This is a genomic window from Pseudomonas sp. P97.38 (assembly GCF_001269745.1).
Lineage (GTDB): Bacteria > Pseudomonadota > Gammaproteobacteria > Pseudomonadales > Pseudomonadaceae > Aquipseudomonas > Aquipseudomonas chlororaphis_E.
The window spans coordinates 1-56,326 of the sequence record NZ_LHVJ01000014.1; the positions used below are offsets into that span (position 1 = coordinate 1).

Consider the following 56,326-nt stretch of genomic DNA (forward strand, 5'->3'; position numbering starts at 1 on the left):
TCTTTGCACAGCAAATCGGCTTGCAGCCTGTCACGACGCCGGTTCGCAGCCCGCAGAGTAATGGCATGGCCGAGAGCTTCGTGAAGACCATCAAACGCGACTACGTGGCCCACATGCCTCGTCCGAACCGCGAAACGGCGCTACGTAACCTGGCAATCGCTTTCGAACATTACAACGAGCAGCATCCACACAGCGCGCTGAAATACCGCTCTCCCAGAGAGTTCAGGCGCATGAAAACGGCATCAAGTTAACGGGGTGGCGGTGTCCGGTTTTGTTGGGGCCAGTCCAGGGAGATATAAAGCACTGCAACAACTGGCTCTTCATCGACCCCCCTTCTGAGTACATGGAGCCGTGTACCTACACCCTTGAGGTTCTTGAGGAAGGTGGGAGTCTGGATTTTTCCTTGGCTGGCTATGCCTCTGTGCCGGTTTTGAGTGAAAAAGCCAGGGATGCATTGTTGGGCGTTCCCGATGTTGATGAACCGTATATGAATGTCGTGCTCGAGCCTGTGTCGGTTGCAGGCGAGCAAGCTCATGGTCGTTACTATGTGATGATTGTCGAGACCCAATTGGATTGCGTAGACGAATCACGCTCCGCTTTCAAAAAATATGAGGTCAATGATCCCGTACGACCTGATCGAGCTGGCGAATACAGCGTTTTTCTGAATCTTGTCATTGATCCTGCCAAGGCCCAGGGAAAACATATTTTTCGTATCAAGAAACACTTGGGAGCATTGATCGTTAGCGAGGATGTGAAGCTTCGGCTGGAGCGTGCGGGTCTCAGAGGCATGCTATTGGAGGGGGTGAATGGTGAGGGTGAAGTTATTTGCTGATGGGATGAAGCTTGACACCATCCTTTTGTGCGAGGGAGCAAGTGGACTTGCCCCTACCAAACCGGACACCAACTCCCCGTTAATTGATGCTGCCGCCAAGCGCCTGAACTTAGGCAATCACCTGAAAGTGTGAGCGGAAATTTGATCGGCGTTGATTTGAAGGGAGAAGTACTAAGAGTTTTCCTTGGGCACGCAAGACGTTTTTGAGTTACATGGGAACCGCACTGAAATGGAAAAAATCAATACTCTGCTTGAACAGCATCGACGTTGGCTATCCCAGTCGGGAGACATGACGGCTCAAGAGCTTGCCTACATTGATGAGGATCTGGCTAGCGACTCGTTAGGTGGATTGGACAACGTGGCTGATTCGTTGGGGATGCTGGCGACCTACTACGGTGTTCAGGGAGAAGTTGCTATTAGTGATCGAGATCCCGCTGGCTGGGAGCACGTCTCGCGTTCGATGATGTACCGTTATTGGGCCCTGATGCTCAAAGCGAAGGCTTTCTCCAAGACGAGTTTTCTGCAAGGCGTCAAAACTGTCCCCAATTTGACTAATCAATTGAGCCTCGCTGGATGCCTATTGGCAGGATTGATAGTGGCTGATCGTCGAGACCTGGCCGCCTCCGTAGCCGATGTTTTGGCCGGGATGCTGGCTATCAATGGCGCTGTCGATGCTAGCTATCTTGAACAGCGTCGATTCGAACCTTTCATGCTCTGGCTTTATTCAGTCTATTCGCAAGGAGAGACGCTTCCAGAAATTAAGTCGATGAATTTAGGTGTTTATCAAGAGGTGATAAACGAATGGAGTAATGAGCAAGGGCTCGCTCAAGCGCTGGAAAAACTATGTAAGTATCATCTCTCCAATTTTGAGGACAGCGGTGGGGCGTGGGACCCTGAATTCAAATATGCGCCTTTCGATCTGCTACCTTTAGAGATTCACGCAATTTTTCGTGTGCGACAACAATTAGGTTTGACTACGCCAGTTGTGTCGAGTCCTTTGTTATTCGCCGAAGCTGCCGAGTTAGAGAGCGTGGGCATCATTTCTGATCAGCTTGTTGAGCGGGTGGAGGCAGCCTACGAGGGTTTCTTCGTACTTTAGCAGCGAGAGTGGTTACTGGTTCCTAATTTAAATGCCAGAAATTTCCACGATATTGGGTTGTGAAGGAAACTTAAATGGTTCGGGCACCACTGGGAGATTCCCGCTACTGGTCTGAATGGGTTGCGTATGGTGACGAACGCATTGCCCGAGCGCTGGAGAACGCGCGGGCCCCGGCACGCGATCCCGACTACGCGCCGCAGTACGTCTATACCATTGCCCAAGACCACTGGCACCAGATGCTAAGTCGCTACTCTGCCGGATGCCCTGTCGCCGACTTGCCTCCTTATTTCCCTGGGCTACTCGATGCCTGGGAAGAGGCCGAACGCCTAGGTGCATCGGTCTGGACCCCTGAGCAACAGTTCACCCGCCACAGCTGGCGCGTCAACTATGACCATTACATCGTCTGCTTCTGGCTGGTGGGCCTGGGGTTGGCGCTGGAGATTCCCGATGATCAATGGCGAAGGCTGCTGGCCCTTATCGGCAATGAAGGCGAGGACGTGTTGCTCGACCGGGTCATCGCGAGTCGCAGTCCCGAGCGCAAAGTGGGGGCCGCTCTCCTTTATCCCAAACCTTATGGACGACTGTTGGCGGCGGTGGATGCGCCGGTGGAGACGCAGGCTTCCAAGTTGGAAGCCTTTGTCAGTCACTGGTATCAGGAAATCCGAACAGGGGCGAAATCCGGCTCCGATCCCCAGGCAGTCAGTTACAAGCATCCCTACTGGTACACCTATGGCGACGAGAATTTTGAAGGTGGCGCGTATTTTGGTCGCTGGTGCGTGGAAGCTGTGGCGGCGGTGAAGGCTTTTGGGCTGGATGATTCACAGTGCCTGGGGCTTGAGCATTATCCAGGGGATCTACTCCGGCCCGATGGTCCGAGTACGCATCCGGTAAGGCAAGAGATCGTGCCACCTGCGCCAGTGGTCGCGGAGACTAAAGTGGGATTTTGGGGAAGGCTGTTGGGGCGTCGCTAAGTGACGATCTGACGAGCAAAGCCGGGCATGGCACTGCCGTTTCAGCGAATCCCAAGCGGGCACGCTGTGGCGAGGGAGCTTGCTCCCGCTGGGCTGCGCAGCGGCCCGACAAGGCAAGGGCCGCTTCGCGCCCCAGCGGGAGCAAGCTCCCTCGCCACAGATTCCACCTGGGGCTGCCAGATCTTTCTGACGAACTGGCATTAGCGCCTTTCTCGCACTAAACCTCTCCCATACGATCGGTTAACGGAACGCCACTTGCGGCCGATAAGCTGATGAGCACCCGTTTGGGCGCATCTTTTTTACTTGCCTGGACATCCTCGATGCTGGCGTACCACCAAAAAAGTTTTCTGATCGTCGATGATTTCTCGGATTTCCGCAGTTCGATCCGCTCCATGTTGCGTGAGCTGGGCGTCAAGGACGTGGATACCGCCGACACCGGTGAAGTGGCGTTGCGCATGTGCTCGCAGAAGCGCTATGACTTCATCCTGCAGGACTATCACCTCGGCGACGGGCGCAAGAACGGTCAGCAGGTGCTTGAAGACCTGATGGTCGAGAAGCTGATCAGCCATGAAAGCGTGTTCCTCATGGTGACCGCCGAGACCAGTCAGGCGATGGTGCTCAGCGCTTTGGAGCATGAGCCCGACGCGTACCTGACCAAGCCGTTCAACCGCTCCGGCCTGGCCCAGCGGCTGGAACGGCTGGAGCAGCGCAAGACTTTGCTCAAGCCGATCCTCCAGGCGCTGGATCGCGAAAAACCGTTGGAAGTGCTCAATGCCTGCATCGCCCTGTGCAAGCAGGATCCGCGCTACGGGCCGCTGTGCCTGCGCTATCGGGCCGACGCGTTGCGCGACCTGAACCAGAACGAAGCCCTGGAGCGCCTGTACAACACCATCCTGGCCGACCGTCCGCTGCCCTGGGCCTATGCGGGCCTGGGCAAGTTGCTGTTCAAGCGCGGCCAGGTGGCGCAGGCCAAGGAGGTCTACGAAAAGGCACTGAAAACCTTTCCGATGATGCCGGCCTTGTACGACGGCATGGCCGATGTGCTGGTGGCCGAAGGCGACACGAAACAGGCGCAGCAGGTGCTGGAAGAGGCGGTTCGCCTGTCGCCCCTGGCGGTGCGTCGACAAGCGCTGCTGGGCAAGCTGGCGATGACCAACGAAGACTACGACACCGCGTCCAGGGCTTATCGCCAGGCGGTCGGGCAGGGCGCGCAGTCGCGCTTCAAGGATCCGGAGACCAACCTGGGCCTGGCCCATGCGTTGATCAGCAAGGGCAGCGAAAAGGGCCTCGATACGCGCACGCGGCTGGAGATCAACACGACCCTCAGCGCCGTGGCGAAGGAAAACCTCAACGACCCGGGCCTGCAGGTCCGGGCGCGCCTGATGAAAGCCACGAGCCTGCTGCTCAACGATGCCGAAACCGCCGAGAAGCTCACCGAGCAGGCCTTGCAGCGCCTCGACGGCATGGAGCAGTTCATGAGCGCGGAGGCGGCCTTGTTGGTGGCCAAGCAACTGCAAATGCTTGGTCAGGCCAGCGCCGGCGAGTCGATGCTCAAGAACTGCGCGGAAATCTACGGCGATGACCCGACGGTGATGCAAGGAATCGCCAAGCTCACCGACGACCCGAACATCCTCAACCAGGGCAATGCGGCGGCCGAGCTGAACCGCGAAGGCGTGCGCGTCTACAAGACCGGCGCCTTGCCGGAGGCGCGGGAGCTGTTCCGCCGCGCCCTGAAGATGCAACCGAAGAACATCAGTATTGCCCTGAACATGGCGCAGTCCCTGCTGCACGGCACCGATACCAGTGTGGAATCGGAACTGCTGCAGGAGTGTCGCGCTTGTCTGAAGCTGGTGGGCATGATGCCCGACACCGACGCGCGGTTTGCGCGTTACCAGAAACTGCGAAGCAAGGCGTTTGGCGATGAATGACAGCGAACAGGCACTCGATTTTTCCACGGTGATTGCGTCGACCGTGCATGACATGAAGAACTCCCTGACCCTGCTCATGCAGGCGCATGCGCAGTGGCTCGAACGCTTGCCCGACGCCGAGCGCCAGACCCCGGAGCAGGGCGTCATGGACTTCGAGTTCGCCCACCTCAATGGGTTGCTGGTGCAACTGCTGGGGCTGTACAAGCTCGGCGTCAACCAGTTGCCCCTGCATCCGGCCTACCACGAGTTGGACGATTTCATCGAGGCGCAATTGGCCGGCCATGAGGACGTGTTCCGCAGCCGCGGGATCATGGCCACCTATGAAGTCGACCCCCTCAGCCCGCTGGGCTTTTTCGACCGCGAGTTGATTGCGTCGGTGCTCGACAATTGCATCACCAACGCCATTCGCCATGGGCGCCAGGCCTTGTTGATCAGCGCGAGCGATGAGGCCGGGCAGTTGGTGCTGACCATCAACGATGACGGCGAGGGCTATCCGGCCGAGATGATCGAACGCCAGGCCGAGTACGTGCAGGGCATCAACCACAGCAGCGGCAGCACCGGGCTGGGCCTGTACTTCGCGGCGCGTATCGCCGGGCTGCACCAGCGCGGCGGCGTGAGCGGGCGAACCGAGATCGCCAATGGCGGTGTGCTGGGCGGCGCGGTATTCCGGATCTACCTGCCCTGAGGCATTCCTTGCGCATAACCCCTCTGTGGGAGCGAGCTTGCTCGCGAAGGCGGTGCATCAGTCACTACGCAAAAGCTGACAGACTGCCTTCGTGAGCGGGTTCGCTCCTATGGTGTGGGCTGTGTATTTTCTGACGGTTTTTATTCGTCCAGCCTGCTTGATATTCCGAACAGCCGAAGCCTATTTTGTACGGGTTGCCGTTCGCGGCTCGCATATAACAAGGATTGCGTCATGAAGACCGATGGCCAGTGTTCACTCGCGCAGCGATTGACGGGCATTGATGAGATTGAATGCGTTACGCCGGATTTGAACGGCGTGCCGCGAGGCAAGGTGATGACCGCCGAAGGGTTCCTCGAGGGACGACGGTTGCAGCTGGCGCGGGGGGTGCTGCTGCAATGCATCATGGGTGGTTACCCGGCGGCGCGATTCTACGGCAGCGACGACGGCGACCTGGCCCTGGTGGCCGACCCGCAACAGATCCACCGCCTGCCCTGGAGCCAACAACCTCGCGCCCTGGCGATTTGCGATGCCGATGAGCTGACCGGTGAAAGCTCAAGGCTTTCCACGCGCGGTCAACTCAAGGCCGTGATCGCGCGTTATGCCGCCCGTGGCCTGGCGCCTGTCGTGGCGACCGAGCTGGAATTTTTCGTGTTCGCGCCCAACCCGGACCCGGCCCAGCCGTTCCAGCCGCCGCTGGGCCTGGATGGGCGACGCGAGGACGGGCATTCGGCGTTCAGTGTCAGTTCCAACAATGGCCTGCGACCTTTCTTCAATGAGGTGTACGCCTGCATGGCGGCACTGGGCCTGCCCCGCGATACGTTCATGCACGAAATGGGCGTGAGCCAGTTCGAGATCAACCTGCTCCATGGCGACCCACTGCTGCTGGCCGACCAGACTTTCCTGTTCAAGCACCTGCTCAAGGAAGTGGCCCTCAAGCATGGGCTGATCGTGGTCTGCATGGCCAAGCCCCTGGCGAATACGCCGGGCAGTTCGATGCACATCCACCAGAGCGTCGTGGAACTGGGCAGCGGTCGCAACGTCTTCAGTGACGAGGCTGGCGAGCCGACGGCCACTTTCCGGCATTTCATCGGTGGGCAACAGGCCGGCCTGGCCGACTTCACCGCCCTGTTTGCGCCGAACGTGAACTCCTACCAGCGCCTCTATCAGCCGTGCGCCTCGCCGAACAATGCCTGCTGGTCCCACGACAACCGTTCGGCCGGGCTGCGGATCCCCGCCAGTTCACCGGTCGCCCGTCGGGTCGAGAATCGCTTGCCCGGGGCGGATGCCAACCCGTACCTGGCGATCGCCGCGAGCCTGGCCGCCGGGCTGCATGGCATTGAAAATCGCCTGGAGCCGAGCGAGGCGATCCAGGGTGAATTCGACGTGCCGGATAATCTCTCGCTGCCATGTACCTTGCATGCCGCGTTGGAGCGTCTGAAACGTAGTCATCTGGCGAAGGAACTGTTCAGTGAGGAGTTCATCGAAGGCTACGTTGCTTCGAAGACCCTTGAGCTGGCCAGCTTCTTCGATGAGATCACGCCCTGGGAACGTCGCATTCTCGCGGCCCAGGCATAACGAATCGTTGTATCCGGGCTATCTTCAAGGGTAGCCCTTACCCCACCTCAAGGAGCCGCTCGGAACGCCGATGCGCCAAGTCTGGAAACCTTTTCGAGCGCTTTATTTCGCCTCGCTGATGATGTTGATCGGCTCGGGCCTCTTGAGTACCTACCTGGCCTTGCGCCTGGCCGCCGACCACGTGGACAGTCTATGGGTCGGTGCGCTGATGGCGGCCAACTATTTCGGCCTGGTGCTGGGCGGCAAGATCGGCCATCGGCTGATTGCCCGCGTCGGGCATATCCGCGCCTACTCGGCCTGCGCCGGGATCGTCGGGGCGGCAGTCCTGGGCCACGGGCTGGTGAACTGGCTGCCGGCCTGGATCGTGCTGCGGATGATTGTCGGCCTCGGCATGATGTGCCAGTACATGGTCATCGAGAGCTGGCTCAACGAGCAGGCCGACGCCAAGCAGCGCGGGGTGGTGTTCAGCGGCTACATGATCGCCTCGTACCTGGGGATGGTACTGGGCCAGTTGATCCTGGTGATCCATCCGGCCCTGGGCCTGGAATTGCTGATGCTGGTGGCGCTGTGCTTCACCTTGTGCCTGGTGCCGGTGGCGCTGACCCGACGGATTCACCCGGCGCCGCTGCGTCCGGCGCCGATGGAGCCACGGTTCTTCATCAAACGTGTCCCGCAGTCGCTCAGCACGGTGTTGGGCTCGGGGCTGATCGTCGGCTCCTTCTATGGCCTGGCGCCGTTGTATGCCTCCCAGCAGGGCCTGTCGACCGAACAGGTCGGCCTGTTCATGGGGAGCTGCATCTTCGCCGGCCTGCTGGTGCAGTGGCCCTTGGGCTGGCTGTCCGACCGCTACGACCGGGCGTTGCTGATCCGCTGCTTTGCATTGGCCCTGGCAGTTTGTGCGATGCCATTGGCGATTCTGTCGAGTGTGCCGCTGGAAGTGCTGTTCATTGCCGGATTCTTCTGCTCGCTGGTCCAGTTCTGCCTGTATCCGCTGGCAGTGGCGTTCTCCAATGACCACGTCGAGGCGGATCGGCGAGTGTCGCTGACGGCGATGCTGTTGGTGACCTATGGCGTCGGTGCCAGTATCGGGCCGTTGGTGGCCGGGGTACTGATGAAGCTGTTCGGCAGCCACATGCTGTATGCGTTTTCCGCCTTCTTCGCCTTGATACTCGTGTGGCGGATCCGGCCGAAAGCGGTCACCAACCTGCACCAGGTCGACGACGCTCCGCTGCACCACGTGGCCATGCCCGACAGCATGTCGAGCTCACCGCTGGTAGCATGCCTTGACCCTCGGGTGGATGAGCAGGTGGTGCAGGAGCAGATGCAGGCACCGGCCGCATCGGACGTTGAGCCAGAGCCTGAGCCCGAGCCTGAACCGGTTGCAGAAGCCGAAGCGGCCGATGACGAGCCGCAGGCCCCCAGCTTTACTCAAGCCAGGCCGTAATCGCGCATAAAAAAACGGGCAGTCACCGCAAGGGGCTGCCCGTTTTTTTAATGCGGCGGATCAGAGATCATCTTTGTCGAAACGACGGGCTTCGCGCTGGAGCTGGTAGACGAACCGCTCGACCTGGCGCTGCACCAGGCCGCTGATGTTGTGGAAGCGCACGCCGGCGAAGGTGGTGTTGATCCTTTCTTCGAAATGCAGGTAGCGCAATTCGACCGGGGCCGTCATGTTGCCGAAGGGCAGGGCGGCGATGAAGCGCTCGTAGACCTGGCCCAGTTGCAGGCGTTCGGTGATGTCGCCGTCAAAGCGCAGCTTGCAGCCGGTGGCGGAAATGTCCAGCAACTTGCCGTTGACCGCCGCCTTGAGCTTTTCGCCGCCCAGTTCGACGTCCACCAGTTGTGCCAGCTTCAGGGCGGCACGAAAGGCATTGCGACGTTGGTGATAAACCACTTCGTCAGGCAGGGCGCCGCGGTAGCAGCGGCCGTCGCTGGTGTCGCTGATGGTCAGCGGGCCATTGCTTTCCCAGGCGATGCGCACGCCGTCGTGGAAGCCCTCGACGCGAAAAGGCTCGCCCGCCAGCAGGAACCGTTCACCGTCCCGGGGGATCATTTCGTCAAGGGCGATGGAGTTGTTTTCGCGGTTAACGTCTACCAGGTAGCTCTGGAAGCGTTGGGTGCGTTCGTGGAAGGTGATGATCAACGGGTCGTGGCTATCTTGCAGCATCCGCAGGTTGCCGGAGATTTCCAGGGGCGTGGTAAGGACCTTGGGCGGTTGCGGAGCATCATCCGCGTTTGAGGCATTGAACACGGTAGGTCAATCTCCAGGCAAAATACGACTACAAAGAGCCAGCATTTTGCCAGCATGTATCGCGCGTTGATAGAGCGCCGGCATGGTTCGTTTCATGCCTGGCTGAGCGGGCGGTGCTTGACCATTTTGGCGGTCGAACCGCGGGCGTCGTAGAGCGTCGGGATTTCACCACCATTGAGGATGCGCAATTGATTGGCGGTGGCGGCCTGCTGGACCTGGATCGACTGGCCATTGCGCGCGTTGGCGGCCTGGCATTGGGCGAGCAGGTCAGTCAGGACTGCGCTCTGGGCGAGGAGCTGGTCGCCGATCGACGACTGGCTGGCCAACTGCTCGAGGCCGTCGGGGCTGGCGGGCAGGTTGAGGCTGGCGAGGATCTCGCTGCGCTTGCGGCCATGCTGGTCGAGCAAAATGATCAATGCCTGCTTCTGTGCCAGGATGTTTTCCAGCAAGGGCATGTCGCGACCGTGCAGCGCCAGTGATTCGGTCTGCAGCAGTTCCAGCAATTGTTGCGCTGGGACAAAGTCGTCGATGATCAGTTGCAATAAAGTCGTGTCGTGCATGGCTGGCCTTGGGTCTTAAGCGTCCAAAAGCCTGGCGCAGGCGGCGGCCTAGCGCTGGGCTTCGAAGTTGAGCAGTTTGCTGGCTACGCGGTTGCTGTCGACTTTATAGCTGCCATCGGCGATGGCTGCTTTCAACTCGGCCACGCGGGCGTTGTCGACGACAGGTTGATCGCGCAGCTTGTCAGTGACCTTCTGCAACTGCTGAGCCTCATTGCTGAGGTGAACCGACTCTCCATTGCTGACTTGTTCGGCCGGCGTAGACAACGGCGCGGATTTGTCGGCTTCCTTGCTGGCGCTGGTACGCGTAGTGCCTGTCAACGGTGAAGAGCTGTTTAAACGATTGAAGTCGATGACCATGGTAGAAAACCTCTGGATATTTGGACGCTTGCCATGTTTTCGGCCATCCCTAAAAAAACTTTAGGCTCATTTATCCAATGAACGTGCGCACGTCTGCGCTTGCCTTTGCGTAAGGCACAGTCTAGGGAACAGCGAGGTCAAGCGCCAGCTTTCTACCTGCCTGCGTAAAGTACTACATGGCCACTTCCACCTGGCCGGGGGCGATGACCTGAGCCTTGATCACCCGTTGGGAGTTGAGGTTCTTCACTCGGATCTGCTCGCGCATGCCGCCGTTGGACAGGGCCTCGCCGGGCATCCGCACGGCCAGGGTGCCGCTGCGGGCGGTGATGACCACCTGGTCGCCCTTGCGCACCACTTCGGCCTGTTCCAGGTGCACCTGGGTGATGACCTGGTCGGCGACCATTGGTCGGACAAGTTTCTGTCCGATGGCCTCATCCACCGACGTCAGGAAGCCCTGGCTGATCTGGCTGACGTCACGCTCGCGCAGCACCACGTCCTGCGGCTCGACGATCCCAGCCCGCTTGAGCGGACGGGTGGTCGTGACGATTTCACGAAACAGGCGCACCTGGGCGGGCACGAACACCGTCCAGGGCGCGGCGCTGTCGCAGCGCACCTTCACTGTGACGCGGCCCAGCGGGCGGGCCGGGCTTTCCAGCGAGGCAGTCAATTCCTTGTCGCACATCGGCATGCGCAGGCGTGGGTCGAGCTGGTTGACTTCGATTTCGTAGCGACCTTCGGTTTGACTGGTTGCCAGATAGTCTTCTACGGTGAATTCAAGAAAGCCCTGAGTGACGCCGATAAGGAGATCAGGCAAGGTAACCGGAGCCTCCGCGAGAGCCGGGTTGCCCCAGGTGAACAGGCAGGCAGCCAACAGTGCACCGAGCCAGTGGCGGCAGTGAGTGGTCAGGCGTCGAGAAAATGTCGTTTGTGCGTTCATGCCGGTTGAATAGCAAGCCCCGTGCCGTTTAGTGATGAATGCGCGTCGGACCCATTAGCGTTAGGTAGGAGTCAGGGCATGGCGGGAGTAATGGACTCGGTAAACCAGCGGACACAGCTGGTCGGTCAGAATCGCCTGGAGCTGTTGCTGTTCCGTCTCGACGGCCAGCAGTTGTACGGGATCAACGTATTCAAGGTGCGCGAGGTGCTGCAATGCCCCAAGCTGACCCTGATGCCCAAGTCCAGTCCCGTGGTGTGCGGTGTGGCAAACATTCGGGGAGCGACCATCCCCATCCTCGACCTGGCGATGGCGACCGGTTCGGGGCGGTTGATGGACCAGAGCAATCCGTTCGTGATCATCACCGAGTACAACACCAAGACCCAGGGTTTCCTGGTGCGCTCGGTGGAACGCATCGTCAACATGAACTGGGAGGAGATCCATCCGCCGCCCAAGGGCACCGGTCGCGATCACTACCTGACGGCGGTGACCCGGGTCGATAGTCAGTTGGTGGAAATCATCGACGTGGAGAAAATCCTCGCCGAAGTGGCGCCGACCACGGAAACGATTTCCCAGGGTGTGGTGGATGCCGAAACCCAGCACAAGGCGATTTCGCTGCGGGTGCTGACCGTCGATGATTCGTCGGTGGCGCGCAAGCAGGTGACCCGTTGCCTGCAAACCATCGGCGTCGAGGTGATTGCGTTGAACGACGGTCGGCAGGCGCTGGATTACCTGCGCACGCTGGTCGACGAGGGCAAGAAGCCGGAAGAGGAGTTCCTGATGATGATCTCCGACATCGAGATGCCGGAGATGGACGGGTACACTCTCACTTCGGAGATCCGCAGCGATCCGCGTATGCAGAAGCTGCATATCATCTTGCACACGTCGTTGTCCGGGGTGTTCAACCAGGCGATGGTCAAGAAGGTCGGTGCCGACGATTTCCTGGCAAAATTCCGGCCCGATGACCTGGCGTCCCGGGTGGTCGATCGAATCAAGTCAGTAGAATAAAAGGTCGGGCGCATTGTGCGCCCGGCACATCAATACAATGAAAGAGGCGGTATCTTGTCTACGGGTAATTTGGATTTCGAACAGTTCCGGGTCTTCCTGGAAAAAGCCTGTGGCATATTGCTTGGTGAAAACAAGCAATACCTGGTGTCGAGCCGTCTCAACAAATTGATGGAGCAACAGGGCCTCAAGACGTTGGGCGAGCTGGTGCAGCGCATCCAGACCCAGCCGCGCAGTGGCTTGCGCGAGATGGTGGTGGACGCCATGACCACCAACGAAACCTTGTGGTTTCGCGACACCTATCCGTTCGAGGTGTTGAAGAACAAAGTGCTGCCGGCGGCCATCAAGGCCAGCCCGGGCCAGCGCCTGCGGATCTGGTCGGCAGCCTGCTCGTCGGGACAGGAGCCCTATTCGCTGTCGATGTCCATCGACGAGTTCGAGCGGACCAACATCGGCCAGTTGAAGGGGGGCGTGCAGATCGTCGCCACCGACCTGTCCGGGACCATGCTCAACAACTGCAAGACCGGCGAGTACGACAGCCTGGCCATCGGTCGCGGCCTGTCGCCCGATCGCTTGCAGCGCTACTTCGATCCGAAGGGGCCGGGGCGTTGGGTGGTCAAGGCACCGATCAAGAACCGGGTGGAGTTCCGCTCGTTCAACCTGCTGGACAGCTATGCCAGCCTGGGCAAGTTCGACATCGTGTTCTGCCGCAACGTGCTGATCTACTTCTCGGCCGAAGTGAAGAAGGACATCCTGATGCGTATCCACGGCACCCTGAAGCCCGGTGGCTACCTGTTCCTCGGAGCTTCCGAGGCGTTGAACGGCTTGCCGGATCATTACCAGATGGTCCAGTGCAGCCCGGGGATCATCTACCAGGCGAAGTGATTGGCCGGTGTGTCAAAAAACGGGAGCCCTTTAAGGCTCCCTTTTTTTGCCTGCCACTTTTCATCAAATCCCCCCAATCTCCTGTGGGGGCGGGCTTGCCCGCGAAGGCGATCCAATAGAGACATTGATGTCGACTGATACACCGCTTTCGCGGGCAAGCCCGCTCCCACAATTAATCGCCGTTGACGCTGAGAGCGGCAGAAAAGCGGCAGGTAAGCGGAAGCCCATTGCCGCTTTTCTGGCATTGCCGCCTTGCCGCTGCCCGCAAAGCCCCGGTTTATGGGCTTTTGGAAAATGGCACGACGCTTGCTATAGCCATCGTACGTACATTGGTCACCCAAAGGTTTGTGCCATGAGCATCAGCTTCGATAAAGCGCTCGGTATCCATGAAAAGGCCCTGGGCTTCCGCGCCCAGCGTGCCGAAGTCCTGGCCAACAACATTGCCAACGCCGATACCCCGAACTACAAGGCCCGGGACCTGGACTTCTCCAAAGTGCTCGCCGAGCAGAACGAGAAGACCAAGAACGGCAGCTTCGCCCTGAACATGACCAACAGCCGTCATATCGAGGCCGAAGGCCTGGGCAATGGCGACGAGTCGCTGATGTATCGCACGCCGATGCAACCGTCCATCGACCAGAACACCGTGGACGCTCAACTGGAACAGTCCAACTACGCGGAGAACTCCGTGAACTTCCAGGCCAGCTTCACGCTGCTCAACAGCAAATTCAAAGGGCTGGTATCGGCCCTGCGCGGAGAGTAATCCATGTCGATCGCGAGCGTATTCAACATCGCCGGCAGTGCCATGAGTGCCCAGACCACTCGCCTGAACACCGTCGCCAGTAACATCGCCAACGCCGAGACCGTGTCGTCGAGCATCGACCAGACCTACCGTGCTCGTCACCCGGTGTTCGCCACCATGTTCCAGGCTGGCCAGAACGGCGGCAGCGACTCGCTGTTCCAGGAGCAGGACGCGGCCGGGCAGGGCGTGCAGGTGTTGGGCGTGGTCGAAGACCAGAGCAACCTCGAAGCACGTTACGAGCCTAACCATCCGGCTGCCGACGCCAAGGGGTACGTCTACTACCCGAACGTCAACGTCGTCGAGGAAATGGCCGACATGATTTCCGCCAGTCGTTCGTTCCAGACCAACGCCGAAATGATGAACACCGCCAAAACCATGATGCAGAAGGTCCTGACCCTCGGTCAGTGATAAGGGGCGAGTCACATGAGTGTTACCAACACCACCGGTGGTCTGAGTCTCAACGAGATCCTGGCGAACTCGTCGGTCAAGACCACTAGCGCCAGCGACAGCCTGACCTCGGCCACCAGCGCGGCGACCGGCAAGAAGGAGCTGGGCAAGGATGCGTTCCTGCAACTGCTCGTTACCCAACTGAAAAACCAGAACCCGCTGGAACCCCAGGACAACGGCGAGTTCGTGGCCCAACTGGCGCAGTTCAGCAGCCTGGAAGGCATCACCACCCTCAACCAGACGGTGAGCGGTATCGCCGGCAACTACAACTCGTCCCAGGCCTTGCAGGCGTCGTCGCTGGTCGGGCGCTCGGTCATTGCCCCGGGCGACAAGGCCGTGGTCGATACCTCCAAGAGCCTCAACGGCACGGTGGTGGTCCCGGCATCGGTTTCCTCCGTCGCGGTCAAGATCGTCGACAAGGACGGCAAGACCGTGCGCACCATCGACCTGGGCAGCCAGAAGGCCGGCAATTCCGCCTTCATCTGGGATGGCAAGAACGACGCGGGCACGACGGTCGAATCGGGCACTTATACCTTCGCGGCCTCGACGACTATCGACGGCCAGGCCACGTCGCTGATCACCAACCTGCCGGCAACGGTCAGCAGCGTGACGATCAGCCAGACGGGCGGTGAGTTGATGCTCAACCTCGCCGGGCTGGGCAGCATCGCCCTGTCCAAAGTACAAACTATTGGTATGTAAGAGCCGACTAACCCGGCAAAGGAGTGGAAAATGTCTTTCAACATCGGCCTTAGCGGTCTCTATGCAGCCAACAAGCAGCTGGACGTTACCGGCAACAACATCGCCAACGTGGCGACCACCGGTTTCAAATCGTCTCGCGCGGAATTCGAAGATGTCTACTCGGCCACCAAGCTGGGTTCGGGCAGCAAGACCGTCGGCAACGGCGTGCGCCTGGCCAACGTTTCCCAACAGTTCGGCCAGGGTGACGTCAACAACACCGGCAACGTGCTGGACATGGGCATCCAGGGCCAGGGCTTCTTCGTCCTGAGCAACGACGGTTCGCTGAGCTACACCCGTGCCGGTACCTTCAAGACCGACAAGGAAGGCTTCATCACCAACACCGATGGCACTTCGCGCCTGCAGGGCTACGGTGTGGACGCCAACGGCAAGATCCAGAACGGCATCCTGACCGACCTGCGCATCGACACCTCCAACCTGCCGCCGCAAGCGACCAGCCTGGTGTCTTCGACCATCAACCTGAACTCGACGGCGCCGGCGATCACCGCGGCGTTCAACCCGAGCGACACGGCGACTTTCACCAAGCAGTTCACCACCCCGGTCTATGACACCCAGGGCAACCAGCACTCCATGGACCAGTACATGGTCAAGACGGCTGGCAACACCTGGAACGTCTATACGCTGATCGACGGCCGTAACCTCAACGGCAGCTTGCCGACCACGACGGGGGCGACCGCACCGGTGCCTTCGACCATGACCTTCGATTCGAGCGGCAAGCTGACCCAGGTGAGCACGCCTCCTGCGACCATCAACAACGACCTGGTGCTGACGGGCTGGGTGCCGGGCACCGTGACCAACGGCGTGTGGGCGGCCAACGGGGCTGCGAGTGCGCCAAGCATCACGATCTCGATGACCAACACCACGCAGTTCAACGCCGACACTGCGCGTTCGATTCCGACCCAGAACGGCTACGCCACCGGCCAGATCACCAACCTGACCATCGACGGCAGCGGCGTATTGCTGGCCAACTTCAGCAACAACCAGACCAAGCCGATCGGCCAGCTCGCCCTCGCCAGCTTCACCAACGAGCAGGGCCTGCAACCGGTAGGTGGCACCAGCTGGAAGGAAACCTTCGACTCGGGTATCCCGGGCTACGACGCTCCAACCACTGGCACCCTGGGTTCGATCGTCTCCAACTCCCTGGAAGAGTCCAACGTCAACCTGACCAACGAACTGGTCGAGCTGATCAAGGCGCAGAGTAACTACCAGGCGAACGCCAAGACCATCTCCACCCAAAGCACCATCATGCAGACCATCATTCAGATGACCTGATGCCTCAGGTGGCTTGAAGGCTGTACAAGGAGCCCCTCGCAAGAGGGGCTTTTTTTCTGCTCCGCTTGTTTTGGCCGTATCGCGAATAGACCTGTGTTCATCCAGATCCCTGTGGGAGCGGGCTTGCTCGCGAAAGCGGTGGTTCAGTCAATGACAATTGTTGGATGTACCGACGCCTTCGCGAGCAAGCCCGCTCCCACATTGGAATGCGTTCCCTTGTGGGAGCGAGCCTTGCTCGCGATGAGGTCAGCCCAGACGCTACTTTCCTCCAGACAAAAGAAAGCCCCCGATAAACCAGCGGTCTATCGGGGGCTTCTTTCAGCGGGCGCTTTGCAGCGCCCGCCGGCTCAGCTTATTGGCAAGCTTCGCAATCCGGCTCGTCGATCGCGCAGGCCTTTGGCACTGGCGCCGGGCCGGCGGGAGCGGCCAGGACCGAGTCGTCACCGTGGTTGCCGCCGCTGGAAACAGCGTTCAGCTTGCCGGTGTTGATGGTCGATTTCTCGGTGCTGGTAGCGGCCAGGGCACGGAGGTAGTAGGTGGTCTTCAGGCCACGGTACCAGGCCATGCGGTAGGTCACGTCCAGCTTCTTGCCCGAGGCGCCAGCGATGTACAGGTTCAGCGACTGAGCCTGGTCGATCCACTTCTGGCGACGGCTGGCGGCGTCGACGATCCACTTGGTGTCCACTTCGAACGCGGTGGCGTAGAGCGCCTTGAGCTCCTGCGGGATGCGCTCGATCTGCTGCACCGAACCGTCGTAGTACTTCAGGTCGTTGATCATGACCGAGTCCCACAGGCCACGGGCCTTGAGGTCGCGGACCAGGTACGGGTTGATCACGGTGAACTCGCCCGACAGGTTCGATTTCACGTACAGGTTCTGGTAGGTCGGTTCGATCGACTGCGACACGCCGGTGATGTTGGCGATGGTGGCGGTCGGGGCGATGGCCATGATGTTGGAGTTACGGATGCCTTTCTGCACACGGGCGCGAACCGGTGCCCAGTCCAGGGATTCGTTCAGGTCAACGTCGATGTACTTCTCGCCACGGGACGCGATCAGGATCTGTTGCGAGTCCAGCGGCAGGATGCCCTTGGACCACAGCGAGCCCTGGAACGTCTCGTAGGCACCGCGCTCGTCGGCCAGGTCGCAGGACGCTTGGATCGCGTAGTAGCTGACCGCTTCCATGGACTTGTCGGCGAACTCGACCGCGGCATCGGAACCGTACGGGATGTGTTGCAGGTACAGCGCATCCTGGAAGCCCATGATGCCCAGGCCGACCGGACGGTGCTTGAAGTTGGAGTTCTTCGCCTGTGGGACCGAGTAGTAGTTGATGTCGATCACGTTGTCGAGCATGCGCACGGCGGTGTTCACGGTGCGTTGCAGCTTGGCGGTGTCCAGCTTGCCGTCGACGATGTGGTTCGGCAGGTTGATCGAGCCCAGGTTGCAGACGGCGATCTCGTCCTTGTTGGTGTTCAGGGTGATCTCGGTGCACAGGTTCGAGCTGTGGACCACGCCCACGTGCTGCTGCGGGCTGCGCAGGTTGCACGGATCCTTGAAGGTCAGCCATGGGTGGCCGGTCTCGAACAGCATCGAGAGCATCTTGCGCCACAGGTCCTTGGCCTGGACGACCTTGAACAACTTGATCTTGTTGTACTCGGTCAGGGCTTCGTAGTACTCGTAGCGCTCTTCGAAGGCCTTGCCGGTCAGGTCGTGCAGGTCCGGTACTTCGGACGGCGAAAACAGGGTCCACTTGCCGTCGTCGAAGACGCGCTTCATGAACAGGTCAGGGATCCAGTTGGCGGTGTTCATGTCGTGGGTACGACGGCGATCGTCACCGGTGTTCTTGCGCAGCTCGATGAACTCTTCGATGTCCATGTGCCAGGTTTCCAGGTACGCACAGACCGCGCCTTTGCGCTTGCCGCCCTGGTTGACCGCGACGGCGGTGTCGTTGACCACCTTGAGGAACGGCACGACGCCCTGGGATTTGCCGTTGGTGCCCTTGATGTACGAGCCCAATGCGCGCACCGGGGTCCAGTCGTTGCCCAGGCCGCCGGCGAATTTCGACAGCATGGCGTTGTCGTGGATCGCGCCGTAGATGCCCGACAGGTCGTCCGGAACGGTGGTCAGGTAGCAGCTGGACAGCTGTGGACGCAGGGTGCCGGCGTTGAACAGGGTCGGGGTCGACGCCATGTAGTCGAAGGACGACAGCAGGTTGTAGAACTCGATGGCACGGTCTTCTTTCTGCTTCTCTTCGATGGCCAGGCCCATGGCCACGCGCATGAAGAAGATCTGCGGCAGTTCGAAGCGGATACCGTCCTTGTGGATGAAGTAACGGTCGTACAGGGTTTGCAGGCCCAGGTAGGTGAACTGCTGGTCACGCTCGTGGTTGATCGCCTTGCCGAGTTTTTCCAGGTCGAAGGACGCCAGCACCGGGTTCAGCAGTTCGAATTCGATACCCTTGGCCACGTAGGCCGGCAGCGCCTTGGCGTACAGGTCGGCCATCTCGTGGTGGGTAGCGCTCTCGGCGACGTTCAGGAAGCTCAGGCCTTCGGCACGCAGGGTGTCCATCAGCAGGCGGGCGGTGACGAAGGAGTAGTTCGGCTCGCGCTCCACCAGGGTCCGCGCGGTCATGACCAGGGCGGTGTTGACGTCCTTGAGGGCGACGCCATCGTAGAGGTTCTTCAGGGTTTCGCGCTGGATCAGGTCGCCGTCGACTTCTTCCAGGCTTTCGCAGGCTTCGGTGACGATGGTGTTCAGGCGACCCATGTCCAGCGGTGCCAGGCTGCCATCGGCGCGGGCGATGCGGATCGACGGGTGGGCTTGTACCGGGGCTTCGCTGGGGGCGCGGGTGGCGCGTTCCTTGGCGCGGGAGTCACGGTAGATCACGTAGTCGCGGGCCACTTTCTGCTCGCCGGCACGCATCAGGGCCAGTTCGACCTGGTCCTGGATTTCCTCGATGTGGATGGTGCCGCCCGATGGCATGCGACGCTTGAAGGTCGCGGTGACCTGTTCGGTCAGGCGGGCCACGGTGTCGTGGATTCGCGACGAAGCGGCGGCGGTGCCACCTTCAACTGCGAGGAAGGCCTTGGTGATGGCGACGGTGATCTTGTCATCGGTGTAAGCAACGACAGTGCCGTTACGCTTGATCACACGCAGTTGGCCCGGTGCGGTGGCGGACAGATCCGGGCTCGAATCGGCGGCCAGCGGCGCGGTGCCCTGCGGGTTCTCGCGAGTTGTGTCGGTGTGCATGGGTGTCTCCACAGTCTCTATGTTTGTTTGGGCACCATCACGGTGCCCACCGTTCCGTCCTGAAGCACTACAACCGGCTGGCGCGCCGGGTATAACAACTTCGGGACAGTAGGAAACAGGCGTATGGCGCTGTTTCCATCCGAAGTTCTCGGGTTGCGAGCCGGGGCTCGGAACCGGATTTGCGGGTGGCAGCAATGGACTGCAACACCCGTACCGTTGCGGTCGTTTTCGACCTCGAAACGGTCGCCATCCGCAGGGGCGGTCTGGGCTTGGGGAAACGCGATACTTCAGTTGGACAGAAGCAAGAAAAGCGCTTGAAATCTCTGTCCAACTAGTGTTTGGTTTTTGGCCTAAAACCCTACATGTAGGGTTTTTTGCGCGGCGGGCTACAAGATAATGCGTTTTGGGGGGTGATGCAACGTACTACCTGTGGATAAGCCTGTGCGTAATTTGTGTGCGAAACATGGAACTACGCTGTAGGCCGCGACCTAGCTGGAGCGAGGCTTTTTTCATCGTTTTCAACCAGTCGAAAACAGTCCGGTGGTTTTTGCGGGCGCGGACGTTACCACACAAACCCCGGCTGACCGCACGCATTTAATGGCTTGTTTTCTCCGGGGGTGGCGTTTATACAATCGGCCGGTGTGCTGGCATGTTTATCCTCCTTTGATATGACAAAAAGAGGGGGCTGTATTCGAACCTCTGGAGCGAGCACTGTTGTGGCGAGGGCGCTTGCTCCCGCTGGGCTGCGAAGCGGCCCCGCTTTTTGCGATTGCTGCGCAATCGAGCGGGAGCAAGCTCCCTCGCCACAGGTAAGTGCTGATTCTTCTTTTTTATACTCACAGCAAGACGAGGCCCCCAGTGGAACAAGAAGCCTGGCAGGTATTGATCGTCGAGGATGACCAGCGTCTGGCCGAGCTGACCCGTGAGTACCTCGAAAGCAACGGCTTGCGCGTGGCCATCGAGGGCGATGGGGCGGTGGCGGCGGCGCGGATCATTGCCGAGCAACCGGACCTGGTGATCCTCGACCTGATGCTGCCCGGCGAAGACGGCCTGAGCATCTGCCGCAAGGTGCGCGAGCAGTATGACGGGCCGATCCTGATGCTCACGGCCCGCACCGACGACACCGACCAGATCCAGGGCCTGGACCTGGGCGCCGACGATTACGTCTGCAAGCCGGTACGCCCGCGCCTGCTGTTGGCGCGGATCCAGGCCCTGCTGCGACGCAGTGAGCCGGAGCCGTCCGCCACGCAAAAGCCGCGCCGCCTGGAGTTCGGCCCGCTGGTGGTGGACAACGCCCTGCGCGAAGCCTGGTTGCAGGGCAATGGCATCGAATTGACCAGCGCCGAATTCGACCTGCTGTGGCTGCTGGTGTCGAACGCCGGGCGCATCCTGTCCCGGGAAGAAATCTTCACCGCGTTGCGCGGCATCGGCTATGACGGCCAGGACCGGTCCATCGACGTACGCATTTCGCGCATCCGTCCCAAGATCGGCGACGACCCGGACCATCCACGGCTGATCAAGACCGTGCGCAGCAAAGGCTACCTGTTCGTGCCCGAAGCCTGTGTAGACGCGGCGCCGTGAACTCGATCTTCCTGCGTATCTATGGCGGCATGTGCGCGGCCCTGGTGCTGGTGGCGGTGCTGGGCGTGCTGGCCCTGCACCTGCTCAACCAGGCCCGCAGCGAGCAATACCGCGAGCGCCTGGCCCACGGCACGTTCTCGTTGATGGCCGACAACCTGCGGCCGATGAACGACACCGAACGGCACCGGGCGCTGCTGGTCTGGGAGCGCCTGCTGGGCATTCCCCTGACGGTGCAGACATTCACCCAGACCCACCTGGACCTCAGTCAACGCACCCGCGTGTTGCGTGGCCAGGCGTTGGTCGAGCAGACCGGGCCCCACGCGGCGAAGGTCTATCGCCTGGTCAGCGATGGCGAGCAATTGGTACTGGTGGGGGAAGTCCAGCAGATCAGCGAGCAACTGGCGCGGGCGACCATCTACCTGTTGGCCGACGAACTGGTGCGCTACCCGGTGGCTGAGCAACCCCAACGGCTCGCCCAACTCAAGGAGGAAAAAGGCTTTGGTTTCGATTTGCGCCTCATGACCGCCGAGCAGGCGGACATGGACGAAGACCAGCGCCGCCGCGTATCCGAAGGCGATACGGTGATGGCCTTGGGCAAGGGCGGCGATTCGATCCGCGTGTTCGCCGGCATGGTGGGCACGCCGTGGGTCCTGGAGATCGGGCCGCTGTATCAGATGAACCCTTATCCGCCGCAATGGCTGGTGCTGATCGCGGCGTTGGGGTTGAGCCTCATCGGCCTGATCGTCTACCTGCTGGTGCGCCAACTGGAGCGGCGCCTGCGTGGCCTGGAGTCGGCCGCTACGCAAATCGCCCAGGGCAGCCTGGAAACCCGGGTGCCGGCTCGCGGCGCCGACTCGGTCGGACGCCTGGCCGCTGCGTTCAACGGCATGGCCGAGCACTTGCAACAGTTGCTGGCGATCCAGCGTGAGCTGGTGCGGGCGGTCTCCCACGAACTGCGCACCCCGGTGGCGCGCCTGCGCTTCGGCCTGGAAATGCTCGGCACGGCCTCCACGCCCCAGGCCCGGGACAAATACCTGGCGGGCATGGACCACGACATCGAAGACCTCGACCGGCTGGTGGACGAGATGCTGACCTACGCCCGGTTGGAGCAGGGTTCGCCGGCGTTGAATTTCCAGCGGGTGGACCTGGACGCGCTGGTCAATCAGGTGATCGATGAACTGGGCCCGTTGCGCGCTGGTATCACCGTCGAGCGCGGGCTATGCCTGTCGGCCGCCGATTGTGACGGCGCCTGGGTCGAGGCCGAGCCACGGTTCCTGCACCGGGCCTTGCAGAACCTGGTGGGCAACGCCATGCGCCACGCCAGCTCGCGGGTGACCGTCAGCTACCAGGTGGGCCAGTTGCGTTGTCGGGTAGACGTGGAGGATGACGGGCCAGGCGTGCCGGAGGCGGCCTGGGAGCGCATCTTCAAGCCCTTCCTGCGCCTGGACGACAGCCGCGCCCGCGCTTCGGGCGGGCATGGTCTGGGCCTGTCGATCGTGCGGCGGATCATCCACTGGCACGACGGCCGGGCGTTGATCGGCAAGAGCAAGAGCCTGGGCGGGGCATGTTTCAGCTTGAGCTGGCCGCGGCATCAGGATCGGTCTTGAATGATGCAGCGCCTGATCCGCCGTCTTCGCGAGCAAGCCCGCTCCCACTGAGTGGAATGCATTCCAGATGTGGGAGCGGGCTTGCTCGCGAAGAGGCCCTTACAGCCACCACCTATCTCAGGCCTTGATCCCCACCAGGCTCAATAGCTGTCCATCCTGCACCCCGAACTGCGCCTGCAGCTCACTGCCATGGCGCCATTCGCTCGACAGGTCCGTCAGCAGGCGCAGGTGCACTTGTCCATCGCGTGTCCAATCCAGCACCTCGGCATGCTCGAAATAAAAGCGCTGCCCAACGAGGGGGTACAGCGCCTTGAACAGGCTTTCCTTCACGGAAAAGGTCAGGGTCACGAGCAGGGCCCGGTCATCGCGGCTTAGGGTGGCCATGCGCAGCAGCTCGGGTGGGGTGAGGATTTCACCGCACAGGCGCTCGGCGCGCTCGGGTTCCAGCAGGTTTTCCAGGTCCATGCCGAGTCCTCGCCAGTGGGTTTTCCTGGCGACGATGGCGGCCGCGTGGCCGTTGCTATGGGTGATCGAGCCGCTGACATGGGCCGGCCACACCGGGGCCCGGTCTTCGCCAATGGCCGGCACGCAAGGCTGGCCATCGAGCCGTTGCAAAGCGGCCCGGGCACAGATGCGCCCGGCGAGGAATTCGGCCTGGCGCTTGGCCACCGAACGCTGGATGCTCGCCGGCGGCTCGATGGCGCTGTTCAGGAAGTCATCCGCGCCCAGCCGTGCTGGATCGAAGCGGGTGCTCAGCAGCACCGTACCGGGCAGGGGTTCGGGCAACGGCCAGTGTTCATCCAGGGGCGAGCAGCAGGCGGGTAGGGTGGGGAGTGCGTTCATGGCGGGCATTTTGCCGGGTTGCCCGGGAGCTGGGTAGTGGGAGCAATGATGTCCTGAGTGAACAAGGCTTTTGTGGCGAGGGAGCTTGCTCCCGCTGGGCTGCGCAGCGGCCCCCGAAATTTGCGGGCGCTGCGCACCCGAGCGGGAGCAAGCTCCCTCGCCACGGGATCTACGGGATCAATCGAAGATCTTCTTGAAGAACGCCTGCATGTCCGCCCACGATTTTTCATCGGCCGCCTTGTTGTAGCCGATGTCCGGCCCGCCGTGCTCGCCGTGGCTCAGGCGGTCGGCGTCAGGGTTGCTGAAGCCGTGCTTGGCACCGTCGAGGCTGACGAACTTATAGTCGGCGCCGGCCTTGTCCATCTCGCTCTTGAACGCCTTCACGTTCTCTTCAGTGACCATGCTGTCCAGCGCGCCGTGCTCGACCAGTACCTTGGCCTTGACGCTGCCGGGCGTGGCCGGGGTGTTGGTCACCAGGGCACCGTGGAAGCTCACCACGCCGGCCAGCGGCACGCCCTGGCGCGCGGCGTCCAGCACCACCTTGCCGCCGAAGCAGTAACCAATGGCGGCGAGTTTGTCCGGGTCGGTCTGGGGCTGCTTCTTCAGCAGGTCGAGCCCGGCCTGGAAGCGCGCACTGGCGGCCTTGCCATCCTTGAGCGCGGCCTGCATGAACGCCATGGCGTCCTTCGGATGCTCGGTGTTCTTGCCGTCGCCGTACATGTCGATGGCCAGGGCACTGTAGCCCAGGCCGGCGAGGTCACGGGCGCGACGCTTGGCGTAATCGTTCAGCCCCCACCACTCGTGCACCACCACCACGCCCGGGCGCGGTCCTTTGACGGCGTCGTCGAAAGCGTAATAGCCGATCAGCTTCGTGCCGTCGGCACTGGTGTAGGGAATCTCCTGGGTCTGGACAGCGGCGTGGCTCATGCCACTGAGGGCCAGAAGTGCAACGGCAAGCAACCTGCGCATGGTGGATCTCCTTGAGAGGGGGGCGTATGGGACAAGACACTCTAGCCGATTCATTCAGCCAAGGTTCAGAGAACGTTCAAGGGGTGTTCAGGGACCGCTGGTTAACGTGACTGCGACTTCACCCACCACCCACGCTTGAAAGGAATTTGATCATGACTGCGATGAAGAAACTGCTGCTGGCTTTCACCGTGCTGGGCGCCAGCGCCATGGCCCACGCCGATGACAATTTCGCCAGCCTGACCCTGGGCCAGACCAGCGACAAGGTCAAGAAGTCCGATGCCTTGAACGACAACCTGAACCACCCGAACGCCGACGGCATCATCGGTAAAGACACCACCTATGGCATTCGCCTGGGCAAGCAGAACGATCAGGGTCGCTACTACGCCACCTATGACAATGTCTCGGGTACTCACAACGGCATCAAGCTGCGCCAGGAAAACCTGCTGGGCAGCTACGACGTGTTCTATCCGGTCACCAGCACCACCAAGCTGTTCGGCGGTGGCACGGCGGGCCTGACCAAGCTGACCCAGGATTCCCCCGGCTACAGCCGCGACAGCGACATCGGTTACGCCGTGGGCTTGCAGGGCGGCGTCCTGCAACAAATTTCGCAGAACACCTCGGTAGAACTGGGTTACCGTTACCTGCGCAGCAACGCCAGCACCGAGATGAGCCCCCACGGTGGCGACAAGGTCGGCTCGCTGGACCTGACCAGCAGCGCCCAGACCTACCTGTCGGCCAACTACACGTTCTAAGCGGCGTGGGGTGAGCGTATCCCGCCGGATCGGTCCAAGACGATCCGGCGCCTTTCGTTGTGGTACACAGCACTGGATCGTTTGATTTGCCTGGGGAGAGGCTTCATGAAATTACTGGTCGTCGAAGACGAGGCTCTGCTGCGTCATCACCTGCAAACCCGTCTCACCGACAGCGGCCACGTGGTGCAGGCCGTCGCCAACGCTGAAGAGGCCTTGTACCAGGTCGCGGAATTCAACCATGACCTGGCCGTCGTCGACCTGGGCCTGCCGGGCATCAGCGGCCTGGAGCTGATCCGCCGGCTGCGTTCCCAGGACAAGACGTTCCCGATCCTGATCCTGACCGCCCGCGGCAACTGGCAGGACAAGGTCGAGGGCCTGGCCGCCGGGGCCGACGACTATGTGGTCAAGCCCTTCCAGTTCGAAGAGCTGGAAGCCCGCCTGAATGCGCTGTTGCGGCGCTCCAGCGGCTTCACCCAGTCGACCATCGTCGCCGGGCCATTGCTGCTGGACCTCAACCGCAAGCAGGCGTCCCTCGACGAAGAACCCCTGGCCCTGACCGCCTACGAGTACCGCATCCTCGAGTACCTGATGCGTCATCACCAGCAGGTGGTCGCCAAGGACCGCTTGATGGAACAGCTGTATCCCGATGACGACGAGCGCGATCCGAATGTCATCGAAGTGCTGGTCGGGCGCCTGCGCCGCAAGCTGGAGGCCCCCGGTGGCTTCAAGCCGATCGACACCGTGCGCGGGCTGGGCTACCTGTTCAACGAGCGCTGCCAGTGATTCGTTCGCTACGCCTGCGCTTGATGCTGGCCGCCATGACCCTGGCGGTGTTGTTCATGCTGGCGCTGCTGCCGGCGATGCAAGGTGCGTTCAGCCTGGCGTTGCAGGAGTCCATCGAGCAGCGCCTGGCGTCGGACGTGACCACGCTGATTTCCGCCGCCCGGGTGGAAAACAACCGCTTGAAGATGCCGACGCAACTGCCCGACGAGCGCTTCAACCTCGCCGATGCCCGGTTGCTGGGCTACATCTATGACCGCGACGGGCGATTGGTGTGGCGCTCGAAGGCCACGCGGGAAGAAAACATCAACTACACGCCGCGCTACGACGGCCAGGGCAACCAGTTCGCGCGAATCCGCGAGAACGATGGCCAGGAGTTTTTCGTCTATGACGTCGAGATCCAACTGCTCGGCGGGCAGAACGCGGCCTTCAGTATCGTCACCCTGCAACCGGTCCGCGACTACGAGGTGACCCTGCAAGGCCTGCGGGACAATCTCTACCTGGGTTTTGGCGCGGCCCTGCTGGTATTGCTGGCGCTGTTGTGGATCGGCCTGACCTGGGGCCTGCGGGCCTTGCGGCGCTTGAGCCAGGAGCTGGACGAAATCGAAAGCGGGGCCCGGGACAGCCTCAGCACCGAGCACCCCCGCGAGCTGTTGCGCCTGACCGGCTCCCTCAACCGCCTGCTGTACAGCGAGCGCGAGCAGCGCAGCCGCTACCGTGACTCCCTCGATGACCTGGCCCACAGTCTGAAAACCCCGCTGGCGGTGTTGCAGGGCGTCAGCGAAGACATGGCCCGGCGCCCCGCGGACCGGGACCAGGCCTGGGTCCTGCAATCCCAGATCGAACGCATGAGCCAGCAGATCGGCTACCAGTTGCAGCGTGCCAGCCTGCGCAAGAGCGGGCTGGTGCGTCACCAGGTCTCCTTGCGGCCGGTGTTGCAAAGCCTGTGCGACACCCTGGACAAGGTCTATCGCGATAAACGGGTCGATGTCGGTTTAGACCTGCCGGAGCACTGCCAGGTGCCGATCGAGCAGGGCGCTTTGCTGGAAATGCTCGGCAACCTGTTGGAAAACGCCTATCGACTCTGCCTGGGGCAGGTGCGCGTCAGCGTCCACCAGACCCTCGGCGGCACGGAGCTGTGCGTCGAGGACGATGGGCCGGGCGTACCGCCGGATCAGCGGGCGCGGATTCTCCAGCGTGGCGAACGGCTCGACCGCCAGCACCCGGGGCAGGGGATTGGCCTGGCGGTGGTCAAGGACATCATCGAAAGCTACGGCGCCACGTTGACCCTGGGGGATTCGGAACTGGGCGGCGCGGCGTTCCGGATTCATTTTCCGGTGGTATGACTGGGTTTTTTCGGTGTGGCTACTGGCTTCTTCGCGGGCGAGCCCGCTCCCACAGGGGATTTGCGGTGCTCACGAGACCTATGTGGGAGCGGGCTTGCCCGCGAAGAGGCCTACCAAAACCGGATGCTGCCACTCAGATCTCCTGCTCCCGATAAGCCCCCGGTGTCACCCCCGTCCACTTCTTGAACGCCCGATGAAACGCCGACGGTTCCGAGAACCCCAGCTGCTCGGCAATCTCCTGCAATGACAGCTGCGCATGTCCCAGGTGATAGATGGCGATATCCCGTCGCAATTGGTCCTTGAGCGCCTGGAAACTGGTGCCTTCCTCGCGCAGGTGCCGGCGCAGCGTCTGGGGGCTGATGTGCAGGTGGCTCGCCACGGTGTCCAGGTCGGGCCAGCGTGCCGTGTCGCGGCTGAGCAGGCGCCGCAGCTGGCTGCTCAGGCTGTGGCCGTCGTCGGGGCGCGACAGCAGGTCGGCGGGGGAGCGTTCGAGAAAATGCTTGAGGGTGCGTTCGTCCTGCAGCAACGGCATGTCCAGGTAGCGGCTGTGGAACAACAGGCTGCTGCTGGGAGCCCCGAACACCAACGGACAGGGGAACAGCAAGTCGTACTCGGCCGCGTGGGCGGGCCTCGCGTAGCCGAACGTCGCCTGTTCCAGGCCGATCCGCTGGCCGATCAACCAACTGCCGAGGCGATGCCAGATCACCAGCAGGCTTTCGCTCAGGAAGTGATCCGGGTCCCACAGCGGCGAGTCGTCCAGCACCAGCCGTACCCGCTCGCCTTCGGCTTCCAGCGTCAGGCGCGGGGCGTCGGGGAACAGGCCGTAGAACAACAGGCCGCGCTGGAGCGCCTTGCCCAGGGTTCGGCAGTGGATCAACGCGTGGCACATCATTGCAAACGTCCCGGGTTTACTCGGCGCCCGGCCGAACCCCAGGTATTCATCGTCCAGTTGTTGCCACAGCGCCTGCAACAGGCGCGCGAACTGTTCCGGCGCGATGCGCGCCCGTGACTCCTCCAGCAATTGGGGGCTGATGCCCAACTGTTGCAGCAGGGGAAGGTAATCGAAGCCTTGCCGGCGCGCGCCACCCAGGGCTGCGCGGGCGAAATGGCTGGCGATCGTGCGTTGGCGCATGGCAAGAAATCCGTCCGTTAAGCCGGCGATGGTAGCAGCGCGACGGACCTGGACAAGGCGGATATCCGCCAAATTCCGGAGCGGGAAGCGGCCATCAGGCGGAAAACCGCCACCTTACACGCCCTGTTTAAACCCTTGTGGAATGCGCCAACCCGTCTGCTATACCGGATGTAGGAGGTTTCGCAAAAATGGCACGCGCTTTGCGATGCGTTAGGTAGGTCTGCCGCGTGCAGCCGACAAAACAAATCCCTCCAGTGCAGGAGGGTTCGCAATTGAGGTTTCGTGGACGACAGGTGGATGTTGTCGCACGGGACGCTTGAGGAAGGTTTGCCATGACAACTCGTCAGCCCCTGTACAAATCCCTGTATTTCCAGGTGATCGTAGCCATTGCCATCGGTATTTTGCTCGGCCACTTCTACCCGCAGACCGGTGTTGCCCTCAAGCCGTTCGGTGACGGGTTCATCAAACTGATCAAAATGGTCATCGCCCCGATCATCTTCTGTACCGTCGTCAGCGGTATCGCCGGCATGCAGAACATGAAGTCGGTCGGCAAGACAGGCGGCTATGCGCTGCTGTACTTCGAGATCGTCTCCACCATCGCCCTGCTGATCGGCCTGGTCGTGGTCAACGTCGTGCAACCGGGTAACGGCATGCACATCGACGTGTCGACCCTGGACACCAGCAAGATCGCCGGCTTCATCTCCGCCGGTAAAGACCAGAGCATCGTTGCCTTCATCCTCAACGTGATCCCGAACACCATCGTCGGCGCGTTCGCCAACGGCGACATTCTGCAAGTGCTGATGTTCTCGGTGATCTTCGGTTTCGCCCTGCATCGCCTGGGCGCCTACGGCAAGCCGGTCCTGGACTTCATCGACCGCTTCGCCCACGTCATGTTCATCATCATCAACATGATCATGAAGCTGGCGCCCCTGGGTGCATTCGGTGCCATGGCCTTCACCATCGGCGCCTACGGTGTCGGTTCGCTGGTGCAACTGGGCCAACTGATGATCTGCTTCTACATCACCTGCGTGGTGTTCGTGCTGGTCGTGCTGGGTGCCATCTGCCGCATCCACGGCTTCAGCGTGATCAAGCTGGTTCGCTACATCCGTGAAGAGCTGCTGATCGTGCTGGGCACGTCCTCGTCGGAATCGGCCCTGCCACGCATGCTGATCAAGATGGAACGCCTGGGCGCCAAGAAGTCTGTCGTTGGCCTGGTCATCCCGACCGGCTACTCGTTCAACCTGGACGGTACTTCGATCTACCTGACCATGGCCGCGGTGTTCATCGCCCAGGCCACCGACACCCACATGGACATCACCCACCAGATCACCCTGCTGCTGGTGTTGCTGCTGTCGTCCAAGGGGGCTGCCGGCGTGACTGGTAGCGGCTTCATCGTACTGGCCGCCACCCTGTCGGCCGTGGGTCACCTGCCGGTGGCCGGCCTGGCGCTGATCCTGGGTATCGACCGCTTCATGTCCGAAGCCCGCGCCCTGACCAACCTGGTGGGCAACGCCGTTGCCACGGTCGTGGTTGCCAAGTGGGTCAAGGAACTGGACGAAGACCAACTGCACGCCGAACTGGCTTCCGGTGGTCGCGGCATCTCCGACGTCCGCGAAGAGGACGAGCAGATTGCGGCAGCCGAAGCACCGGGCGCTGTGAAGTAAGCGTCAGCCTGCACTGAAAAGACCCGCCTCGGCGGGTTTTTTCATGACTGACGAAAAGGCCACTGCACCCCCTGTGGCGAGGGAGCTTGCTCCCGCTGGCCTGCGCAGCGGGCCCCTTGTGTTATCTGATGCATTGCAGTGTGGGGCTGCTGCGCAACCCAGCGGGAGCAAGCTCCCTCGCCACGGCTCGCTTCTTGAGCGCATTGGTCACCCCAAACAACACCCGCGGTAATTGCCCCGTCTCTCATCCCTGCCTAGGCTTGAGCCATCACCCTTCGGAGATCGCTCATGCAAGGCCCATTGGCATCGCTCAAGGTTCTGGACTTTTCGACCCTGCTGCCCGGCCCGTTCGCCTCGTTGCTGCTGGCCGACATGGGCGCCGAGGTACTGCGCATCGAGTCGCCGAACCGTGCGGATCTGTTGCGGATGCTGCCGCCCCATGACCACGGGGTGTCTGCCAGCCACGCGTACCTCAACCGCAACAAGCGCAGCCTCGCCCTGGACCTCAAGCAGCCACAGGCGCTGGCGGTGATCGAGGCCTTGCTCGCCGACCACGACATCCTGCTGGAGCAGTTCCGGCCCGGGGTCATGGAGCGACTGGGCCTGGGATACGAAGCGCTGAAGGCCATCAATCCGCGGCTGATCTACGTGTCGATCACCGGCTACGGCCAGACCGGGCCGTACAAGGAACGCGCCGGCCACGACATCAACTACCTGGCCGTGGCAGGCCTGGCCAGCCACACCGGTCGCGCCGACAGCGGGCCGCTGCCGCTGGGGATCCAGGCAGCCGATATCGCCGGTGGCTCGCTGCATGGAGTGATCGGGCTGTTGGCGGCGGTGATCGCCCGGCAGCAGACCGGGCGGGGCCAACACCTGGACGTCAGCATGACCGACTGTGTCTTCAGCCTGAACGCCCTGGCCGGTGCCGGGTACCTGGCCTGCGGTCAGGTGCCAGGGTTTGAAAGCCAGATGCTCAATGGCGGCAGTTTCTATGACTATTACCGCACGCGGGAGGGCCGCTGGATGTCGGTGGGCAGCCTGGAGCCGGGTTTCATGCAGGCCCTGTGCGAGGCCTTGGGGCGACCGGAACTGGCGACCCAGGGCCTCTCGCCCGACCCCGCGCAACAGCGGGCGCTCAAGCAGGCGCTGCAGGTCGAGTTCGAAAAACATGATTTCGCCGAGTTGTGCCGGTTGTTCGCGGGCATCGATGCCTGTGTCGAGCCGGTGCTGGGGTTGGACGAAGCGTTGCAACACCCGCAGTTGCAGGCGCGCGAGGTGGTGACCCAGGTGCCTCGGGGCGATGGTTCGCACCAGGCCCAGATGGCGTGTCCGCTGAAATTTTCGGATGGGCTGCCCGCGCCCCGGCACATTGGCGTGAAGGTTGGGGAGCATACGGACCAGGTGTTGGGGGAGCTGGGGTTCAGTGTTGAGCGGATTGCCCGATTACGCGATGACAAAGTGATTTTGTAGTGCTTTTTAGGGCCCCTTCGCGAGCAAGCCCGCTCCCACATCGGACCTACGGTGTACATAAGTCCCTGTGGGAGCGGGCTTGCTCGCGAAGAGGTCAGTTCAGGCACCGCAAAATCAGGCTACTCCACCCGCGTCTCCCCACTGAACACCAACGTCCCCCGGCAACTGCGACACAAGTACCTGCGTCCCTGGCGCACCAGGCTGTGGCGCTGGGCCGAGAACGGGAAGTCGCTGCCGTCGCACGGGCATTTGTAGATGTAGCGGGTCACGCTGCGGCGTTTGATGGCGTAGGTGTGACAGCGATTGGGCGGCAGTTCGTACACCCCGCGCATGATCAGTTGCCACTCTTCGCCATGGGGCTGGATGCGCTCGCCAAACAGTTGGTGGGCGATCAGGTGTGCGACTTCGTGGGCGACGGTCTGCTTGAGGAAGTCATCGGCGTTTTCCCGGTACAACTGTGGGTTGAAGCGCAGCAGGTTCTCATGCAGGTGAGCGACCCCGGCTTTCTGGCCACGCAATTTGAAGCTGACCACCGGGCGTTTGAAAGGACGTTTGAAAAAGGTTTCGGCTTGTTGGTAACACTCTTCGACGCGGGTATTGAGTTGCTCGAGCATGCTGTACGGGTCTCCAGAAACCCGAGTATGCCGCAAGCATCGACCGTTGCGAATCGCCGGGGCGCCCAGCGGTCGTTTTCGCCATTGCCAACACAGGAAGGCCGCCTTGCGGCGGCCTGTGTTGGCAGGATTGCTTGTTATCGGAGGGGCTTCTTGCGGTTAATTGGTATACACCGGGCCAACGCCCAGGCCCCAGACGATCACCGTGAACGCCATGATGGCAACCAGCACCACCAGGCCGACGGCAAGCACCGAGCTGGAGAAGAGGAAGCCTTCGTCCTGGGGAATGTTCATGAAGGTCGGCAGGCCCACGTACAGCAGGTAGACCGTGTAGCAGATGGCCGCCGTGCCGACGATCATCCCCAGCCACATGTGCGGGTAGAGCGCCGCCAGGCCACCGATGAACAAAGGGGTTGCCGTGTAGGTGGCAAACGCGACACAACGGGCCAGGCTCGGGTTGGCGTCGTAGGTGCGGGCCATCCAGTGGATGAAGGCGCCCATCACCGCCACGCCGCCCAGCATCGCCAGGTATGACATGACCGTCATCCACAGCGCGCTTTCCTGCGTCAGCATCACCGGAGGGCGGTTGCCGATGACCCAGCCCACCTGCGTGGTACCGATGAACGCCGATATGGCGGGGATGGCCGCCAGGATCAGCGTGTGGGTCAGGTACATGTGGCTGATGCTTTCCTCCTGATCGCCACGGATCTCCTTCCATTCTTGATCAGGGTGGGTAAAGAGTCCCACGACATGATGGATCATAGTCAGTCACTCCTTTGTTATTGCCATCGCCCCCCAACGGAGCGCCTACGGGCCAAATGGCCAAGTAAGTAAAGGTCTGTATGTGTGTGCGACCTTATGCCGCAGTATAGAAAGGAGTTATCGCCAGCGGGATGGGAGGCTTAGAGCAAATTGCGCTGTCGGTTGGCGGGTTAATCGCCGATGGGTCTGTGCACACCTAGGCTTGTAGGAAATCCCCGTGGCGAGGGAGCTTGCTCCCGCTGGGGTGCGAAGCAGCCCCCCAATGCATCTGCCACCCGCGATGTGTCGGCTAAAGCTCAGGGGCTGCTGTGCAGCCCAGCGGGAGCAAGCTCCCTCGCCACAGGGGACGGTGCCACATCCGGGGTTTTTTGCGTAAAATGCCGGCCTTTCGTCACACCTCACGGATTTCGCGTCATGGGCACTCTTACGGTCAACCAGAACAAACTGCAAAAGCGTCTGCGCCGCCTGGCCGGTGAGGCGGTCGCCGACTTCAACATGATCGAGGACGGTGACAAGGTCATGGTCTGCCTGTCCGGCGGCAAGGACAGCTACACCCTGCTCGATGTGCTGATGCACTTGCAGAAGGTTGCCCCGATCAAGTTCGACATCGTCGCCGTGAACATGGACCAGAAGCAGCCCGGTTTCCCCGAGCACGTGCTGCCGGCCTACCTCGAGTCGCTGGGCGTGGAATACCACATCGTCGAGAAAGACACCTATTCGGTGGTCAAGGAACTGATTCCCGAAGGCAAGACCACTTGCTCGTTGTGTTCACGCCTGCGGCGCGGGACGCTCTACACCTTCGCCGACGAGATCGGCGCGACCAAGATGGCCCTGGGGCACCACCGCGACGACATCGTCGAGACGTTCTTTCTGAACATGTTCTACAACGGCACGCTCAAGGCCATGCCGCCCAAGCTGCGGGCCGATGACGGGCGCAACGTGGTGATCCGGCCGCTGGCCTATTGCAACGAGAAGGACATCCAGGCCTATTCGGACTTCAAGCAATTCCCGATCATCCCCTGCAACCTCTGCGGTTCCCAGGAGAACCTGCAGCGCCAGGTGGTCAAGGAAATGCTCCAGGAATGGGAACGCAAGACCCCAGGGCGTACCGAGAGCATCTTCCGAGGCCTGCAGAACGTTGTCCCATCGCAACTGGCGGATCGCAACCTGTTCGACTTCACCAGCCTGCGCATCGACGAAAACGCCACGCCGCGCTTCGTCAACGTGGTGAACCTCTGACACGGCCAAGGCCTCTGTTTCACGGCGCTCGCGAGCGCCGTTTTCATTTCTGACCCCAGGAGAGGGCATGCGCGATTACAAGTGGCTGCACGAGTATTGTCTGAACCGCTTCGGTTCGGCGGCTGAACTGGAAGCCCACCTGCCTGTTCCCAAGACCCCGGCGCAATTGCGCAAGATCAGTGACGACCGCTACCTTTCGACCATGGCGCTGCGGATCTTTCGCGCGGGCCTCAAGCACAGCCTGGTGGATGCCAAGTGGCCGGCGTTCGAAGAGGTGTTCTTCAAGTTCAACCCGGAAAAAGTCGTGCTCATGAGTGCCGAACACCTGGAGCGACTGATGCAGGACGCACGGATCATCCGCCACCTGGGCAAGCTCAAGAGCGTGCCGCGCAACGCCCAATTGATCCTGGATGTGGCCCACGAAAAAGGCAGCTTCGGTGCGCTGATCGCCGACTGGCCGGTGACCGACATCGTCGGCCTGTGGACCTATCTGAAGAAACACGGCCATCAACTGGGCGGCCTGTCGGCGCCGCGCTTCCTGCGGATGATGGGCAAGGACACCTTTGTACCGAGTTATGACGTGGTGGCCGCGCTCAATGCCCAGGAGATCATCGACAAAGTCCCCACCAGCCTGCGGGACCTGGCGACGGTGCAGAATGCTTTCAACCGCTGGCATGAAGAGAGTGGTGGAAGGCCGATGTCGCAGATTTCGATGATGCTGGCCTACACCGTCAATCATTGAGACCGCGTCACGCCCTTCGCGAGCAAGCTCGCTCCCACATGAGGTCTGTGGTGTTCACACATCCGGTGTGGGAGCGGGCTTGCCCGCGAAGGCGGCCTATCAGGCGCCGGAGATATCGCCTTCCCCCGCCAACCGGCGGTTCAACTGAAACCGCCAGCGCACATACAGCAAGGCCGAGCAGAACAGCGCCAGGCTTGCGGCCATTTCCAGCACGCCGAACCACTGCCGGTTCGGGTCATAGGCCGCCAGCGCGCCCTTGATGAAATACAGGTTCACCACGAAGCACATCCACGAGTGTCCGCGGGCGCTGCCGGTGAGCATGCCGGGGGCGAGGATCAGCAGCGGCACCAGCTCGATCAGCAGGATGACCCAGGGCCGCGCACCGTGCAGGTCGGCGATCAGCAGGTAATAGGCGCTGAGCAACCCCACCAGGCCGAAGAAGCACAGCAGGCTGAGGAGGCGGGCGATGCGCACCCGCGGTTCCAGCCACGCAATGGGCGGCAGGATCTTGGGCTTCTTAGCCACGGCCTTTCTCCAGCAACTGTGCCGTCTTCGCCAGGCGCGAACCCAGGGCCCGGCACAGCGCGACTTCGTGTTCGTTCAGGCCGCGCTTGCCGTCGCTTCCCGCGTGATGGCTCGGCCCATAGGGCGTGCCGCCGCCTTCGGTGTCGATCAGCGCCGACTCGCTGTAGGGCAGGCCGGTAATCAGCATGCCGTGGTGCAACAGCGGCAGCATCATCGACAGCAGGGTGGTTTCCTGGCCGCCATGCAGGCTGGCCGTGGACGTGAACACCCCGGCCGGCTTGCCCACCAGGGCGCCGGTCAGCCACAGGTTGCTGGTGCCGTCGAGGAAATACTTCAACGGCGCGGCCATGTTGCCGAAACGGGTCGGGCTGCCCAAGGCCAGGCCGGCGCAGTGCTTGAGGTCATCGACGGTGGCGTAAAGCGGGCCTTGCTCGGGGATGTCCGGCGACACCGCTTCACATTCGGTGGAAATCGCCGGCACCGTGCGCAGCCTGGCTTCCAGCCCGGCCTGCTCGATGCCACGGGCAATCTGCCGGGCCATCTCATGGGTCGAGCCGCTGCGGCTGTAATACAACACCAGGATGTACGGTGTGCTCACGGCAGGATCTCCAGGATTTTCTCCGGCGGACGACCGATCACGGCCTTGTCGGCGGTTTCCAGGATGGGCCGTTCCATGAGTTTCGGGTGGGCGGCGATGGCGGCGATCAACTGCGCCTGGCTCAGGCTTTCGTCGGCCAGGTTCAGTTCTGTGTAGGCCTCTTCACCGGTGCGCAGCAGTTGCCGGGCGGTGATGCCGAGCTTGCCCAGCAGGCGTTCCAGTTGCGCGGCGTCCAATGGGGTTTCCAGGTAGCGGACCACGGTGGGCGTCAGGCCGCGGGCCTCCAACAGTTCCAGCGCACCGCGGGATTTCGAGCAGCGCGGGTTGTGATAAAGCGTCAGATCGGTCATGAGCGGGTCGCATCTTGCGTAAGGTGGCGGCTATTCTACTGTGCCGCGAGGCCCCAAGCACCCAACAGAGGCAACGGGTCGCGGCGGCTCACATTCAGACAAGGATCGGCACATGGCAAGGCGACTGACGGCGGCACTGACATTCATGGGCATTTTGTTGCTCGCCGGCTGCGGCAACGACTACGGGGTGGACCAGAACGGCCAGGCCATCGCCTCGCAGCGGCTGGACAAGCAATGGGTGGTGCTCAACTACTGGGCGGAGTGGTGCGCGCCATGCCGCACCGAAATTCCCGAGTTCAACGCCCTGGCCGATCAGCTCAAGGACCGCAACATCGGCGTGTTCGGGGTCAATTTCGACCAGGTGCAGGGCGAGGAGCTCAAGAGCGCCAGCGACAAGATGGGCATCCGCTTCACCGTATTGGCTCGCGACCCGGCCGAGATCTTCGACCTGCCACGCAGTGAAGGGCTGCCGGTGACCTACATCATCGACAACCAGGGCAAGCTGCGCGAACAGTTGCTGGGGGAGCAGACGGCGGCGGGGGTGATGGCCAAGCTGGAGGCGTTGCAGGCGCTCAAATAGCCTGAGATGCGCTTTTGTGGCGAGGGAGCTTGCTCCCGCTGGGCTGAGAAGCAGCCCCAACCCATCTGCTACCCGCGATGTGCCGGCTAAAACTCAGGGCCTGCTGCGCAGTCCAGCGGGAGCAAGCTCCCTCGCCACAGGGGGGCTCAGCCTTCTTCCAACCACCAGCGCAGCGGCTTGCCCTGGGCCGGCCAGAAGCGCATCTGTTCGTTGGGCGCGATGTCCCAGCGCTCGACCTTTTCCAGTGCCTGCAAGAAGCGGCCTTCCTGCTCCATCACGGCCGGGGCGCAGAGCTTGCGGGTGCTGCCGATCTTGCCGAAGCTCAAGCGGTGGCCTTGCAGGGTGTAGGCGGCAAACCAGTGGTTGCAGCCGCCGTTGCCATAGGCGCGACCATCGTCGCCGAGGGTGATGGTCAGGTGGCTGTAGTCCATCAACGGCCGTTCGCCGATCCACTCCAGGATGTAGCTGCGGTTGTGCTGCAGTTGCACAGGTTCAACGGCGCAACCCATCAGACTCATGCCGATCAACGCGGCCAGGGCCGTGTGTTTCATCAGGCTGCTTCCTGGCATTTCGGGCACAGGTGTTTTTCACCGACCGTGGTCCAGCCCAACTCGGCGATACGCGCGTTGGCGGCTGGCTTCTGGGCCTTGACGCCCAGATGGGCATCGACGGCGAACTCGAAGCTCAGAGCCTTGGCGCAGCCGTCGCAGTTGACCTGCCAGGTGTGAATCGCCAGTTCGCCGAACACGGGGCCGGTGGTCATGGCAGTCCATTGGCCCATGGGCTTGAGCAGGTGCCGGACGGTGTCCACGGTCAGTCGCATGGACAGGTCCTTGCTGCCCTTGAGGGTGACCAGCAGGACATCGTTGGCCTGGATCGACCCGCCATTGCCGGTGACCTGATAGCGGCCCGGCGCCAAGGCGCGGACTTCGGTCAAGGTGTGCTGCGGGTTCATCAGGGTGTAGCGGAAATCGTGTTCGGCCATGGGTCCTCCAAATAGGCGCGACATGCTAGCACGGGGGCATGGCTGGGGATGGGCAACCACGAGTCTTGCCGACGAAACTCCATCCTGTGGGAGCGGGCTTGCTCGCGAAAGCGGTGTGTCAGCCAGCAAATGTTCGATTGACACACCGCCTTCGCGAGCAAGCGCGCTCCCACGGGAGTTATGTGTTGGCTGATAGAGCAGGTCAGCCATCTACCAGGTTCTGTGGCGTGCCAGCCGCCCAGGCGGCGATGTTGTCCAGGGTGGTCGTGGCGATCGCCGCCAGCGCTTCATGGGTCAGGAAGGCCTGGTGGGCGGTGACGATCACGTTGGGAAAGGTCAGCAGCCGGGCCAGGACGTCGTCCTGCAGGGGCTGGTCGGAGCGGTCCTTGAAGAACAGTTGTGCCTCTTCTTCATAGACATCCAGCCCCAGGTAGCCCAACTGACCGCTCTTCAGCGCTTCGATCAGCGCCGGCGTATCCACCAGCCCGCCGCGCCCGGTGTTGATCAGCATGGCGCCGCGTTGCATCGCGGCCAGGGATTGGGCGTTGATCAAATGGCGGCTCTGTTCGTTGAGCGGGCAGTGCAGGCTGATGATCTGCGCCTGTTCCAACAGTTGCGGCAGCGGCAAGTAATGGGCGCCCAGCGCTTCGAGCTGGGCATTGGGGTAGGGGTCGTAAGCCAGTAACCGGCAACCGAAGCCGGCCATGATCCGCGCGAACGTCGCGCCGATCTGCCCGGTGCCGATCACGCCGACGGTCTTGCCCACCAGGTCGAAGCCGGTGAGGCCATGCAGGCTGAAGTTACCGTCGCGGGTACGGTTGTAGGCGCGGTGCAGGCAGCGATTGAGGGCCATGATCAGCGCCACCGCATGTTCGGCGACGGCGTGGGGCGAGTAGGCCGGCACCCGGACGATGGCCAGCCCCAGGCGCTGGGCGGCCGGCAGGTCGACATGATTGTAGCCGGCCGAGCGCAGGGCGATCAGCCGGGTCCCGCCGCTTGCCAGCCGCTCCAGCACCGGGGCGCTGAGGTCGTCGTTGATGAAGGCGCAGACCACTTCGTGGTGTTCGGCCAGGGCGACGGTGTCCAGGTTCAAGCGCGCCGGCTGGAACTGCAGTTCAAGGCCGGCGGGGGCCGGGGCGTTGCTGAAACTGTCGCGGTCGTAGGTCTGGCTGCTGAAAAGAATCACACGCATGGCGGCCTCCTGAGGCTTGGATGGCATCAGCTTAGCCGTGATGGCCCCGACGGTTATTGTCCTGTGTCAGGCGCTGATACGGGCCTCGCTCGCCAGCCGATTGATGGCGCGCTCCAGTTCTTCCAGGGCGGCGGCGGCCTTGGGGTCCTGTTGCTTGAGCAGGGTTTCGCTGCGCTGGCAGGCGGCGCGCAGTTGCGGAACCCCGCAGTAGCGCGTCGCCCCGTGCAGGCGATGGACCCGTTCGATCAAGGCGTTGTGATCGTTGGCCTCGCTGGCCTGGCGGATCGCTTCGCGGTCGGCTTCCAGGGACGCCAGCAACATCGCCAGCATGTCCGCCGCCAGGTCGGCCTTGCCGGCGGCCAGGCGCAGGCCCTCCTCGTGGTCGAGCACCAGCAGTTCACCGCCGGCCTGGGCGTCGCCGTGGCGCTCCGGCGACTGATTGCGCAAGGCCAGGCCGGTCCATTTGAGCACCACCTGGGCCAGTTGCCGTTCGCTGATGGGCTTGGTCAGGTAGTCGTCCATGCCGCTTTGCAGCAGGGCGCGTTTTTCGTTGGCCATGGCATGGGCGGTGAGGGCAACGATCGGCAGCGGCGTGCAGTGGCGCTCGCTTTCCCACTGGCGGATCGCCTCGGTGCTCTGGCGCCCGTCCATGCCGGGCATCTGCACATCCATCAGCACCAGGTCGTAGGTTTCCTTCTGCACGGCCTTGACCGCGGCATAGCCGCTTTCCACCGCCAGCACCTTGGCCCCCATGTCTTCGAGCAGGGTCTGCACCAGCAACAGGTTGGCCGGGTTGTCATCCACGCACAGCACTTTGGGCGCGCGGCTGGCCACCGGCTCGTTCGGCTCGCTGCGGGTTGGCCGTGGGTTCACCAGGTCGGACAACGAGCGGCGCAACTTGCGGGTGCAGGCGGGCTTGGCCTGCAACTGGCTGTGGGGGTTGGGCACCGAGAGGTGGTAGAGCGTCTGTTCGGTGGTGGGGCACAGCACCAGCACCTTGCAGCCCAGGTGTTCGAGGTCCCAGATGTGCTGGTTGAGGCGTTCCGGCGGCATGTCGTTGCTGGTGATGCCCAGCACGGCCAGGTCGAACGCCTGGTCGGTGGGGTGGGCAACGGTGACGCCGTTGGTCAGGCTTTCCAGGGTGTTGAAGGGCGTGACGTGCAGGCCGCAATCTTCGAGCTGGTGCTGCAAGGCCTGGCGCGCCAGCTCGTGGTTTTCCAGCAGCGCCACGCGCCGGCCCAGCAACGGCGGGCCGGGCAGGTCCTCGGCGTCGTCGCGGGTCTTGGGCAGGCGCAGGCTGATCCAGAACTCCGAGCCTTCGCCCGGCGTGCTGTCCACGCCGATCTCGCCGCCCATCTGTTCCACCAGGCGCTTGGAAATCACCAGGCCCAGCCCGGTGCCGCCCGGCTGACGCGACAGCGAATTGTCGGCCTGGCTGAACGCCTGGAACAGCGCCCGCACGTCCTGGGCAGACAGGCCGATGCCGGTGTCCTGGATGCTGATGCGCAACTGCACGCTGTCTTCGTGTTCGTCTTCGAGCATGGCCCGGGCGACGATGGTGCCCTCGCGGGTGAACTTGATGGCGTTGCTCACCAGGTTGGTGAGGATCTGCTTGAGGCGCAACGGATCGCCCACCAGCGACAACGGCGTGTCGCGGTACACCAGGCTCACCAGTTCCAATTGCTTGGCATGGGCGGCGGGGGCGAGGATGGTCAGGGTGTCCTGCAGCAGGTCCCGCAGATTGAACGGGATGCTGTCGAGCACCAGCTTGCCGGCCTCGATCTTCGAGAAGTCGAGGATCTCGTTGATGATGCCCAGCAGGCTGTCGGCGGATTTTTCAATGGTGCCCAGGTAGTCGAGCTGGCGCGGGGTCAGCTCGCTTTTCTGCAAGAGGTGCGTGAAACCGAGAATGCCGTTGAGCGGAGTGCGGATCTCATGGCTCATGTTCGCCAGGAATTCGGATTTGATCCGGCTCGCTTCCAGGGCTTCCTTGCGCGCCAGGTCCAGCTCGATGTTCTGGATCTCGATGGTTTCCAGGTTCTGGCGCACGTCCTCGGTGGCCTGGTCGATGCTGTGCTGCAGTTCTTCCTGGGCATTCTGCAAGGTGCCGGCCATGCGATTGATGCCCGACGCCAGTTCGTCCAGCTCCTGGCTGCCCAAGGGCGGCAGGCGGGTTTCCAGGTGGCCGTCCTTGAGCTGGGCCACGGCCTGCTTGATCTGGCTCAACGGGCGGTTGATCGTGCGGCCCATGCGCAGGGCCAGCAGTGCGGTCAGGCCCAGGCCGGCGGCAATCAGCAACAGGCTGGCGAAGAGGCTGCGATAACCGCGCAACAACATGCCGCTGTGGGACAGCTCCAGCTCGACCCAGCCCAGCAGGCGGTCGGCCTCTTCGGGAATCAGTTCGCCCGCCAGGTTGCGGTGTTTGCCGAAGACCGGCAGCAGGTAGCGCGTGGCGTCGTTGCCGGTGCGTTGCAGCAACTGCGTGCTGTTGCCCTCCGGCGCCCGGTTGAGCATGGTCGGGCCGGCGTGGGCCAGCGGCGAGCGGTCGGGGGCGAGGAAGGTCACGGCGCGTACGTCGGTTTGTTCCAACGACTGAGTGGCGATGCGCTCCAGCAGTTCGGTGTCTTGCCGGCTCATGGCGGGGGCGACCAGCGGGGCCAGCTGTTCAGCGATCATTTCGCCACGTTGCAGCAACTGGGCGTGCAGGTCAGATTGCTGCATCCAGGTGAAATAGCCGCCCAAAACCAGCGCCATCAGGCTGGTCGGCAACAGGGTCAGCAACAGCACGCGGCCTTTGATTCCCAGTTTCTTGAGCACACTTGTCTCCTGCATCCAGCGGTTCGATTAAGCGTTGCGCGCATCCGGCACGCAGTACCTGCGCAGTGTAGCGATTTGCAGGCGGGCAATCTTCGTAAAATTCAAGTCGCCGCGCATCGCGGTCGCCGGGCGAAGGGCGTAGGCGGTGGTTGCCTCTTGGGGGTTGATCTTGAATAATCGCCAACTGAGAATTATTTGCAGATAGTCATGAATCCCACTTCCGCCGTTCATCCGCGCATTCTGTCCATCGAAGACGATCCCGTGCTGGGCGCCTACGTGCATGAGCACCTGGGCCGCAGCGGGTTCGACGTGACCTGGTGCCAGAATGGCCAGGAAGGCCTGGACATCGCCTGCCAGCAGGCTTTCGACGTGGTGCTGATGGACATCCTGTTGCCGGGCCTGGATGGCCTCGCGGCGCTGACCCGCCTGCGCCAGAGCCACTCGACCCCGGTGCTGTTGATGTCGGCGCTAGGGGCCGAGGCTGATCGCATCAGTGGCTTTCGCCTGGGCGCCGACGATTACTTGCCCAAGCCCTTCAGCATGGCAGAGCTGCACGTGCGTATCGAAGCCATCCTGCGGCGGGTGGCGCTGGACCGACGGCCGGCGCCGGCGGTGAGCGCTCGCCAGGCCCGGGACCTGGCCTTCGACGAAGAGCGTGGCGATGTACACGTCGGCGGACAATGGGCCGGGCTGACCCGCAGTGAATACCGCTTGCTGGAAGTCCTGCATCGCAGCGGCGATGAAGTGTTGAGCAAGGCCTTCCTTTATCAGCATGTCCTGCAACGCGGTTACGCACCTCACGACCGCAGCCTGGACATGCACGTCAGCCAGATCCGTCGCAAGCTCAAGGCGATCGACTACGGCGCGCGCCAGGTGCGCACGGTGTGGGGCAAGGGCTACGTGTTGAGTGCCGACGATGAAATGGTCTGACCTGCCGGGCCGGCACTCGCTGTTCTGGAAACTGGCGTGCCTGCTGGTGGCGTTCTGTCTGCTGATGATCTGGTTGAGCTGGTCCTGGGGCCGCTACATGGAGGTGCGCAACCAGTTCCTCTCGGACGAAGCCCGCGGCACGCTGACCCGCTACGCCGCCGAAGCCGAACAGGCCTGGTATGCCGGCCAGCAGTCTGGTGTCGAGCAATGGCTGCAAGGCATGCAGCAGCGGGAAGCGAGTTGGGTCGGGGTCATTGGCGGTGACTTGCAATCGCTCGGCGACCGCCCGCTGACCGACAGTGAAACCCAACGCCTGACGTTCCTGCGCGGCCTCGACTGGCCGATCCACAAGAAGGGCCGTCCGTGGCTGCGGGTGCCGTTTCCCGGTGACCCGTCCGTCGGCAGCCTGGTGATCGAGCTGCCCGAGCGCTTCCTGCCAGGGCAGTACCGGGTGTTCTGGCGCGTGATCACCAACGGCGTGATTCCGGGCTTGTTCACCCTGCTGCTGTGTGTGGGCCTGTATCGCCTGCTGGTGGTGCCGCTCAACCAACTGCGCGAACAGGCCAACGCCTGGCGGGCCGATCAATTGAACGTGCGCCTGTCCAGCCACACGACCAACCGGACCGATGAACTGGGCGAGCTGGGACGTGCCTTCGATCACATGTCCGAGCGCCTGCAATCCACGGTTGCCCTGCAACAGCAGTTGTTGCGCGACCTGTCCCATGAACTGCGCACGCCGCTCAGCCGCTTGCAGGTGGCCAGCGAAAGCGAGCAGGTGCTGCCGCAACTGCGCGAACGCGTTGCGCGGGAAGTCGCCGGCATGCAGCGGCTGGTGGACGACACGTTGCAACTGGCCTGGCTCGACACCGAGCGCGCACCGTTGCCAGGCGAGGCGATCCAGGTCCAGGCACTGTGGGAAATGCTCAGCGAAAATGCCTGTTACGAAAGCGGCTGGCCCGCTGACCAACTGCATTGCAGCGTGCCTGCCGATTGCTGGGTCCAGGGCAACCTCAATACCTTGGCCCAGGCCCTGGAAAACGTCCTGCGCAACGCCATCCGCCACTCACCGCCCGGCGGCGTCGTGCGGTTGGCCGGCCAACGCGACGGCGCCCACTGGCATCTGTGGCTGGAGGACGAGGGCGGCGGGGTGGCCGAGCAGGACCTTTCACGCATCTTCGACCCTTTCATCCGCCTCGACGGCTCTCGTCCGGGGGACGGCGGTTTCGGGTTGGGCCTGAGCATCGCGCGCAATGCGGTGCTGCGTCAGGGCGGGGGGATGTGGGCCGAGAACGTGAGAAAGGGATTACGCCTTAACCTGCTGCTAATCGCCAGTGAGCCCCCGTGGCGAGGGAGCTTGCTCCCGCTGGGCTGAGCAGCAGCCCCAAACCTGATTGCCCAATGACTGTCTGAACATCTGGTCGGGGGCCGCTACGCGCCCCAACGGGGCGGTGCGACGTTTCGCTAAATCCCCTCGCCACAAAAATGTGTGCACTGTGCACTGTGCACTGTGCACTGTGCTCCTTGCTTGCAGCTTGCAGCTTGCAGCTTATGCGCTTATTCCCATAAGCCATAACCACCTCACTTTGCGTGATATGGCCTCGCCGGGTTTGCCGGTATGATAGGCGCCCCCGCAGCCCGGATTGCGAATACGCCATGACTTTGCAGTACCCCACCATCGCCGATTGCGTCGGCAACACTCCGCTGGTCCGTTTGCAGCGCTTGCCCGGCGCCACCAGCAATACGCTTTTGCTCAAGCTCGAAGGCAACAACCCGGCGGGTTCGGTCAAGGACCGGCCGGCATTGTCGATGATCACCCGTGGTGAATTGCGCGGGCAGATCCGGCCGGGTGACACGCTGATCGAGGCGACCTCCGGCAACACCGGCATCGCCCTGGCCATGGCGGCCGCGATCAAGGGCTACAAGATGATCCTGATCATGCCCGACAACTCCAGCGCCGAGCGCAAGGCGGCCATGACCGCCTACGGTGCCGAGCTGATCCTGGTCTCCCAGGAGCAGGGCATGGAAGGTGCCCGGGACCTGGCCGAGCGCATGCAGGCCGAGGGCCGTGGCAAGGTGCTCGACCAGTTCGCCAACGGCGATAACCCCGAGGCCCACTACACCACCACCGGCCCCGAGATCTGGCGCCAGACCGGCGGCAGCATCACTCATTTCGTCAGCTCGATGGGCACCACCGGCACCATCATGGGCACCTCGCGCTATTTGAAGGAACAGAACCCGAACGTGCAGATCATCGGCCTGCAGCCGATGGAAGGCGCGGCCATCCCCGGCATCCGTCGCTGGCCCGAGGAATACCTGCCGAAGATCTACCAGGCCGATCGCGTGGACCGCATCATCGACATGGCCCAGGCCGAAGCCGAAGACGTGACCCGTCGCCTGGCGCGCGAGGAGGGCATTTTCTGCGGCGTCTCTTCGGGCGGTGCCGTGGCGGGCATGCTGCGCTTGTCGAAGGAGGTTGAAAACGCGGTGATCGTCGCGATCATCTGCGACCGCGGCGACCGCTACCTGTCGACCGGCATTTTCGACGCGCCCAACTGATGGCCAGGCAAGAAAGAGGCTTGCGCTTCCAGCCCAGTGGCGGAAGCCGGGCCCCGCAAGTGCCCACCGGTAAAAAGCAGCGCCTGACCATCGAGCGCCTGGCCAACGATGGCCGGGGCATTGCCTTCGTCGACGGGCGTACCTGGTTCGTCATCGGCGCGCTGGCCGGCGAAGAGGTCGAGGCACGGGTGCTGGGTGCCCACGGCAAAGTGGTCGAGGCCCGCACCGAGCGTGTGTTCCTGCCCAGTGAACTGCGGCGTCCGGCGTCTTGTGTGCATGCCGGTCGCTGTGGCGGTTGCAGCGTCCAGCATCTGCCCCACGCCGAACAGCTTGCCCTGAAACAGCGCATGCTCGCCGAGCAATTGTCGCGGGTGGCCGGTGTGGACCCGGAGCAATGGGCCGCGCCACTGAGTGGCACCGAATTCGCTTATCGGCGCCGTGCCCGCGTGGCCGTGCGCTGGGATCAGAAGGCGAAACGACTCGAGGTGGGGTTTCGCGCCGCTGGCAGCCAGGACATCGTCGCCATCGATGATTGCCCGGTGCTGGTACAGCCCTTGCAGCCGATCATGAGCCGCTTGCCGGACATGCTCAGGCGCTTGAGCAAACCCCAGGCGTTGGGGCATGTGGAGTTGTTCGCCGGTTCGTCCCTGGCAGTGCTGCTGCGGCACATGGCGCCGCTGTCCGAGGCCGACCTGACGATCCTCAAGGATTTTTGCGACTTCCATCAGGCCCAGCTGTGGCTGCACGGCGAGGGCGAGCCGCAACCGGTGGCGCCGGGCCAGGCCCTGGGTTACCGCCTGGACACCTGGGCGCTGGAGCTGGCCTACCGGCCGGGGGATTTCATCCAGGTGAACGCCCACGTCAATGAGGCGATGATCGTCCAGGCCTTGCAATGGCTGGCGCCGCAGCCCGATGAGCGGGTGCTGGACCTGTTCTGCGGCCTGGGCAATTTCGCCTTGCCGTTGGCCCGGACGGTGCGTGAAGTGGTGGCCGTGGAAGGCGTGCAGGCCATGGTGGACCGTGCGGCGGCCAACGCTGTCAGCAACAATTTGAATAACACTGCTTTTTTTCAGGCCGATTTATCCCAGCCCCTGACGACTGCGCAGTGGATCGGCGAAGGCTTTTCTGCGGTACTCTTGGACCCACCCCGTGACGGTGCTTTCGAGGTGGTACGCAAGCTGGCGTCCCTGGGCGCCAAACGGTTGGTTTATGTATCGTGCAACCCGGCAACTTTGGCCCGGGACACGGTCGAACTGATCAAGCAGGGCTACCGGTTAAAACGTGCCGGGATTCTCGATATGTTTCCTCAGACGGCGCATGTCGAGGCCATGGCGTTATTTGAAGCGAGCCAGGATGGCTTGTCCGACTGACCCGTTCGTGCCACCCCGCCACGGTCCTGGGCGGACACACGGGCAATGAAGGTCAGCGATGTTGACGCATTGAATCTGCGTCGTAGGGAAGGTAAGCAAAGATGGTACAGGTGAGAGCACACCAGCCGATCAACACCGACGGCAGTATCAATCTCGAGGCTTGGCTCGATCACACGGTCAGCATCGACATGGTGCTGGATCGTGAAGCCTTGAAAGAGGCCTGTGAGTTCGCTCGTGAGGCCGAGCAACAACACAACGCGGCGAAAAACCTCTGGTCCGAGGGCACGTCGAGTTTCCAGACGGGCCTGGAAATCGCCGAGATCCTTGCCGACCTCAAGCTCGACCAGGATTCGCTGGTGGCGGCGGTCTTGTACCGTGGCGTGCGCGAAGGCCAGATCCAGCTCTCGGTGGTCAGCCAGCGCTTCGGCCCGGTGGTCGCCAAGCTGATCGACGGCGTGTTGCGCATGGCCGCCATCAGCGCCAGCCTCAGCCCGCGCCACTCCATGGTCCTGGGCACCCAGGGCCAGGTGGAGAACCTGCGCAAGATGCTCGTGGCGATGGTCGACGACGTGCGCGTCGCGCTGATCAAGCTGGCCGAGCGCACGTGCGCCATCCGCGCCGTCAAGGCGGCGGACGATGAAAAGCGCAACCGGGTCGCCCGGGAGGTGTTCGACATCTACGCGCCCCTGGCTCACCGCCTCGGCATCGGTCATATCAAGTGGGAGCTGGAAGACCTGTCTTTCCGCTACCTGGAGCCGGATCAGTACAAGCAGATCGCCAAGCTGTTGCATGAGCGGCGCCTGGACCGCGAGCGCTTCATCACCGACGTGATGACCCAGTTGCGCGAAGAGCTGCAGGCCACCGGCGTGGAAGCCGACATCAGCGGCCGGGCCAAGCACATCTATTCGATCTGGCGCAAAATGCAGCGCAAGGGCCTGGAATTCAGCCAGATCTACGACGTTCGCGCCGTTCGCGTGCTGGTCCCGGAAATGCGCGATTGCTACACCGCGCTGGGGATCGTCCACACCTTGTGGCGGCACATCCCCAAGGAATTCGACGACTACATCGCCAACCCCAAGGAAAACGGCTATCGCTCGCTGCACACCGCGGTGATCGGCCCCGAGGGCAAGGTGCTGGAAGTGCAGATCCGCACCCACGCCATGCACGAGGAAGCCGAGCTGGGCGTTTGCGCGCACTGGAAATACAAGGGCACCGACGTCAAGTCCGGGTCCAACCACTACGAAGAGAAAATCTCCTGGCTGCGCCAGGTCCTCGAATGGCATGAGGAACTGGGCGACATCGGTGGCCTGGCGGAACAACTGCGCGTGGACATCGAGCCGGACCGGGTCTACATCTTCACCCCCGACGGCCACGCCATCGACCTGCCCAAGGGCGCGACGCCGCTGGACTTTGCCTACCGGGTCCACACCGAGATCGGCCACAACTGCCGTGGCGCCAAGATCAACGGGCGGATCGTGCCGCTCAACTACAGCCTGCAGACCGGCGAGCAGGTCGAGATCATCACCAGCAAGCACGGCACGCCGAGCCGCGACTGGCTGAACCCGAACCTGGGCTACATCACCACCTCGCGGGCACGGGCGAAGATCGTCCACTGGTTCAAGTTGCAGGCCCGCGACCAGAACGTCGCCGCCGGCAAGACCTTGATCGAGCGCGAACTCAGTCGCCTGGGCTTGCCTCAGGTGGATTTCGACAAGCTGGCCGAAAAGGCCAACATGAAAACCGCCGAAGACATGTTCGCCGCCCTCGGTGCTGGCGACCTGCGCCTGGCGCAACTGGTCAACCTGGCCCAGCAACTGGTGGAGCCGGAGCGCGGTAACGAACAACTGGAGCTGATCCCGCGCAAGGCCACCGGCTACAAGCCCGGCAAGCGCGGCGACATCCAGATCCAGGGCGTGGGCAACCTGATGACCCAGATGGCCGGCTGCTGCCAGCCATTACCGGGGGACGCGATCGTCGGCTACATCACCCAGGGCCGTGGCGTCAGCATCCACCGCCAGGATTGCGCCTCGGTGCTGCAACTGGCCGGCCGCGAGCCGGAGCGGATCATCCAGGTCAGTTGGGGACCGGTGCCGGTGCTCACCTACCCGGTGGACATCGTCATCCGCGCCTACGACCGCTCCGGTCTGCTGCGTGACGTGTCCCAGGTGTTGCTCAATGAGCGGATCAACGTGCTGGCGGTCAACACCCGCTCGAACAAGGAGGACAACACCGCGCTGATGTCCCTGACCATCGAGATTCCGGGGCTGGATGCGCTGGGGCGGTTGTTGGGGCGGATTTCCCAGTTGCCGAACATCATCGAGACCCGGCGTAATCGGACACCGGGTTAAAGGTCCGACGCGATCAAAAATGTGGGAGCGAGCTTGCTCGCGATGAGGGTCTGGCAGTCAAAGATGCAGTGACTGAAAAGGCGCCATCGCGAGCAAGCTCGCCCCACAGAGATTCATTGGATGGGATGGATTGATGTACAGCCTTGAAGACCTGCTTCACCTGATGAACCGCCTGCGGGATCCGCAGTACGGCTGCCCGTGGGACATCAAGCAAACCTATGCAACCATCGTCCCCCACACCCTGGAAGAAGCCTATGAAGTGGCCGATGCCATCAAGCGCGGGGACTTCGATCACTTGCAGGGTGAGTTGGGCGACCTGCTGTTCCAGGTGGTGTATTACAGCCAGTTGGCGCGGGAAGAAAACCGTTTCGAATTCGCCGGCGTGGTCGACAGCATCACCCGCAAGCTGATTCGTCGCCACCCCCATGTGTTCCCCACCGGCGACCTGTACGCGCCGCTGGATGTGCCGCGCCTGAATGAAGAACAGGTCAAGCAGCGTTGGGAAGCGATCAAGGCAGAGGAGCGGGCCGAGAAAGCCTCGGCGCCCGAGCAATTGTCGTTGCTCGACGATGTGCCCGGTGCCTTGCCGGCGCTGTCGCGCTCGGCGAAATTGCAGAAGCGTGCCGCCCAGGTCGGTTTCGACTGGCCCGGCCCGTTACCGGTGCTCGACAAGGTGCGGGAGGAACTGGACGAAGTGCTTGAAGCCATGGCTGACAACGACGCGGCCGCCATCAGCGACGAGATCGGCGACCTGCTGTTCAGCGTGGTGAACCTGGCCCGCCACCTCAAGGTGGACCCGGAAACAGCCTTGCGCGGCGCCAATGGCAAGTTCGAGCGGCGGTTCCGATTTATCGAACAGGCATTGCGCGACACCCACCGTCCCATGGAAGATTGCACCCTCGAAGAGTTGGACGCCTTGTGGGGCGAAGCCAAACGTCAGGAAAAGAATTTGCCCAGCTGTGGCTGAGGCCGTTGCCTAAGTGAGTAAGCACCATGAGCCTTTCCCTTCGCGACCAGTTGCTCAAAGCAGGGCTGGTCAACCAAAAGCAGGCCAAGCAGGTCGGCAAAGAGAAACAGAAGCAGCAGCGCCTGGCGCACAAAGGCCAGATCGAACTCGATGACTCCCAGCAGCGTGCCGCCCAGGAAGCCATGGCCGAGAAGGTCAAGCGCGACCAGGAGCTTAATCGCCAGCAGCAGGAAAAGGCCGAGCAGAAGGCCCGGGCCGCGCAGATCAAGCAGTTGATCGAAGTTTCGCGCCTGCCGAGGCTGAACACCGAGGATTACTACAACTTCGTCGACGACAAGAAGGTCAAGCGCCTCTCGGTCAACGCCCTGATGCGCAACAAGCTGAGCAGCGGCTCGCTGGCGATCGTCCATCATGCCGGCGGCTATGAAGTGATCCCGCGCGAGGCGGCCCTGAAGATCCAGGAGCGCGACCCCAAGCGCATCGTCCAGCTCAACACCCAGACCGAAGAAGTGGACGCGGACGATCCGTACGCGGCGTATCAGATTCCGGATGATTTGATGTGGTAGATCCGGCAGCTTGAAACAAACTGTGGCGAGGGAGCTTGCTCCCGCTTGAGTGCGAAGCACTCACTAAAAAGGGCTGCTACGCAGCCCAGCGGGAGCAAGCTCCCTCGCCACGGGTTTGCGCATCGTTCAGGATTCTACTGCCTCACCCGAGCGCTGCCGTTCCTGGCACTCCAGCTCGTCTCTATAGCGGTTCGCCTCCGTCTCTGAATGGAACATCCCCACCAGCAAATCCTGTTGATGCACATCCCAGATCCGGATACCCGCCGCAATGGCTTCGTGGGACATATGGGCGTCGTCGCGTTCATTTACTTTCACAGTCATCTTGCAAGCTCCAATCTCTGTCATCTGCAGCAAGGCGTGTGCAGGACTTTGTTATAGGTTTTGATAGCCTGCTAAGTAAATGCCCGAAAGCGTTAAGAAATTTTCATGAAAAGTGCAGCAATCCTGCAGGCTAGGCAGGGCGCGGCATTCGGTCGCAGGTGGTGTTCATGAAGAAGGTTTCATGATGCAGCGAAAGTCCATTCGATCAGATTTTTAGGTGCACCTGTCAACTTTGACAGTTACCCCGCCCCTCAAAACCCTGTTTACTTCCATCCGGCGTGGTGAGATTGGGTGTGTTTGATGGTGCCTGGCGATGCTTGAATTGTTTTCGATATGAAGCAGCCGGGAGGTTTATGGCGGATTGGTAATCAAGGGGTCATATTATGGATTTTTTTAAAGTATTGGTTATTGGCTTTATATTTCTATCTGGCTGCACAGGCAATAATTCATCAATGCAAGCGGATATGCCGAAGGGGGTGATTAAACTATCTGCAAATGAAGATGGGGGCGGCAAGTCTTGTGCGTTAGAAATTAAAGAGACCACTGAAGCGCAATATTTTAATATGGGAGGTACTAGTTGTACGAATGACGAGGCGAGGTATTTTATGCTTGAAAATGTACCTTCGGCCACAGTGATACGATTTGATGATAAAAAATGCGATGATTCAGGTCATAATTGGTATTTTAAAATAAAGACAATTGTTCATCCTACTACTACTCGTCGGATAAATCTCAGGGAGTTGAAGGATGCTTTGGATGGCTCAATTGTAGTCAAGGGGGTTATGCTTGTGGAAAAAAATGAACCGGATGAATATGGTGACGGAAAATTGAGTTGCGTTGTTGTTTGGCGTTCCGCGTTGCCTTGAATTAACCCGGCTCTTATTAAAGGGTGCATGACGCTTATTTTCTATTTGCGCCGATAGGGCGGGCTTGAAATTCGGGCAATAAGAAGCCCCGCATCGGCGGGGCTTCTTATTGCCAGTGTGGATCAGCTGCCTTTCACAGCCTTCCCGTTGACCGTACCGTCCTGGAGCATGATGTTGTACTCCTTGCCGTCGGTCTCGACCTGTTGCAGACGCACCAGCAGGTAGTCCCAGTCCTTGGCGAACCAGAGCACGGTGATGCGCTTGCTTTGCGTCGGGTCGCGCACGCGCTCGACCTTGATCGCGTCGATCTGGCCGGCCTTGGTCTCGACCTTTTCCGAACCCAGCACGCGGAAGTCATAGGTGTCGACTTCGCCGTCGTCGACCACCTGATAACTCATGCTTTTCTTGCCGGCCGCGACGTCGTGCTGCAAGGCCAGTTGATAGGTGGACTTGTCGACCATGCCCCGATTGAGCGGCAGCTTGACTGCATCGCCGCGATCGGTGCCGGTGACCATCTTGGTGTTCCAGTCGAAGTCCAGGTCGGCCTTCTTGGCCTTGCCCAGGCCACCGCGTTCGAAGTGGTAGGACTGGGGCAGCAGGGTGTCCTTGTCCAGGGTCAGGGTGCTTTCTTCGGTCAGGCTGGCGATCATCATCGAAGCCTTGAAGCTCAGCTTCCAGGTGCCGTTGGCTTCCTTGGTCAGGCTGCGTTCGGCGGTGCCGCTCATGGGCAGCTGTTTCCAGTCGGCGGTGTAGCTGGCGGAGAACGGTTGAAGTTCCGAAGCCTGTGCCAGGGGCAGGGCAAGCAGAGCGCAAGCGAAGAGCAGGGCGCGACGCATAAAATCTCCTAGTGTCGAATCAAATGGCCGCTGGCGGCGAGCAACTGGCCGTCCAGTGAGGCCCCACGATCGTCGAGGGTAAGCCGTCCTTCGGCAAACCAACGCACGGCCATCGGGTAGATCTGGTGCTCCCGGGCGTGAACCCGTTGCGCCAGGCTTTGCGGCGTGTCGTGCAACTCTACCGGTATTACTGCCTGTACGACCAGTGGTCCGCCATCGAGTTCCTCGGTGACGAAGTGCACGGAGCAGCCGTGTTCCGTGTCGCCGGCCTCCAGGGCACGCTGGTGAGTGTGTAACCCTTTGTATTTGGGCAGCAGCGAGGGATGGATGTTGAACAGGCGGCCCTGGTAGTGCCGCACGAAGCCGGCGCTGAGGATGCGCATGAAGCCGGCCAGCACCACCAGTTGCGGATTGAAGGTGTCGATCTGTTCGATCAGCGCGGCGTCGAAGGCTTCGCGGCCTTCGAAGGCCTTGTGATCGAGGACGCGGGTGTCGATACCCGCGTCCCTGGCGCGTTGCAGGCCGTAGGCGTCGGCGCGGTTGGAAATCACCGCGCGGATACGGACCGGGCTGTCGCCGGTCCGCGTGCTGTCGATCAGGGCCTGCAGGTTACTGCCGGTGCCGGACAGCAGCACCACGACGTTACAGGTTGCAGGCATCCGTTCGTGCATCAGTGCGCCTTGAGGTTTTGCAGCTCGACCTGGGCAGCGCCTTCGGCGGCGGTGGCGATCTGACCGATCACCCAAGGCTGTTCGCCGGCTTCACGCAGCACGTTCAGGGCGGTTTCGACGTGCTCCTGGGCCACGCAGATGACCATGCCCACGCCGCAGTTCAGCACGCGGTGCATCTCGGTCTCGTCGACGTTGCCTTTCTCTTGCAGCCAGTCGAACACCGCCGGGCGGGTCCAGCTCGCCACGTCGACCACGGCCTGGGCGCCTTTTGGCAGCACGCGCGGGATGTTGTCCAGCAGGCCGCCACCGGTGATGTGGGCCATGGCCTTGACGGCGCCGGTGTCCTTGATCAGCTTGAGCAGAGGCTTGACATAGATGCGGGTCGGGGCCATCAGCAGGTCGGTCAGCGGTTTGCCGTCGAGCTGGGTGTTCTCGATGTCGGCACCCGAGACTTCGATGATCTTGCGGATCAGCGAGTAGCCGTTGGAGTGCGGGCCGGAAGACGGCAGGGCGAGCAGGGCATCGCCGGCGGCGACTTTCGAGCCGTCGATGATCTCGGCTTTCTCGACCACGCCGACGCAGAAGCCGGCCAGGTCGTAGTCTTCGCCTTCGTACATGCCAGGCATTTCAGCGGTTTCGCCCCCCACCAGGGAGCAGCCCGACAGTTCGCAGCCGGCACCGATACCGGTCACGACCTGGGCGGCGGTGTCGACGTTCAGCTTGCCGGTGGCATAGTAATCGAGGAAGAACAGTGGCTCGGCGCCGCAGACCACCAGGTCGTTCACGCACATGGCGACCAGGTCGATGCCGATGCTGTCGTGCTTGTTCAAGTTCAAGGCCAGGCGCAGCTTGGTGCCGACGCCGTCGGTGCCCGACACCAGCACCGGTTGCTTGTAGCCGGCCGGGATCTCGCAGAGGGCGCCGAAACCGCCCAGGCCGCCCATGACTTCCGGGCGCGCAGTGCGCTTGGCGACGCTCTTGATGCGTTCGACCAATGCTTCACCGGCGTCGATGTCTACACCGGCGTCCTTGTAGCTCAGGGAGGGTTGCTTGCTCATGATCCAGGCCTTTAGGGGGGATTTCTGGGTAACGACCGACTGCCGGGGCCATTGAATAACCGTTGTACGAATTATTCCGGATGCCCGACGGTTGCCGGTCTGCGAAGGCGCGCGATTTTATCAGGCTTGTGGGGCAGCGGCCATCCTCGCGCCGACGGGCAGGGACATATCCACGGAAAAAAACCGATATTTCTTATTTTGGTACTGCGCGACGCGGCTGTATAAGGTGTAGCGGTAACCGGCTATGGTGATGACAGTGCGAAACTTCCATCGGGCGGGTGAATGTTTTGCCCGATGCCGTGGTCACAGCCATGCTCAATCTTCTTCACACGGCCTGTTCCAGCCGTTATGTCCGGGAATCTTCCATGCGTTTGTTCAAATTCTTGTCCGTGGGTTGCCTGTCGCTGATCAGCCTGGCGAGCCATGCCGAAACCGTCAATGGCCTCTATCAAGTGTTCGAACCGGTCAGCAACCAGACGCCGGAGGAGCGCAACCAGGCGACGCTGCGCGCCCTGGACACCCTGGTGCTGCGCCTGACCGGCGACGCCAAGGCCACACAGAATCCCGGCCTGGCGGCGGTCCGCAAGGACCCACAGCAAATCATTCTCCAGTACGGCTACGACGCTGGCCCTCCGGAAAGCCTGAAGGTCGACTTCGACCCGGCGAGCACCGACCGTGCGCTGCGCTCGGCGGGGTTGTCGCTGTGGAGCGCGAACCGGCCGTCGATCCTGGGCTGGTGGCTGAACGATTCGGTCGAGGGCTCCAGCCTGGTGGGTGATGGCCAGGCCAGCGCGGCGCCACTACGGCGTGCCGCGCAACATCGGGGCCTGGCGTTGCATCTGCCGCTGGCGGACCTGAGCGAACAGATCGTCGCCACCGCGCCGAACCTGGAAGGCACCGACCCGGCGCCGTTGCAGGCAGCGTCGGAGCGTTACGCGGCGGATGCGTTGCTGGCAGTCCATGCCAAGGAAGAGGGCGGGCAGTGGCACGGCACCTGGCGCCTGTGGCTGGGCGACCAGCGCGAGCAAGGCACGGCCCAAGGGGCCGATCCGGCGGCGCTGGCCGACGCGGTCATGCTGGCGGTGAGCCAACGCCTGGCGCCGCGCTTCGTCGCCAAGCCGGGCCTGGCCAGCGAGCAACTGCTGGAAGTGCAGGGCATGAACCTTGAGCGCTACGCGGCGCTGTCACGCTTGCTCGAGCCGTTCGCTGGGCAGTTGCAGCGGGTCGACGCTGACCGTGTCCTCTATCGGGTCAACGGCAGCGCCGACCAGTTGAAGGCGCAATTGGCCCTGGCGAAACTGCAAGAGGTCCCGGCCGGTGAAGCCCCGGCACCCGCACCGCAGACGCCACCCGCCGTCGATGGCGCGGCCCCGGTGGCGGCGCCGGCACCGGCGCCGACCGCCAATCTGCGTTTTCGCTGGTAGGTTTTCTTTCTTTATATAGCTAGGAGTGGTTCATGGGCGATACGCGGCGTTGGTTCTGGTTGGGTGGGATCGCCCTGCTGTTTGCATTCATCTATCTGCTGCACCCGATCCTCACGCCGTTCCTGGTTGCGTTGCTGCTGGCCTATCTGTTCGATCCGGTGGTCGATCGCCTGGAAAAATTCGGCCTGTCGCGAACCTGGGGCGTGGTGGCGGTGTTCGCCCTGTTCACCTTGATTGTCAGCGCCCTGTTGCTGGTGCTGGTCCC

Annotated in this window: 55 protein-coding genes (1 of these 55 cut by a window edge); 34 read left to right on the forward strand and 21 right to left on the reverse strand. The window is 62.2% G+C overall.

The window, feature by feature from the left end; genetic code table 11:
* The 8 genes from AD664_RS08440 to AD664_RS08475 form a co-directional block, all read left to right on the forward strand.
* Positions 1–251: integrase core domain-containing protein (locus tag AD664_RS08440; RefSeq protein WP_157061554.1), on the forward strand; the 251-nt coding region annotated here is incomplete at its 5' end.
* Positions 252–403: 152 nt separating this feature from the next.
* On the forward strand, positions 404–832 hold the full coding sequence (locus AD664_RS08445; RefSeq protein WP_256207085.1) for an imm11 family protein: 429 nt from the start codon (positions 404–406) through the stop codon (positions 830–832).
* Between the two features lie 184 nt (positions 833–1,016).
* On the forward strand, positions 1,017–1,931 hold the full coding sequence (locus AD664_RS08450) for a hypothetical protein (protein ID WP_234407984.1): 915 nt from the start codon (positions 1,017–1,019) through the stop codon (positions 1,929–1,931).
* A gap of 74 nt (positions 1,932–2,005) precedes the next feature.
* A complete protein-coding gene (locus AD664_RS08455) occupies positions 2,006–2,902 on the forward strand; it encodes a PoNi-like cognate immunity protein (protein WP_053145858.1) in 897 nt (298 codons plus the stop codon).
* A 320-nt stretch (positions 2,903–3,222) separates the two neighbouring features.
* On the forward strand, positions 3,223–4,830 hold the full coding sequence (locus AD664_RS08460) for a tetratricopeptide repeat-containing response regulator (protein ID WP_053145860.1): 1,608 nt from the start codon (positions 3,223–3,225) through the stop codon (positions 4,828–4,830).
* Positions 4,823–5,515, forward strand: coding sequence for a sensor histidine kinase KdpD (locus tag AD664_RS08465; RefSeq protein WP_042729806.1), 693 nt, complete (start codon positions 4,823–4,825; stop codon positions 5,513–5,515). Before AD664_RS08460 ends, AD664_RS08465 begins: the two co-directional genes overlap by 8 nt.
* A 333-nt stretch (positions 5,516–5,848) precedes the next feature.
* A complete protein-coding gene (locus tag AD664_RS08470; RefSeq protein ID WP_172679711.1) occupies positions 5,849–7,090 on the forward strand; it encodes a glutamine synthetase family protein in 1,242 nt (413 codons plus the stop codon).
* A gap of 70 nt (positions 7,091–7,160) precedes the next feature.
* Positions 7,161–8,534, forward strand: a complete 1,374-nt coding sequence (locus AD664_RS08475) for an MFS transporter (protein WP_053145864.1) — start codon at positions 7,161–7,163, stop codon at positions 8,532–8,534.
* Positions 8,535–8,594: 60 nt separating this feature from the next.
* On the opposite strand, the gene AD664_RS08480 is transcribed toward AD664_RS08475, so the two are convergent.
* The 4 genes from AD664_RS08480 to flgA form a co-directional block, all read right to left on the reverse strand.
* On the reverse strand, positions 8,595–9,341 hold the full coding sequence (locus tag AD664_RS08480) for a flagellar brake protein (RefSeq protein ID WP_053145866.1): 747 nt from the start codon (positions 9,339–9,341) through the stop codon (positions 8,595–8,597).
* Positions 9,342–9,433: 92 nt separating this feature from the next.
* Positions 9,434–9,901, reverse strand: coding sequence for a flagella synthesis protein FlgN (locus tag AD664_RS08485; RefSeq protein WP_042729802.1), 468 nt, complete (start codon positions 9,899–9,901; stop codon positions 9,434–9,436).
* Between the two features lie 48 nt (positions 9,902–9,949).
* Entirely contained in the window at positions 9,950–10,258 is a 309-nt protein-coding gene (gene flgM, locus AD664_RS08490) for a flagellar biosynthesis anti-sigma factor FlgM (protein WP_042729801.1), read from the reverse strand.
* A gap of 172 nt (positions 10,259–10,430) precedes the next feature.
* Positions 10,431–11,195, reverse strand: a complete 765-nt coding sequence (gene flgA, locus AD664_RS08495; RefSeq protein WP_042729800.1) for a flagellar basal body P-ring formation chaperone FlgA — start codon at positions 11,193–11,195, stop codon at positions 10,431–10,433.
* 78 nt (positions 11,196–11,273) lie between these two features.
* On the opposite strand from flgA, the gene AD664_RS08500 reads away from it, so the two are divergent.
* From AD664_RS08500 to flgE, 6 genes are all read left to right on the forward strand, one after another.
* Positions 11,274–12,200 (forward strand): chemotaxis protein CheV, encoded by a 927-nt coding sequence (locus AD664_RS08500; RefSeq protein ID WP_042729799.1) that lies wholly within the window; start codon positions 11,274–11,276, stop codon positions 12,198–12,200.
* Between the two features lie 54 nt (positions 12,201–12,254).
* Positions 12,255–13,082 (forward strand): protein-glutamate O-methyltransferase CheR, encoded by an 828-nt coding sequence (gene cheR, locus AD664_RS08505; protein WP_042729798.1) that lies wholly within the window; start codon positions 12,255–12,257, stop codon positions 13,080–13,082.
* A gap of 352 nt (positions 13,083–13,434) precedes the next feature.
* The gene (gene flgB, locus AD664_RS08510; protein ID WP_042729797.1) at positions 13,435–13,842 is read left to right on the forward strand and encodes a flagellar basal body rod protein FlgB; all 408 of its coding nucleotides are present in this window, start codon (positions 13,435–13,437) and stop codon (positions 13,840–13,842) included.
* A gap of 3 nt (positions 13,843–13,845) precedes the next feature.
* On the forward strand, positions 13,846–14,289 hold the full coding sequence (flgC, locus tag AD664_RS08515) for a flagellar basal body rod protein FlgC (RefSeq protein WP_042729796.1): 444 nt from the start codon (positions 13,846–13,848) through the stop codon (positions 14,287–14,289).
* A gap of 15 nt (positions 14,290–14,304) precedes the next feature.
* Positions 14,305–15,027: a flagellar hook assembly protein FlgD gene (gene flgD, locus AD664_RS08520; RefSeq protein WP_042729795.1), complete on the forward strand. Its 723-nt coding sequence runs from the start codon at positions 14,305–14,307 to the stop codon at positions 15,025–15,027.
* Positions 15,028–15,057: 30 nt separating this feature from the next.
* Positions 15,058–16,356 carry a flagellar hook protein FlgE gene (flgE, locus tag AD664_RS08525; RefSeq protein WP_042729794.1) on the forward strand — a complete coding sequence of 433 codons (1,299 nt, stop codon included), beginning with the start codon at positions 15,058–15,060 and terminating at the stop codon, positions 16,354–16,356.
* 352 nt (positions 16,357–16,708) lie between these two features.
* Here the strand turns inward: flgE and AD664_RS08530 are convergent, their stop codons facing one another.
* Positions 16,709–19,600, reverse strand: coding sequence for a ribonucleoside-diphosphate reductase subunit alpha (locus AD664_RS08530; protein ID WP_053145868.1), 2,892 nt, complete (start codon positions 19,598–19,600; stop codon positions 16,709–16,711).
* A gap of 858 nt (positions 19,601–20,458) precedes the next feature.
* Between AD664_RS08530 and AD664_RS08535 the strand changes: the two genes are divergently transcribed.
* A complete protein-coding gene (locus tag AD664_RS08535) occupies positions 20,459–21,181 on the forward strand; it encodes a response regulator transcription factor (RefSeq protein WP_042729792.1) in 723 nt (240 codons plus the stop codon).
* Positions 21,178–22,788: an ATP-binding protein gene (locus tag AD664_RS08540; RefSeq protein WP_042729791.1), complete on the forward strand. Its 1,611-nt coding sequence runs from the start codon at positions 21,178–21,180 to the stop codon at positions 22,786–22,788. Before AD664_RS08535 ends, AD664_RS08540 begins: the two co-directional genes overlap by 4 nt.
* 117 nt (positions 22,789–22,905) lie before the next feature.
* On the opposite strand, the gene AD664_RS08545 is transcribed toward AD664_RS08540, so the two are convergent.
* Positions 22,906–23,631, reverse strand: a complete 726-nt coding sequence (locus tag AD664_RS08545) for a 4'-phosphopantetheinyl transferase (protein WP_218187107.1) — start codon at positions 23,629–23,631, stop codon at positions 22,906–22,908.
* Between the two features lie 177 nt (positions 23,632–23,808).
* Complete coding sequence (locus AD664_RS08550; protein ID WP_053145872.1) at positions 23,809–24,600, reverse strand: dienelactone hydrolase family protein; 792 nt, start codon at positions 24,598–24,600, stop codon at positions 23,809–23,811.
* A 152-nt stretch (positions 24,601–24,752) separates the two neighbouring features.
* Here AD664_RS08550 and AD664_RS08555 point away from each other — a divergent pair, with 152 nt between their 5' ends.
* From AD664_RS08555 to AD664_RS08565, 3 genes are all read left to right on the forward strand, one after another.
* Positions 24,753–25,352: a membrane protein gene (locus AD664_RS08555; RefSeq protein ID WP_042731785.1), complete on the forward strand. Its 600-nt coding sequence runs from the start codon at positions 24,753–24,755 to the stop codon at positions 25,350–25,352.
* A 105-nt stretch (positions 25,353–25,457) separates the two neighbouring features.
* Positions 25,458–26,135: a response regulator gene (locus tag AD664_RS08560; protein ID WP_047736550.1), complete on the forward strand. Its 678-nt coding sequence runs from the start codon at positions 25,458–25,460 to the stop codon at positions 26,133–26,135.
* The gene (locus AD664_RS08565; protein ID WP_053145874.1) at positions 26,132–27,478 is read left to right on the forward strand and encodes an ATP-binding protein; all 1,347 of its coding nucleotides are present in this window, start codon (positions 26,132–26,134) and stop codon (positions 27,476–27,478) included. The genes AD664_RS08560 and AD664_RS08565 overlap by 4 nt, the downstream gene beginning before the upstream one ends.
* Positions 27,479–27,611: 133 nt before the next feature.
* Here the strand turns inward: AD664_RS08565 and AD664_RS08570 are convergent, their stop codons facing one another.
* Positions 27,612–28,610 (reverse strand): AraC family transcriptional regulator, encoded by a 999-nt coding sequence (locus AD664_RS08570; RefSeq protein WP_053145876.1) that lies wholly within the window; start codon positions 28,608–28,610, stop codon positions 27,612–27,614.
* Positions 28,611–28,942: 332 nt separating this feature from the next.
* Between AD664_RS08570 and AD664_RS08575 the strand changes: the two genes are divergently transcribed.
* Both AD664_RS08575 and AD664_RS08580 read left to right on the forward strand, forming a co-directional pair.
* Positions 28,943–30,274 carry a dicarboxylate/amino acid:cation symporter gene (locus tag AD664_RS08575; RefSeq protein ID WP_042731781.1) on the forward strand — a complete coding sequence of 444 codons (1,332 nt, stop codon included), beginning with the start codon at positions 28,943–28,945 and terminating at the stop codon, positions 30,272–30,274.
* A 288-nt stretch (positions 30,275–30,562) separates the two neighbouring features.
* Positions 30,563–31,744, forward strand: a complete 1,182-nt coding sequence (locus AD664_RS08580; protein WP_053145878.1) for a CaiB/BaiF CoA-transferase family protein — start codon at positions 30,563–30,565, stop codon at positions 31,742–31,744.
* Positions 31,745–31,863: 119 nt separating this feature from the next.
* Here AD664_RS08580 and AD664_RS08585 read toward each other — a convergent pair whose 3' ends face one another.
* Positions 31,864–32,358 (reverse strand): SprT family zinc-dependent metalloprotease, encoded by a 495-nt coding sequence (locus AD664_RS08585; protein ID WP_053145879.1) that lies wholly within the window; start codon positions 32,356–32,358, stop codon positions 31,864–31,866.
* A 159-nt stretch (positions 32,359–32,517) separates the two neighbouring features.
* Positions 32,518–33,120 carry a Yip1 family protein gene (locus AD664_RS08590; RefSeq protein WP_047736546.1) on the reverse strand — a complete coding sequence of 201 codons (603 nt, stop codon included), beginning with the start codon at positions 33,118–33,120 and terminating at the stop codon, positions 32,518–32,520.
* Between the two features lie 414 nt (positions 33,121–33,534).
* Here AD664_RS08590 and ttcA point away from each other — a divergent pair, with 414 nt between their 5' ends.
* The gene (gene ttcA / locus AD664_RS08595; protein WP_053145881.1) at positions 33,535–34,359 is read left to right on the forward strand and encodes a tRNA 2-thiocytidine(32) synthetase TtcA; all 825 of its coding nucleotides are present in this window, start codon (positions 33,535–33,537) and stop codon (positions 34,357–34,359) included.
* Positions 34,360–34,426: 67 nt separating this feature from the next.
* Positions 34,427–35,101, forward strand: a complete 675-nt coding sequence (locus tag AD664_RS08600) for a DNA-3-methyladenine glycosylase I (protein WP_053145883.1) — start codon at positions 34,427–34,429, stop codon at positions 35,099–35,101.
* 99 nt (positions 35,102–35,200) lie between these two features.
* Here AD664_RS08600 and AD664_RS08605 read toward each other — a convergent pair whose 3' ends face one another.
* From AD664_RS08605 to arsC, 3 genes are read right to left on the reverse strand one after another with little or no spacing between them, the layout of a single operon-like run.
* The gene (locus tag AD664_RS08605) at positions 35,201–35,626 is read right to left on the reverse strand and encodes a DUF2069 domain-containing protein (RefSeq protein ID WP_053145884.1); all 426 of its coding nucleotides are present in this window, start codon (positions 35,624–35,626) and stop codon (positions 35,201–35,203) included.
* Positions 35,619–36,224: an NAD(P)H:quinone oxidoreductase gene (wrbA, locus tag AD664_RS08610; RefSeq protein ID WP_053145886.1), complete on the reverse strand. Its 606-nt coding sequence runs from the start codon at positions 36,222–36,224 to the stop codon at positions 35,619–35,621. Before wrbA ends, AD664_RS08605 begins: the two co-directional genes overlap by 8 nt.
* A complete protein-coding gene (gene arsC, locus AD664_RS08615; protein ID WP_053145888.1) occupies positions 36,221–36,574 on the reverse strand; it encodes an arsenate reductase (glutaredoxin) in 354 nt (117 codons plus the stop codon). Before arsC ends, wrbA begins: the two co-directional genes overlap by 4 nt.
* 112 nt (positions 36,575–36,686) lie before the next feature.
* On the opposite strand from arsC, the gene AD664_RS08620 reads away from it, so the two are divergent.
* Positions 36,687–37,154 carry a TlpA disulfide reductase family protein gene (locus tag AD664_RS08620; protein WP_053145889.1) on the forward strand — a complete coding sequence of 156 codons (468 nt, stop codon included), beginning with the start codon at positions 36,687–36,689 and terminating at the stop codon, positions 37,152–37,154.
* 146 nt (positions 37,155–37,300) lie between these two features.
* On the opposite strand, the gene AD664_RS08625 is transcribed toward AD664_RS08620, so the two are convergent.
* From AD664_RS08625 to AD664_RS08640, 4 genes are all read right to left on the reverse strand, one after another.
* Positions 37,301–37,705 carry an META domain-containing protein gene (locus AD664_RS08625; RefSeq protein WP_053145892.1) on the reverse strand — a complete coding sequence of 135 codons (405 nt, stop codon included), beginning with the start codon at positions 37,703–37,705 and terminating at the stop codon, positions 37,301–37,303.
* Positions 37,705–38,139 carry a hypothetical protein gene (locus tag AD664_RS08630; protein ID WP_053145894.1) on the reverse strand — a complete coding sequence of 145 codons (435 nt, stop codon included), beginning with the start codon at positions 38,137–38,139 and terminating at the stop codon, positions 37,705–37,707. Before AD664_RS08630 ends, AD664_RS08625 begins: the two co-directional genes overlap by 1 nt.
* A 202-nt stretch (positions 38,140–38,341) precedes the next feature.
* A complete protein-coding gene (locus AD664_RS08635; protein ID WP_053145897.1) occupies positions 38,342–39,331 on the reverse strand; it encodes a 2-hydroxyacid dehydrogenase in 990 nt (329 codons plus the stop codon).
* Between the two features lie 66 nt (positions 39,332–39,397).
* Positions 39,398–42,148, reverse strand: a complete 2,751-nt coding sequence (locus AD664_RS08640) for a response regulator (RefSeq protein WP_053145899.1) — start codon at positions 42,146–42,148, stop codon at positions 39,398–39,400.
* 207 nt (positions 42,149–42,355) lie between these two features.
* On the opposite strand from AD664_RS08640, the gene AD664_RS08650 reads away from it, so the two are divergent.
* The 7 genes from AD664_RS08650 to AD664_RS08680 all read left to right on the forward strand — a co-directional run bounded on the left by AD664_RS08650 (position 42,356) and on the right by AD664_RS08680 (position 50,885).
* Complete coding sequence (locus AD664_RS08650) at positions 42,356–43,078, forward strand: response regulator transcription factor (protein WP_053145903.1); 723 nt, start codon at positions 42,356–42,358, stop codon at positions 43,076–43,078.
* Positions 43,065–44,450 (forward strand): sensor histidine kinase, encoded by a 1,386-nt coding sequence (locus tag AD664_RS08655; RefSeq protein ID WP_053145905.1) that lies wholly within the window; start codon positions 43,065–43,067, stop codon positions 44,448–44,450. The genes AD664_RS08650 and AD664_RS08655 overlap by 14 nt, the downstream gene beginning before the upstream one ends.
* Positions 44,451–44,731: 281 nt before the next feature.
* Entirely contained in the window at positions 44,732–45,634 is a 903-nt protein-coding gene (gene cysM, locus AD664_RS08660; protein WP_047736536.1) for a cysteine synthase CysM, read from the forward strand.
* A complete protein-coding gene (gene rlmD, locus AD664_RS08665) occupies positions 45,634–47,004 on the forward strand; it encodes a 23S rRNA (uracil(1939)-C(5))-methyltransferase RlmD (RefSeq protein WP_053145907.1) in 1,371 nt (456 codons plus the stop codon). The genes cysM and rlmD overlap by 1 nt, the downstream gene beginning before the upstream one ends.
* Positions 47,005–47,105: 101 nt before the next feature.
* Complete coding sequence (relA, locus tag AD664_RS08670) at positions 47,106–49,352, forward strand: GTP diphosphokinase (RefSeq protein ID WP_042728530.1); 2,247 nt, start codon at positions 47,106–47,108, stop codon at positions 49,350–49,352.
* 133 nt (positions 49,353–49,485) lie between these two features.
* A complete protein-coding gene (mazG, locus tag AD664_RS08675; protein WP_053145909.1) occupies positions 49,486–50,319 on the forward strand; it encodes a nucleoside triphosphate pyrophosphohydrolase in 834 nt (277 codons plus the stop codon).
* 26 nt (positions 50,320–50,345) lie between these two features.
* Positions 50,346–50,885: a DUF2058 domain-containing protein gene (locus tag AD664_RS08680; RefSeq protein ID WP_053145911.1), complete on the forward strand. Its 540-nt coding sequence runs from the start codon at positions 50,346–50,348 to the stop codon at positions 50,883–50,885.
* A gap of 126 nt (positions 50,886–51,011) precedes the next feature.
* Here AD664_RS08680 and AD664_RS08685 read toward each other — a convergent pair whose 3' ends face one another.
* Positions 51,012–51,206: a hypothetical protein gene (locus AD664_RS08685; protein WP_053145913.1), complete on the reverse strand. Its 195-nt coding sequence runs from the start codon at positions 51,204–51,206 to the stop codon at positions 51,012–51,014.
* Positions 51,207–51,589: 383 nt separating this feature from the next.
* Here AD664_RS08685 and AD664_RS27500 point away from each other — a divergent pair, with 383 nt between their 5' ends.
* Positions 51,590–52,072: a hypothetical protein gene (locus AD664_RS27500; protein ID WP_157061555.1), complete on the forward strand. Its 483-nt coding sequence runs from the start codon at positions 51,590–51,592 to the stop codon at positions 52,070–52,072.
* A gap of 122 nt (positions 52,073–52,194) precedes the next feature.
* Here the strand turns inward: AD664_RS27500 and AD664_RS08690 are convergent, their stop codons facing one another.
* The 3 genes from AD664_RS08690 to purM are packed head-to-tail and all read right to left on the reverse strand — an operon-like array spanning position 52,195 to position 54,637.
* Positions 52,195–52,908 carry a DUF3108 domain-containing protein gene (locus tag AD664_RS08690; protein ID WP_042728534.1) on the reverse strand — a complete coding sequence of 238 codons (714 nt, stop codon included), beginning with the start codon at positions 52,906–52,908 and terminating at the stop codon, positions 52,195–52,197.
* A gap of 8 nt (positions 52,909–52,916) precedes the next feature.
* Positions 52,917–53,567: a phosphoribosylglycinamide formyltransferase gene (purN, locus tag AD664_RS08695; RefSeq protein WP_047739480.1), complete on the reverse strand. Its 651-nt coding sequence runs from the start codon at positions 53,565–53,567 to the stop codon at positions 52,917–52,919.
* An 11-nt stretch (positions 53,568–53,578) separates the two neighbouring features.
* Positions 53,579–54,637, reverse strand: a complete 1,059-nt coding sequence (gene purM / locus AD664_RS08700; protein WP_042728535.1) for a phosphoribosylformylglycinamidine cyclo-ligase — start codon at positions 54,635–54,637, stop codon at positions 53,579–53,581.
* A gap of 365 nt (positions 54,638–55,002) precedes the next feature.
* Here purM and AD664_RS08705 point away from each other — a divergent pair, with 365 nt between their 5' ends.
* Together AD664_RS08705 and AD664_RS08710 are read left to right on the forward strand one after the other, a co-directional pair.
* Positions 55,003–56,061 (forward strand): DUF2066 domain-containing protein, encoded by a 1,059-nt coding sequence (locus AD664_RS08705; protein WP_053145915.1) that lies wholly within the window; start codon positions 55,003–55,005, stop codon positions 56,059–56,061.
* A 32-nt stretch (positions 56,062–56,093) separates the two neighbouring features.
* Positions 56,094–56,326, forward strand: the 5' end (the start) of a protein-coding gene (locus tag AD664_RS08710; RefSeq protein ID WP_042728537.1) for an AI-2E family transporter. 841 nt of this gene lie beyond the right edge of the window; 233 of the gene's 1,074 nt are visible here — the first part of the coding sequence; the start codon lies at positions 56,094–56,096; its stop codon lies beyond the right edge, outside the window.

What these genes read in the sequence shown, in the direction of transcription:
- AD664_RS08455 (WP_053145858.1), top strand. Translation starts at nt 2,006, where the DNA reads ATGGTTCGGGCACCACTGGGAGATTCCCGCTACTGGTCTGAATGGGTT.
- AD664_RS08460 (WP_053145860.1), top strand. Translation starts at nt 3,223, where the DNA reads ATGCTGGCGTACCACCAAAAAAGTTTTCTGATCGTCGATGATTTCTCG.
- AD664_RS08465 (WP_042729806.1), top strand. Translation starts at nt 4,823, where the DNA reads ATGAATGACAGCGAACAGGCACTCGATTTTTCCACGGTGATTGCGTCG.
- AD664_RS08470 (WP_172679711.1), top strand. Translation starts at nt 5,849, where the DNA reads ATGACCGCCGAAGGGTTCCTCGAGGGACGACGGTTGCAGCTGGCGCGG.
- AD664_RS08475 (WP_053145864.1), top strand. Translation starts at nt 7,161, where the DNA reads ATGCGCCAAGTCTGGAAACCTTTTCGAGCGCTTTATTTCGCCTCGCTG.
- AD664_RS08485 (WP_042729802.1), bottom strand. Translation starts at nt 9,901, where the DNA reads ATGCACGACACGACTTTATTGCAACTGATCATCGACGACTTTGTCCCA.
- flgM (WP_042729801.1), bottom strand. Translation starts at nt 10,258, where the DNA reads ATGGTCATCGACTTCAATCGTTTAAACAGCTCTTCACCGTTGACAGGC.
- flgA (WP_042729800.1), bottom strand. Translation starts at nt 11,195, where the DNA reads ATGAACGCACAAACGACATTTTCTCGACGCCTGACCACTCACTGCCGC.
- AD664_RS08500 (WP_042729799.1), top strand. Translation starts at nt 11,274, where the DNA reads ATGGCGGGAGTAATGGACTCGGTAAACCAGCGGACACAGCTGGTCGGT.
- flgB (WP_042729797.1), top strand. Translation starts at nt 13,435, where the DNA reads ATGAGCATCAGCTTCGATAAAGCGCTCGGTATCCATGAAAAGGCCCTG.
- flgC (WP_042729796.1), top strand. Translation starts at nt 13,846, where the DNA reads ATGTCGATCGCGAGCGTATTCAACATCGCCGGCAGTGCCATGAGTGCC.
- flgD (WP_042729795.1), top strand. Translation starts at nt 14,305, where the DNA reads ATGAGTGTTACCAACACCACCGGTGGTCTGAGTCTCAACGAGATCCTG.
- flgE (WP_042729794.1), top strand. Translation starts at nt 15,058, where the DNA reads ATGTCTTTCAACATCGGCCTTAGCGGTCTCTATGCAGCCAACAAGCAG.
- AD664_RS08530 (WP_053145868.1), bottom strand. Translation starts at nt 19,600, where the DNA reads ATGCACACCGACACAACTCGCGAGAACCCGCAGGGCACCGCGCCGCTG.
- AD664_RS08545 (WP_218187107.1), bottom strand. Translation starts at nt 23,631, where the DNA reads ATGAACGCACTCCCCACCCTACCCGCCTGCTGCTCGCCCCTGGATGAA.
- AD664_RS08550 (WP_053145872.1), bottom strand. Translation starts at nt 24,600, where the DNA reads ATGCGCAGGTTGCTTGCCGTTGCACTTCTGGCCCTCAGTGGCATGAGC.
- AD664_RS08555 (WP_042731785.1), top strand. Translation starts at nt 24,753, where the DNA reads ATGACTGCGATGAAGAAACTGCTGCTGGCTTTCACCGTGCTGGGCGCC.
- AD664_RS08560 (WP_047736550.1), top strand. Translation starts at nt 25,458, where the DNA reads ATGAAATTACTGGTCGTCGAAGACGAGGCTCTGCTGCGTCATCACCTG.
- AD664_RS08570 (WP_053145876.1), bottom strand. Translation starts at nt 28,610, where the DNA reads ATGCGCCAACGCACGATCGCCAGCCATTTCGCCCGCGCAGCCCTGGGT.
- AD664_RS08575 (WP_042731781.1), top strand. Translation starts at nt 28,943, where the DNA reads ATGACAACTCGTCAGCCCCTGTACAAATCCCTGTATTTCCAGGTGATC.
- AD664_RS08580 (WP_053145878.1), top strand. Translation starts at nt 30,563, where the DNA reads ATGCAAGGCCCATTGGCATCGCTCAAGGTTCTGGACTTTTCGACCCTG.
- AD664_RS08585 (WP_053145879.1), bottom strand. Translation starts at nt 32,358, where the DNA reads ATGCTCGAGCAACTCAATACCCGCGTCGAAGAGTGTTACCAACAAGCC.
- AD664_RS08590 (WP_047736546.1), bottom strand. Translation starts at nt 33,120, where the DNA reads ATGATCCATCATGTCGTGGGACTCTTTACCCACCCTGATCAAGAATGG.
- ttcA (WP_053145881.1), top strand. Translation starts at nt 33,535, where the DNA reads ATGGGCACTCTTACGGTCAACCAGAACAAACTGCAAAAGCGTCTGCGC.
- AD664_RS08600 (WP_053145883.1), top strand. Translation starts at nt 34,427, where the DNA reads ATGCGCGATTACAAGTGGCTGCACGAGTATTGTCTGAACCGCTTCGGT.
- arsC (WP_053145888.1), bottom strand. Translation starts at nt 36,574, where the DNA reads ATGACCGATCTGACGCTTTATCACAACCCGCGCTGCTCGAAATCCCGC.
- AD664_RS08620 (WP_053145889.1), top strand. Translation starts at nt 36,687, where the DNA reads ATGGCAAGGCGACTGACGGCGGCACTGACATTCATGGGCATTTTGTTG.
- AD664_RS08625 (WP_053145892.1), bottom strand. Translation starts at nt 37,705, where the DNA reads ATGAAACACACGGCCCTGGCCGCGTTGATCGGCATGAGTCTGATGGGT.
- AD664_RS08630 (WP_053145894.1), bottom strand. Translation starts at nt 38,139, where the DNA reads ATGGCCGAACACGATTTCCGCTACACCCTGATGAACCCGCAGCACACC.
- AD664_RS08635 (WP_053145897.1), bottom strand. Translation starts at nt 39,331, where the DNA reads ATGCGTGTGATTCTTTTCAGCAGCCAGACCTACGACCGCGACAGTTTC.
- AD664_RS08650 (WP_053145903.1), top strand. Translation starts at nt 42,356, where the DNA reads ATGAATCCCACTTCCGCCGTTCATCCGCGCATTCTGTCCATCGAAGAC.
- AD664_RS08655 (WP_053145905.1), top strand. Translation starts at nt 43,065, where the DNA reads ATGAAATGGTCTGACCTGCCGGGCCGGCACTCGCTGTTCTGGAAACTG.
- cysM (WP_047736536.1), top strand. Translation starts at nt 44,732, where the DNA reads ATGACTTTGCAGTACCCCACCATCGCCGATTGCGTCGGCAACACTCCG.
- rlmD (WP_053145907.1), top strand. Translation starts at nt 45,634, where the DNA reads ATGGCCAGGCAAGAAAGAGGCTTGCGCTTCCAGCCCAGTGGCGGAAGC.
- relA (WP_042728530.1), top strand. Translation starts at nt 47,106, where the DNA reads ATGGTACAGGTGAGAGCACACCAGCCGATCAACACCGACGGCAGTATC.
- mazG (WP_053145909.1), top strand. Translation starts at nt 49,486, where the DNA reads ATGTACAGCCTTGAAGACCTGCTTCACCTGATGAACCGCCTGCGGGAT.
- AD664_RS08680 (WP_053145911.1), top strand. Translation starts at nt 50,346, where the DNA reads ATGAGCCTTTCCCTTCGCGACCAGTTGCTCAAAGCAGGGCTGGTCAAC.
- AD664_RS08685 (WP_053145913.1), bottom strand. Translation starts at nt 51,206, where the DNA reads ATGACTGTGAAAGTAAATGAACGCGACGACGCCCATATGTCCCACGAA.
- AD664_RS27500 (WP_157061555.1), top strand. Translation starts at nt 51,590, where the DNA reads ATGGATTTTTTTAAAGTATTGGTTATTGGCTTTATATTTCTATCTGGC.
- AD664_RS08690 (WP_042728534.1), bottom strand. Translation starts at nt 52,908, where the DNA reads ATGCGTCGCGCCCTGCTCTTCGCTTGCGCTCTGCTTGCCCTGCCCCTG.
- purN (WP_047739480.1), bottom strand. Translation starts at nt 53,567, where the DNA reads ATGCCTGCAACCTGTAACGTCGTGGTGCTGCTGTCCGGCACCGGCAGT.
- purM (WP_042728535.1), bottom strand. Translation starts at nt 54,637, where the DNA reads ATGAGCAAGCAACCCTCCCTGAGCTACAAGGACGCCGGTGTAGACATC.
- AD664_RS08705 (WP_053145915.1), top strand. Translation starts at nt 55,003, where the DNA reads ATGCGTTTGTTCAAATTCTTGTCCGTGGGTTGCCTGTCGCTGATCAGC.